Below are 56997 nucleotides of genomic sequence, written 5' to 3'. Positions count from 1 at the left end.
TTGAAGGCGTTACCGCTCACCATGTTGTCCGCGCAGCACAGATACAGCTTCACGCGCTTGTTCAGACCGCGGGTAATCGCAAACGCCAGCGCACCGGTGATGGTTGCCGCGCCGCCCATGTCGGACTTCATGGAGTCCATGAACGCGCTCTGCTTCAGGCTGTAGCCGCCGGTGTCGAAGGTGATGCCTTTACCTACCAGGCAGGCAAAGACCGGCGCTGCTTTATCGCCGGTTGGGTTGTAGTCTAGCGCCAGCAGGACCGGAGGACGCTCGGAGCCGCGGCCCACGGTGTGGATACCCATGTAGTTCTGCTCGCGCAGGTCTTCACCCTTGGTGATGCGGTAGGACATTTTGTCGCCCGCCACGCCGCACAGCAGGTCAACCGCGCGCTGCGCCAGCTGCTCAGGGCCTAACTCTTCCGCCGGAGCGTTAATGGTGTCGCGTACCCAGTCGATGATTTGCAGGCGGCTTTCCAGCTCTTTCTGACCGGCTTCGTCGAGGTTCGCCCACTCAATTTTGCGGCTGCCTTTCGGCCCTTTGTAACCCGCCCAGAATACCCAGCTGCGGTCGGTGTCCCACCCTTCGCCTTCCAGCGAGACATGCTTAATGCCCAGACCGTCAATTTTACGCGCGGCGCGCTGGATCAGGCCCAAATCATCGTTGCCCGTCAGGTGCAGGGTAATACCGTCGTTGTTGATGCTGTAGCTGGCTTTCTCGCCCCAGCGCGCGTCGGCGGGCTGCGTAGAGAGCGTAATCTTCATCGCTTCGGTCATTTTATTTTTCCTTATTAGCAACTAGCAAACGGGCCGCCTGAAGGCAGCCCGTTTTGTTATTTATTCTGCTTCATCTAACCAGACTAACAGAATCGCCTCCAGAATTTTTTCATTGGATGCGTTTGGATCGTCGTCGAAATCCTCTAAATCGCAGATCCACTGATGCATATCGGTGAATCGTACGGTCTTCGGATCGAGATCCGGGTTCGCGTCGTAGAGCGCTTCGCCGATTTCACGGCTGTCTGTCCACTTCAGTCCCATATTAATGCTCGCGTGCGTGGTTGATGGTGTAGCGTGGGAATTCCACGACCAGATCTTCATCGGTCACCGCGGCCTGGCAGCTTAAGCGGCTGTCTGGCTCCAGACCCCATGCTTTATCCAGCATGTCGTCTTCATCTTCGGTGCTCTCGGCGAGAGAGTCGAAACCTTCACGCACGATGCAGTGGCAGGTGGTGCAGGCACAGGATTTTTCACAGGCGTGTTCCACTTCGATACCTGCACGCAGGGCTACATCGAGAATGGTTTCACCGGTCTTCGCTTCCAGAACAGCGCCATCCGGACAGAGGTCCGCATGAGGCAAAATAACAATCTTTGGCATATTAAACCTCGTCCACGGACTGGCCTTTCAGCGCGACGCGGACAGATTTGTCCATGCGGCGAGCAGCGAAGTCCTGGGTTTGTTTATCAACGTTTTTAATGGCTTCTTCTATTGCGTCAGCGTCATTGCCTTCGGCCACGGCGCTTAAGCGCGCGGCAGCGTCGTCAATCACCTGGCGCTCAGCGGCGCTGAGCAGCGCGGCGTCGGCAGCGAGCGCGCCGTTCAGGCTCTCCAGCACGCGTGCGGCTTCCACTTTTTGTTCCGCCAGCATACGCGCCTTCACATCCTGCTCGGCGTAGCTCATTGAGTCCTGAATCATGGAGGCGATTTCGCCATCGGTCAGGCCGTAGGATGGCTTGACCTGAATGGACGATTCCACGCCGGTGGATTTTTCCATCGCCGTGACGCTCAGCAGACCGTCGGCGTCCACCTGGAAGGTGACGCGAATGTGCGCCCCGCCCGCAGGCAGCGCCGGGATACCGCGCAGCGCAAAGCGCGCCAGAGAGCGGCAGTCCTGCACCAGCTCGCGTTCGCCCTGCATCACGTGGATGGACATCGCGGTCTGGCCGTCTTTGAAGGTGGTGAACTCCTGCGCGCGCGCCACCGGAATGGTGGTGTTACGCGGGATCACTTTCTCCACCAGGCCGCCCATGGTTTCTAAGCCCAGCGACAGCGGGATGACGTCCAGCAGCAGCATTTCGCTGTCCGGCTTGTTGCCGACCAGAATATCGGCCTGGATCGCGGCGCCCACGGCAACCACTTTGTCCGGGTCGATGGAGGTCAGCGGGGTGCGGCCAAAGAATTCGCCCACGCGCTCGCGCACCAGCGGCACGCGGGTCGAACCGCCCACCATGACCACTTCCAGCACCTCGTTCGCCTCAACGCCGGCATCTTTCAATGCGCGACGGCAGGCCAGCAGGGTGCGTTTAACTAAAGGCGCAACCAGTTCGTTAAACTGGTCGCGGGTGATGTCACCCTGCCAGCCCGCAACATTGACGGTAACCGTCTGCGCATCGCTCAGGGCGATTTTGGCGTCGATGGCCGCATCCAGCAGTTCACGCTGTACGCGCGCATCGCTGCGATCGCTGATGCCCGCCTGCTCGCGGATGTAGTCCGCCAGCAGGTGGTCGAAGTCATCGCCGCCCAGCGCGGAATCCCCGCCGGTCGCCAGTACTTCAAACACCCCGCGGCTCAGGCGCAGGATAGAGATATCAAACGTCCCGCCGCCGAGATCGTAAACCGCGATCACCCCTTCCTGACCGGAATCGAGGCCGTAGGCAATCGCAGCCGCCGTCGGTTCGTTCAGCAAACGCAGCACGTGCAGGCCCGCCAGACGCGCGGCGTCTTTGGTGCCCTGGCGCTGTGCGTCGTCAAAATAGGCCGGAACGGTAATGACTACGCCGTCCAGATCGCCGCCGAGCGTCGCCGTGGCACGCGCCGCCAGCGCTTTGAGGATGTCAGCAGAAACACGAATCGGGTTCAGCAGACCGGCCGCGGTCGCAATCATCGGCAGGCCGTTTTCACTGGCCTGCAGCTGATACGGCAGATGCGGGTAGCGGGTCTGAATATCGGCCAGCGAGCGGCCCATCATGCGCTTGACGGAGCTGATGGTGTTGGCCGGATCGCGCGCGGCGTTAGCGCGGGCGTCATAGCCTACCGCGTGACCCTGCTGCTGGTAGTGGACCACGGAAGGCAGCAGATGGCGGCCCTGCTCGTCAGCCAGCGTTTCCGCCTGGCCGCTGCGCACGGTCGCCACGAGGGAATTGGTGGTGCCCAGATCGATACCCACCGCCAGACGACGCTGGTGCGGTGCGGCACTTAAGCCAGGCTCACTAATTTGTAATAAGGCCATAATTGCTTCCGAAATTAAAAATCGAGCAGCTTTTCTTCGAGTTGTTCAGCACTGCTTCGCAGTTTATCGAGAAAACGGAGTTTGCGCACAGTATCTGCCGCCACGTCCCAGGTCTCGTTGTTCAGTTGCTCCACCATCTGCTGATGGCGGGTATCGAACATGCCCTTCACGCGCGTAATAAAGCTTTCCAGACGCGCTTCGTCTTTGGCCTGTTCAATCTCATCGAGCTCTTCGCGAAGCTCCAGCTGCTCCATCAGAAACGCCGTGTCGCGCACGGTGTGCTGTTCGCTCGCCAGATCAAAACCGTGGAGCGAGAGCAGATATTCAGCGCGCGCCAGCGGGTGGCGCAGCGTCTGCCAGGCCTGGTTGATGGTGGCAGAGTGGGAAACCGCAGCCAGCTGCTCTGCCTGAGTACCGCTCGCGAATTTGTCCGGATGGTACTGACGCTGCAGATCCTGAAAACGGATCGTCAACGCCTGGAGATCGATCGGGTATTGAGCGGGTAGTCCGAAGAGAGTGAAGTAATCCATAACAATCTCAGGGGTAGCCTGTTAGAACAAACCCCACGCGCAGCGGGTAACGCCACGGTGGGGTTTCGGATGACGCGCGGTTAAACGTGGAAGCTTTCGCCGCAACCACACTCGTCTTTGACGTTCGGGTTCGTGAACTTGAACCCTTCGTTCAGGCCTTCTTTAACGAAGTCCAGCTGAGTGCCGTTGAGGAATTGCAGGCTTTTGCCATCGACCACCACCTTCACGCCCTTGTCTTCAAACACGGTGTCGTCAGACGCCGGTTCGTCAACAAACTCCAGTACGTAAGCCATACCAGAACAGCCGGAGGTACGTACGCCCAGTCGCAGGCCAAAGCCTTTACCACGGTTCGCCAGAAAAGAGCTTACTCGCGCGGCAGCGCTGTCGCTAAGGGTAATCGACATACTCAAACCTCAATTATTTTGCTTCACGTTTGCTTTTGTAATCCGCAATGGCGGCTTTGATCGCGTCTTCTGCCAGAATTGAGCAGTGAATTTTCACCGGTGGCAGTTCGAGTTCTTCAGCAATATCCGTGTTCTTGATTGCCTGTGCTTCGTCCAGAGACTTGCCCTTCACCCATTCGGTGACCAGGGAGCTGGACGCGATAGCAGAACCGCAGCCGTAGGTCTTGAAGCGCGCGTCTTCAATGATACCTTCATTGTTGACTTTAATCTGCAACTTCATCACGTCGCCACACGCTGGCGCACCGACCATGCCGCTTCCAACAGATTCGTCGCTGTTGTCAAAAGAGCCAACGTTGCGTGGGTTTTCGTAATGATCGATGACTTTTTCGCTGTATGCCATGATTGAATTCTCCTTATGTACCGATTAGTGATGTGACCATTCAATGCTGTTCAGATCCACGCCCTGCTTGAACATTTCCCACAGTGGAGAAAGGTCGCGCAGACGGCCAATGGAGTTGCGAACCAGCTTGATGGTGTAGTCAATCTCTTCTTCGGTAGTGAAACGACCTAAAGAGAAACGGATAGAACTGTGTGCCAGCTCGTCGGTCATACCCAGCGCACGCAGCACGTAGGATGGCTCAAGGCTTGCAGAGGTACAGGCAGAACCGGAAGAAACCGCCAGGTCTTTCAGCGCCATGATCAGCGATTCGCCTTCAACATAGTTGAAGCTGACGTTGAGGATGTTCGGAGCACCCTGCTCGAGATCGCCGTTCAGATACACTTCTTCCATATCTTTCACGCCGTCCCACAGACGGTTACGCAGCGTGCGCAGGCGTGCCATCTCGGTTTCCATCTCTTCTTTTGCAATGCGGTAGGCTTCGCCCATGCCCACGATCTGGTGAACAGGCAGCGTACCGGAACGCATGCCGCGCTCGTGACCGCCGCCGTGCATCTGTGCTTCGATGCGGATACGCGGTTTACGACGAACGTACAGCGCGCCGATGCCTTTCGGGCCATAGATTTTGTGGCCGGAGAAGGACATCAGGTCCACTTTCAGCTGGCTCAGGTCGATAGGCAGTTTGCCCACGCTCTGGGTCGCGTCCACGTGATAGATGATACCGCGCGCGCGGCACATTTCGCCGATGGTCGCAATGTCCTGAACAACGCCGATTTCGTTGTTAACGTGCATGATGGAGACCAGAATGGTGTCATCACGCATGGCCGCTTCGAGCTCTTTCAGATCGATAATGCCGTTGCTCTGTGGCGCCAGATAGGTGACTTCGTACCCTTCACGCTCCAGCTGACGGCAGGTGTCCAGCACGGCTTTGTGTTCGGTTTTGCTGGTGATGATGTGCTTGCCTTTTTTCTGATAAAAGTTGGCTGCACCTTTGATCGCCAGGTTGTCGGATTCGGTCGCGCCGGAGGTGAAAACAATTTCACGCGGGTCGGCACCGACCAGGTCAGCAATCTGATTACGGGCGATATCAACCGCCTCTTCAGCATGCCAGCCAAAACGGTGTGAACGGGAAGCTGGGTTACCAAAGTTTCCGTCCAGGGTCAGACACTGCATCATTTTCTCGGCAACACGCGGGTCCACCGGCGTGGTTGCGGAGTAATCGAGATAAATCGGTAATTTCATTGCTCTTTAAACTCCGTACATCGCTTCAATGCAAGGAATCAGGCAACCGGCTGGATGTACGACCGAGTACACGGGGCGAGTCTTCGCCCCGGCCTGATTCTGAAATACTTATCGTTTTATTACGCGCGCAGTTTGACGTCGATAGCGTCTTGCGCGCGGGTGCTGCGTTGGGAATCATGGCCGTGCTGACGGCCCGATACGTCCAGAACTTCCTGGTTATTCACCAGCTCACCGAGGGTGATGTTGTTGAGGAAGCCGGTGAGACGGTCGCTCAGATCGCGCCACAGCGCGTGGGTCAGGCATTTGTCGCCGCCCTGACAGCCGCCTTTACCCTGGCAACGGGTCGCGTCAACGGATTCGTCAACTGCGCTGATCACTTCGCCAACTGCAATACTGCCCGCGTCTTTACCCAGCAGATAACCGCCGCCTGGGCCACGAACGCTGGAAACCAGTCCATTTTTACGCAGTCTGGAGAACAGCTGTTCCAGGTAAGAGAGGGAGATCCCTTGTCGTTCAGAAATATCAGCCAACGGAACCGGGCCCGCTTCGGAGTTGAGCGCAACGTCCAGCATCGCGGTCACGGCATAACGCCCTTTAGATGTCAGTCTCATGTCTTACTTAACCTCAAACTCGCCCCTGCCCGGGGTTTTTTATTGTAAAATGGGGGTATTGCATAGCAGGGCCAAGTCTGACATTCCTGACTAAAATGGTCAACTATTTACTTGACTGTTTTAGTCAGGTATTTAACCTTCTGTGCCTTCATAACCCAGGTGCGGGCTGATGCCCTCACCCCGCCCTTCTCCCACAGGGAGAGGAGGAAATCGACACTACTCTTTATTCTTCTGCTCAATCGACGCAAGAATCCCGCGCAGGATGTTCAGCTCCTGACTTTCCGGACGCGCGCGGGTAAACAGACGGCGCAGCTTGTTCATCACCTGCCCCGGGTGGCCTTCGCGAATAAAGCCGGTTGAGAGCAGCGTCTGCTCCAGATGACCGTAGAAGCGCTCAAGGTCATCCACCAGCGGGTAAGCCGTCTCTTCTTTTGGCTCGACCTCTTTCTCCTGCGTCGCCAGCCACGCCATTCGTACTTCGTAAGCGATAACCTGCACCGCCATCGCCAGGTTCAGCGAGCTGTACTCCGGGTTTGCCGCAATCGCGACGTGATAATGACACTTCTGCAGCTCGTCGTTAGTCAGGCCTACGCGCTCGCGGCCAAACACCAGCGCAACCGGTGCCTGTGCTGCTTCCGAGACACTTTTCAGGCCGCATTCACGCGGATCGAGCATTGGCCACGGCAGCGTGCGTGAACGCGCGCTGGTCCCGACAACGAGGCTGCAGCCGGCCAGCGCTTCGTCAAGGGTATCGACGATCTGGGCATTGCCGATTACGTCGCTGGCACCTGCCGCCAGCGCGATAGCCTGCGAGTCAGGCTTCACCAGCGGGTTAACCAGCCACAGGTTCGTTAAGCCCATGGTTTTCATAGCGCGGGCAACGGAGCCCATGTTGCCGGTATGCGATGTTTCAACCAGCACAATTCGAATGTTTTGCAGCATAATTTTTAATGTCTGAATTCAGTGTCTGAAGAATATTCGGGCATATTATCATAAACGGGAGACATAATCCGATCCCGCTGCTATACTCTGCGCCGATTTTCCTGTTCTTTAACATCCAGTGAGAGAGACCGATGCATCCGATGCTGACCATCGCCGTGCGCGCAGCGCGCAAGGCGGGTAATGTAATTGCCAAACACTACGAAACGCCAGACTCCGTAGAAACCAGCCAGAAAGGCAGCAATGATTTCGTGACTAACGTCGATAAAGCCGCAGAAGCGATTATTATCGAAACGATCCGCAAATCTTACCCACAGCACACCATCATCACCGAAGAAAGCGGTGAACATGAAGGTACCGATCAGGATGTTCAATGGGTTATCGATCCACTGGATGGCACCACCAACTTCGTTAAACGCCTGCCACACTTCTCTGTGTCTATCGCAGTACGCATTAAAGGCCGTACTGAAGTCGCCGTTGTGTACGATCCAATGCGTAACGAACTGTTCACCGCGACCCGTGGTCAGGGCGCACAGCTGAACGGCTACCGTCTGCGCTGCAGCAACGCACGCGATCTGGACGGCACCATTCTGGCGACCGGTTTCCCGTTCAAGGCGAAACAGCACGCGACCACCTACATGAATATCCTGGGCAAACTGTTCACCGAATGCGCGGACTTCCGTCGCACCGGTTCTGCTGCGCTGGATCTGGCCTACGTGGCAACCGGCCGCGTTGACGGTTACTTCGAACTCTCACTGAAGCCATGGGATTTTGCAGCGGGCGAGCTGATCGCACGTGAAGCAGGCGCCATCGTGTGTGACTTCACCGGCGGCCATAACTATATGTCTACCGGCAACATCGTTGCGGGTAACCCACGCGTTGTTAAAGCCATGCTGGCAAACATGCGTGATGAACTGAGCGATGCGCTGAAGCGTTAATCCCGGTAATTCCCTCTCCCTGTGGGAGAGGGGATCCCAACTAAAACGGCCGTAATCCCCTTCCCACCGGCACCGCACTCATCCACATCGTTACCGCAGCCACCAGCAAAATGACCCCGCCCGCCAGCGCAAGCGTGGTCCATCCTACCTGTCGCCACAGTACCGGCGTTTTATTGCCGCTGAGTTTGACCGCCAGCTGACGGAAGCTGTGTACCAGCAGCGCTAAAGACGAAATAGTGAGAGAGGTTCCTGCTGCCATCGCCAGCGCGGACAGCATGCCCCAGCCGAACACGCCAATCACCTTACTGAACAGCAGCACCATGATGGCACCCGAGCACGGACGCATGCCCATCGAGAGAACAATCATCAGCCGCGCACGCCAGTCGTCGCCGTTCTGTAATTGTTCCTGCGTGGGCAAATGCTGATGCCCGCAACCGCAGTTTTCATCATGAACGTGGTGCGGCGTAAAGGATTTGAACGTTGGCTTTCGCAGCAGCGCACGCAGCTTTTTCAGCGCCCGCCAGCAGAGGATCAGCCCCAACACGCCGACCAGCGCGTAGCTGCCCTTCTCAAGCCAGAAACTGCTCATGTGCAGCTGGCGCGCGGGAAGCTGTAACAGCGAAAGGACGACCACGACCAGCGCAATCGCCACGCCGCCCTGAAGCAGCGAGGAGGCCAACGTCAGGCCGATACTTGATTTCAGCTTTGATGGATGCGTGGCGAGCCAGGTTGTGATGACAATTTTGCCGTGCCCCGGCCCCAGCGCGTGCAGCACGCCATAGATAAAGCTGAACGCCAGCAGGGAACCGCCCGCCTTTGTCGGATTCTCCGCCACCGCCTTCAGCAGACCGCTCATCTGCTGGTTGACCTCACGCTGCCAGATAATGCTTTTCATCATGACCTGCGGCCAGGCCTGCCACAGCCACATCGCGCCGCAAACGGCGAACAGCAAAAAGATCGCCAGCGGCCAGAGGTGCAGCCAGCGACGCTGTTTTCGAACCGGAGAAGAGATCACTGACATTGTAACGTCACCTCCTGCGCGAACTGTTTACCCAATTCCATGTCCTCAGGCGGGGCATCTTCCTTGTCGAGGGAGACCGCAAAGTTCAGCGTCTCTTCGCTGGGCTTCGGGGTATGAACGCCGATTTTGCAGCTTTTTTGCAGCGCGTCCGGCAGCAGCACGTCGCTGTCTTTGCCATAGCGCATGTCGACATAATAGGTAGGGTCAAAGGTGGAAAAGCGATACGTTTGCCCCGCCAGCGGCTGAGGGTGCGCCAGCGGGAGCACGAACGTCAGCACCGCCTGGTGCCCTTCGCGCGTCATCCCGTATTCCGTGGGTCGGTTCAGAAATTTGACCTTTTGCCCGTTATGCCAGAACTCGGTGAAATAGTGCTGGCCGAGCACGTTGGCCATCACTTCTGCCGCCAGCTTTTTCCAGATTTCGTCACCGGGCTTCGCGTTTCCCGCATCATAGAGCAGATCGGCCGAGGTGATTTCATCCATCGTCCAGCGCATTTTCAGGCCGCTGAGCTGCGTGCCGTCGGTGACCAGCTCGGTCTGGAGGTCAATAAAACTGTGAGGGTGTGCGCTGGCGGTGAAGCTGATAACCGCCAAAAATAACGCCATCGCACTTTGTTTAACTGTTTGCATCAATTCCTCACGTCAAAAATTCTGTGATGTTCCCCAGCAATCCTGAATGAAAGGCCTGCCGGCGCGCTTTTCAGCGTTCATCCTTTAGCTATTCTTATCAAACATTCACACTGGATACCCGACAGATGATGACGACGCTTGAAATTCCATCTGTGCTTTCCAGTTCGCAGCGCCGCTGCCAGGTGCTTTTGATGCTTTACCTGCCCGATGCTGCCGTCACCGCACAGAGCATAATTGCTGCCAACGGCGTGGACGACGCGATGGCACGGCAAGATATAGCCGAGACGCGCGATGAAATCCAGCGCTATCACCGGCTGGATATCGTCACGCACCACGACGGCAGCTACCGGATTGAAGGCACAGCCCTGAATCAGCGTTTATGCCTGCTGCACTGGCTGCGCCGGGCGCTGCGGCTTTGCCCGCAGTTTGTCTCGCACCAGTTTACCCCCGCATTAAAAACCGCGCTTAAACAACACGGCATCGCGCGTCCGCTTTACGACGATGCGAACCTGCGGGCGCTGATCGGCTTCTGCTCTCGCAAGCTGCAGCGCCAGTTTGAATGCCGCGACGTCCAGTTTTTACAGCTCTATCTGCAATACTGCCTTATTCAGCACCAGCTCGGGAATACGCCGCAGTTTTCCCACGTTCAGCGCAGCTGGACCCAGTCGAGAGGGGAGTATTTTACGGCGCAGGAGATCGTGCGCCACTGGAGACGGCGCGTCCCGCAGGGTGCCCACGGGGATGAACAGCTGTTTCTGGCGCTGCTGTTTATGATGCTCCGCACGCCCGACCCGGTGCTCGATAAACACCAGCAGGATCAGCGATTGCGCCGGGCCATCGTACGCATGGTCGCCCGCTTTCGCTCGCAGACCGGGATGAACTTCAGCGATGAGCAAGGGCTCACCGATCAGCTGTATATCCACCTTGCTCAGGCGCTGGACCGCTCGCTGTTTGAGATCGGCATCGATAATAGCCTGCCGGAGGAGATCCACCGTCTCTATCCCCGGCTGTTACGCACCACGAAGGAAGCGCTGTTTGAGCTGGAAGCGGAGTTTGGGCTGCGTTTTTCCGATGAAGAGATGAGCCTCGTGGCTGTGATTTTCGGTGCCTGGCTGATGCAGGAGACCGATCTGCACGAAAAACAGGTGATCCTGCTGACGGGAGAAGATAAAGCCAGTGAGGACCTGATTGAACAGCAGCTTCGCGAGCTGACCCTGTTGCCGCTCAACATTCGCTATCTGACGCTGCAGGCTTTTCAGAAAGAGGGGGCACCGCGCGAGGCCGCGCTGGTTATCACCCCCTACCCTACGGCCCTGCCGCTGTTCTCGCCGCCGTTGATTCATGCCGTTGAGACATTGAACGCGCAGCAGCAAGAACATATTCGCGCCATGCTGGAATCGTAGTTACGCGCGTGCGGCCACTTTCGGTCGAACAAACATTGCCGGTAGCGCCACCAGCGCCATTACCCAGAACACGCCATTCCCCAGGTGCTGGTAAAGGAACCCCGCAAAGACCGTCATGATCGCGATACTGCCCCCCATGGCTACCGCCGAATAGACGGCCTGCAGACGAATAACGTCTCCGCCCTCGCGCGCTGCGATATAGCGCATGGCCGCCAGATGGCACACGGTAAAGGTGCCGCAGTGAAGGATTTGCGCCACAATCAGCCACGGCAGATCGGTCGTCCAGCCCATAATCCCCCAGCGCGCCACGCCGCACACGGCGGAAAGCAGCAGCAGGTCACGTGCGCCAAAGCGTCGAAACAGCTTCTTGCTCAGGGCGAAAATAATGACTTCGGCCACCACGCCCAGCGACCAAAGATAGCCCACTGCAGAAGCAGAATATCCCGCTCCCTGCCAGTAGATGGCGCTGAAGCCATAGTACGCCGCATGTGCCCCCTGAAGCAGACAGACACACGCCAGAAAACGCCAGCTCTGTGCAACTAGGCTCCGCCACGCGGGCCAGCCCGCGCTCTCCTGATTGCGACTTTCCCCTTGCGGCATCACCGACGGTCGCAGCAGCATGCCCAGCAGCATCGAGGCAATACCGATACTCAGCAGGGCAAGAATGGCGCGGTAATCGTAAAGGCTGACCAGTTTCCCCACCAGCGCAGAGCCAATCACAAAGGCGATAGAGCCCCACAGGCGCACGCGACCGTAGTCCATGGTGATCTGCTTTTGCCAGGTGTTCGCCAGGGCATCCGTCAGCGGTACCAGCGGCGAGAAGAACAGGTTAAAGCCGACCATCACCACCATCAGCCAGGCAAACTGGTGGCTGACCCAGAAGCAGGCCACAAAGACCAGGGTCAGCAGAGCAAGAATGCGCACGGCCTTGATCAGTAAGGAGGGATCGCTGACGCGCGGGGCAATCAGCAGGCTGCCGAGGAAACGCGCCACCAGCCCGGCCCCGAGCAGGACACCGATGGTCTCGGGCGTCAGGCCGATACCCTTAAGCCAGACGCTCCAGAAAGGCAGAAAAATGCCGTAGCTAAAGAAATAGGTGAAATAACTGAGCGCCAGCCAGCGCGTGGAATGCAAGACCATGAATCCCTCCCGAAATCGAGGCCATAGTCTGGCGAGAATATAAAAATTAAGCAAGTAGATAGCCTGCTATAAATTAACGAAAATTTAACATCTTGTGCAATCGTCTGGCTTATGGCAGGGAATGAAAATATGTATTACGTTTAAATTACTCCACTAGCAGAGGTTTTTCTGCCATGAACTCACTACGTTATCTCGATTTCGGCCAGTCACGTCACCTGCTGCTGCTCATTGGCCGCATCGCACTTGTCGTGCTGTTTATTATCTTTGGTTATCCAAAACTGACGGGGTTTAGCGGCACCGTACAATACATGACCTCGCTGGGAACGCCGATGCCCATGCTGGCGGCCATTATTGCGGTAGTGATGGAAGTGCCTGCCGCCATCCTGATCGTTCTGGGCTTTTTCACCCGTCCTCTCGCGGTACTGTTTGTATTCTATACCCTCGGAACAGCGGTGATTGGACACCACTACTGGGATATGACCGGTGATGCGGTCGTGCCGAATATGATTAACTTCTATAAGAACGTCAGCATTGCTGGCGCCTTTATTTTGCTGGCCATTGTCGGACCTGGGGCCATTTCCCTTGACCGACATTAGTAATGTATCACCTCTAACTGCCCTGCATTATGCAGCCTATCTATAAATCTACCCCCAAGACCCTTTATCCTCTATGGAGAGAGGGTTGCGGCTAAGTAGATCAAGCAAGTTTTTTCTTTCTTTGTTACATCACTCACTTTAGATGCCAACTCTTTATGTGCATGTGTTCATACAATAAAGAATTGAGATTTCACAACGTGTATCCAATCACTGACGTTCAAAAGTCGACTCTAACCCTTAATGATTCATCATAATCGAAGAAAAAACTAACCAAACTACAATAGTTAGTATTTTAAATAATGCGTTGAAAGTACTCATCTTAAACTGAATCCATAGCCCTGCGTCAATACCTACCATAAATTGCACCTAAGCTATCTCTCTGAAAACACTTTAAAATCAAGCTCATTGCAATAGATGGACCTCATATTTCCGCAGTGCATTATTTTAATTTTTTAGAACTCAACTATTCATATAATCACAAGAGACAATACAATGCATTCATCACACCAATAACATATTAATTAGCTAAAAACCATCAAAGTTTGATTTAAAATAAGTTTATTGTTAATCAGTTGGAATACGTTATGAGGGAAGGCAAAAGACATCCTCAAGGAGAACAATGTTATGATGTACAAAAAACCTGAAGTTATGGCTCAGAGCACAACAAAAATGGCTGAGTGTCGTCCAAATAGCAAACCAAGCGGAAGGCCTTGCAATCCTCCGAAACCTGGCGGACGCTAATATCTATTGATTAGACTCTATTATATTAGAACACCTCAATAATATTATTCAATGAAATAGCTTCCATTTGAAGATGCTTCATACGGGAGGCTATTTCATTTTCCTTATAACCATATTACACCCTCCAATTCGAGCAATTTTGCTAATGAGGTCTTCAGATATGTTCCTCAAGAAAAAACAAAATATAATTTTTAGAGATTATCAAAACTTTAGTTATATAACTGATAATAGAGATTACAGTTATCTACCATCTAATGGTAATAACATCGGCGATAAAATTTTATCAGAAAGCGGAACAATATTCTATTTAGCTTTAAAAGATTACCCGCAACAAATTGAAGACATTGCAAATGAAATAAAAAAAAGCTTTACCAATGTTGATACTGAAACAATTGTAAATGATGCGAAGGATTTTCTCAATTCTCTTCATATGAGTGGATTTATTGCTGCAGGTAATACCAAACAAGAATGTCTGGATGATGACAAAAAATTCTCATATAATATTTTAAACCAAGAAAACCCTGAAGATAAAAACGAATCAACCATTGATTTTTTTGATAAACATTTTCAAGGTAAATATCAACTAAAAAGCGTACATATAGAAATAATAAGTAAATGTAACGAGAGGTGTGTTCATTGTTATATTCCGCACAAAAATAAAATAGCTGCCATGGAAGCGGAGTTATTCTTCAGGATAATAGAGCAATGCAAAGAAATGAACGTATTGCATTTGACATTAAGTGGTGGTGAACCCATGCTTCATAAGCACTTCTCTCAGTTCTTGAGGAAGTGCAGGCACGATAATTTTTCAATAAATATTCTAAGCAATCTCACATTACTAAGTGATGATATTCTAAGAGAAATGAAAAAAAACCCCTTACTTGGCGTTCAGACATCTTTATATTCAATGAATCCTGTTATTCACGATGGCATAACCCGAAAAAAAGGCAGTTTTGAAAAAACAAAAGCATCCATTTTAAAACTTATTAATAACAATATTCCCTTACAAATCAGTTGTCCTATAATGAAACAAAATCGTGAAAGCTATAAAGGTGTTTTAGACTGGGCAAAAGCACATGGAATACAAATTGGGGATGATTATTCTATCATTGCAAACTATAATCATTCCACCGAGAACTTATCATGCAGGCTATCACTTGACGAAATAGAAGCAATAATTAAAGACAAAATCAATAGCAGCGAAAATTTTAGCGAAGAACAAATAATAACAAAAAAAGATCCTAACGAATTTATTTGTAGTGTGTGTAACAGCTCAATTTGTATTTCAGAAACGGGTAACATATATCCATGTGCAGGATGGCAAGGATATAGCATAGGTAATATAAACACATCGAAACTAGATAATGTTTGGAATAATTCAGCCCAAGTGAATTATTTGAGGAACCTACGTTTACGTGATTTCCCTGAATGTTTAAAGTGTACCCAAAGAGATTTCTGCACCATGTGCATGGTGAGAAACTCTAATGAAGATAAATGTGGAGACCCCTTAAAAGTAAATAAATTCTTTTGCGATGTTGCAAGAATTAAAAAACAAATAATCGTCAACAAAATAGGGGGCGTAAATTAATAATTCTATAAATTACATTTCTCTTTATTCGGTGCAACATCAATATATTCAACCAATTGCGCCCATAAAAAAGGCCGCAAGAGCGGCCTTTTTTATTTCTGCAAAGCAGATGAATTATGCGTATACCGGGAAGCGTGCGCAGATATCCAGAACTTTACCTTTGACGCGCTCGATTACCGCTTCGTCATTGATGTTGTCCAGAACGTCACACATCCAGCCAGCCAGCTCTTTCACTTCCGCTTCTTTGAAGCCGCGGCGAGTCACGGCCGGAGAACCGATACGAATACCGGAGGTCACGAACGGGCTCTTCGGATCGTTTGGCACGCTGTTTTTGTTCACGGTGATGTTGGCGCGGCCCAGGGCAGCGTCAGCTTCTTTACCGGTCAGGTTCTTATCAACCAGATCCAACAGGAACAGGTGGTTTTCAGTACCGCCGGATACCACTTTGTAGCCACGGTTCAGGAACACTTCCACCATCGCTTTGGCGTTCTTAGCAACCTGCTGCTGGTAAACCTTAAACTCTGGCTCCATCGCTTCTTTCAGCGCTACCGCTTTTGCCGCGATAACGTGCATCAGCGGGCCACCCTGCGCGCTTGGGAACACCGCGGAGTTCAGTTTTTTGTACAGCTCTTCGTCACCGCCTTTCGCCAGGATCAGGCCACCGCGTGGACCCGCCAGGGTTTTGTGGGTGGTGGTGGTCACAACGTGAGCGTGTGGAACCGGGTTCGGGTAAACGCCTGCGGCGATCAGACCCGCAACGTGCGCCATATCAACGAACAGGTAAGCACCGATGCTGTCTGCGATTTCACGCATTTTTGCCCAGTCAACGATACCGGAGTAAGCGGAGAAGCCACCGATGATCATCTTCGGTTTGTGCTCTTTAGCCTGCTTCGCCATGTCTTCGTAGTCAATTTTACCGGACTCATCAATACCGTAAGGGATGATGTTGTACAGTTTGCCGGAGAAGTTAACCGGGGAGCCGTGAGTCAGGTGGCCGCCCTGCGCCAGGTTCATACCCAGAACGGTATCGCCCGGCTGCAGCAGCGCGGTGTAAACCGCGAAGTTAGCCTGAGAGCCAGAGTGCGGCTGCACGTTCGCGTAGTCAGCGCCAAAGAGTTCTTTCGCACGGTCGATAGCCAGCTGCTCAACGATATCAACGTACTCGCAACCGCCGTAATAGCGTTTGCCCGGGTAACCTTCAGCATATTTGTTGGTCAGCTGAGAACCCTGCGCCTGCATAACGCGCGGGCTGGTGTAGTTTTCGGAGGCGATCAGTTCGATGTGCTCTTCCTGACGTACTTTTTCCTGCTCCATAGCCTGCCACAGTTCGGCATCATAATCGGCAATGTTCATTTCACGCTTTAACATCCGCATCTCCTGACTCAGCTAACAAGTAAATTTTGGCCTGAAAAGGCAGTCCTGTTGGACGACGGGCAACAGTATAACTGATTAGTTCTGTGATAACAGGTCTTGACAAACGATTTTACGCAAACGTTTTCCTACCCGCCACGCAAGGGTTTGAGGAATAAAGCTCTCGCCCTTTCCAGCGGATTTCTTTTCAGGTTTGTGATGCATATTTTTCATCTTGCAAAGAACCATTTACAACGCAGGGGTATTTTTTATAAGATGCATTTAAAATACATTATTAAAGTCACATCGGAAGGAAGCAGCTATGCTCGACGCTCAAACCATCGCTACCGTAAAGGCCACCATTCCCCTGCTGGTGGAAACCGGCCCTAAACTCACCGCCCATTTCTACGATCGCATGTTCACGCACAACCCGGAGCTCAAAGAAATTTTCAACATGAGCAACCAGCGCAACGGCGATCAGCGTGAAGCGCTGTTCAACGCCATCGCGGCCTACGCCAGCAATATTGAAAACCTGCCAGCATTGCTGCCTGCGGTGGAAAAAATCGCGCAGAAACATACCAGCTTCCAGATCCAACCTGAACAGTACAACATTGTGGGCGGACACCTGCTGGCAACCCTGGACGAGATGTTCAGCCCGGGCCAGGAGGTGCTGGACGCGTGGGGTAAAGCCTACGGGGTGCTTGCAAACGTGTTTATCAACCGTGAAGCGCAGATCTACAGCGAAAACGCCAGCAAGAACGGCGGCTGGAAAGGCACGCGAGCGTTCCGCATCGTTGAGAAAACGCCGCGCAGCGCTTTAATCACCAGCTTCGAGTTTGAGCCGGTGGACGGTCAACCGGTGGCCGATTACCAGCCAGGGCAGTATCTGGGCGTGTGGCTGAAGCCTGAAGGATTCCCGCATCAGGAGATCCGCCAGTATTCCCTTACCCGCAAGCCAAACGGCAAAGGCTACCGCATTGCGGTGAAGCGTGAGGACGGCGGTCAGGTTTCCAGCTGGCTGCACAACGAAGCTAACGTGGGCGACGTGGTGCATCTGGCCGCGCCGGCGGGCGATTTCTTTATGGCCGTTGACACCAATACGCCGGTCACGCTGATCTCTGCGGGCGTCGGCCAAACGCCGATGCTGGCGATGCTCGATACGCTGGCAAGATCACACCACGGGGCGCAGGTTAACTGGTTCCATGCAGCCGAAAACGGCGACGTGCACGCTTTTGCGGATGAGGTGAAAACGCTCGGGGCCTCCCTGCCGCGCTTCACCGCGCACACCTGGTATCGCCTGCCGACGGAAGCTGACCGCGCAGCTGCCCGCTTTGACAGCGAAGGTCTGATGAATCTTAGCCAGCACGAAGGCCTATTCAGCGCACCGGAGATGCAGTTCTACGTCTGCGGGCCGGTGGCGTTTATGCAGTATGCCGCGAAGCAGCTGGTTGAGCTGGGCGTGAACAAGGACAACATTCATTACGAATGCTTCGGGCCGCATAAGGTGCTGTAATGCAAAAAGCCCCTCGTTTGAGGGGCTTTTTTTCGTCGGATGGCGGCTGCGCCTTACCCGGCCTGGAAAATATTTAAATCGCCGCGTCGTCTTCTTCGCCGGTACGGATACGGATCACGCGCGCCACGTCGAAGACGAAGATTTTACCATCGCCAATCTTGCCGGTCTGCGCCGTGCGGATAATGGTGTCCACACAGGTATCGACGATATCGTCGCTGACCACGATTTCAATTTTTACTTTCGGCAGAAAGTCGACCATGTACTCTGCGCCACGGTAAAGCTCGGTGTGGCCCTTCTGACGACCAAAACCTTTCACTTCCGTCACGGTCATCCCGGTGATGCCGACTTCCGCCAGCGCTTCACGCACATCATCCAGTTTGAAAGGTTTAATAATCGCATCAATCTTTTTCATGGTGGGTCCTTAAACTCTTGCCTGTAAGCTGCCTCGTAATCGATTGCTCACAGTATCATATTCAAGCGAATTTTGCGGTACTACTCTTTAAAATCGTTCGCTTCAAGCTCATGACGTGACAGCAGCTTGTAGAATTCGGTACGGTTGCGTCCGGCCATGCGCGCCGCGTGGGTCACGTTGCCTTTAGTGATCTGCAATAGCTTGCGCAGATAGTTCAGCTCGAACTGATTGCGCGCTTCTGCAAACGTCGGCAGAGCCGTGTTTTCCCCTTCCAGCGCCTGCTCCACCAGCGCGTCGCTGATCACCGGTGACGAGGTCAGCGCCACGCACTGCTCAATCACGTTCACCAGCTGACGCACGTTACCCGGCCAGCTTGCGGCCATCAGCCGCTTCATCGCATCGGTGGAAAATGCGCGCACGAACGGTTTATGGCGGTCGGCCGCCTGGCGCAAAAGATGGTTCGCCAGCAGCGGAATGTCTTCCGCACGTTCCGCAAGCGCAGGGATCTTCAGGTTAACCACGTTCAGACGGTAGTAGAGATCTTCGCGAAACTCGTTGCGAGCCATCACTTTTGGCAGATCGCGGTGGGTTGCCGAAATAATTCGCACGTTAATATCGATATCGCGGTTGCTGCCCAGCGGGCGCACTTTGCGTTCCTGCAGCACGCGCAGCAGCTTGACCTGCAGCGGCGCGGGCATGTCACCAATCTCGTCCAGGAACAGCGTGCCACCTTCCGCGGCCTGGAATAGCCCTTCCCGGCTGCTTACCGCCCCGGTGAATGCGCCGCGGGCGTGACCAAACAGTTCCGATTCAAGCAGCTGCTCCGGGAGCGCGCCACAGTTAATCGCAATAAAAGCGTTCTTGCTGCGCGGGCTGGCGTTATGAATCGCCTGCGCCAGGATCTCTTTCCCGGTTCCGCTCTGGCCGTTGATGAGCACGCTGACGTCAGACTGCGCTACCATCCTCGCCTGCTCTAGCAGGCGCAGCATCACGGGGCTGCGGGTGACGATAGACTCCCGCCACGCCTCATCCCCCGCCGGAGCAGCATGTTCCAGCGCGCTGTCGATAGCCTTATACAGCGCGTCTTTGTCCACCGGCTTGGTCAGAAAGCTGAATACCCCCTGCTGCGTCGCGGCAACCGCATCCGGGATAGACCCGTGCGCGGTCAGGATAATCACGGGCATACCCGGCTGCTGCTTCTGGATCTCCGCGAACAGCTGCAGGCCGTCCATTTCATCCATCCGCAGGTCGCTTATCACCAGATCGATTTTCTCGCGGCTGAGAATTTTCAGCCCCTCCAGCCCGCTTTCCGCGGTCACGACGCTGTAGCCCTCACTCACCAGACGCATCCCCAGCAGCTTTAATAGCCCGGGATCGTCATCCACCAGTAAGAGATGGGCTGGTTTACGGCTCGTCATGCTTCACGTCCTCTTGTTTCGGCGTATCGCTGTCCGGCGCAGCGGATGAACTCCCCGGCTGATATTTACGCGACGAGAGCTGTCTTTCGATATCGGTCAGGTTCTCCAGCTTACGCGTCGTGGTATCCAGCTGGGTACGTAAATGTTGCTGCTGCTGACGCAGCGTATCAAGCTCGCTGTCGGTTGACTGTTGCAGCTTGCTGTAGCGGGAGCGCTCTTCAGAAAGCTGAAGCTGTAGCGTCTGGCCATCGCGCCAGAGCTGGTATACCGGGCGTACCTGTACGGGTAGATTGACCACAAACGTGTCCAGTCGGGTTACATTGACGCGGCGTTCGACGGGGGTGATTTTGGCATCAGCCAGCAAAATGCCGCGCTTGAAAGCGTCCTGCCAGGTGTCGTCGTCCAGCATCGCCGCCTTCGAGCGGGCGTCTACCGGCGCCAGACGCTGGGCGCAATCTATTCCACGCAGCCAGAACAGCGGGTTGCTTTCGACGTCATGCCCTGACAGGTTCCAGATGTCTTCGCAGCGGGTCGAGAGGAAATCGGCCAGCTGGTTATCGGGCCATTTATCTTCTTGTTTATCGCTAATGGCACTTTGCGGCACATGGGAAACACACCCTGCCAGAAATAAACAGGGCAGGCTCAGGCGAAGCGTGCTGCGGGAAAACACCGCGCGTACGGCGCGGGAAAAGACGTGTGACATACTCACCAGACATAGATTCATTTTATTGATTTTTCCGGCTCAGGGGCAGTTCAATACGGAAGCAAACATCCGAACGTTCGTCCGTGGCAATGTTTAGCTCACCCTGCATGCGTCGTATGCAGTCCCGGGCAATGCTCAAGCCCAGACCGCTTCCTTTCACCGCACCTTTCCGCTGATGACTCCCCTGGAAAAAAGGCTCGAAGATCATGGTTTTTTCGTCATCGGGGATCGGGGTGCCGGTGTTAGCGACGTCGATAAACACCCGGGAACCCTTCGTATAGCTTCGGATATAAATGTTACCGGATTCAGTACCATAGTGCACCGCATTGGAATAAAGATTATCCAGCACGCTCATTAGCAGCATGGGTTCAGCCAGACAGGTCGGCGCATTCAGCTCTACACCGGTATGCATCATTTTAGCTCTTGCTGGCAAGCTATGGGCGGATAACACCATATCCACCAGCGGTTCAATTTCGACGTTTTCCAGTACGACCGCCCCGTCAGCCAGCTTGCGGTTGTAATCCAGCAGTTGCTCAATCAGCTTCTGTAGATTACGGCTGCTGTTATCCAGGATCTCGACAATTTCTTCCTGTTCGGGCGTAAGTGGCCCTGCCACTTCATCCGCCAGCAGCTCCGTTCCTTCGCGCATGCTGGCCAGCGGCGTTTTAAGCTCATGGGAGATATGGCGCAGGAACTGATGACGCTGTGATTCAAGCCACGCCAGGCGCTCGGACAGCCAGATAATGCGCTGGCCTACGGATCGCAGCTCGCGGGGACCTTTAAAGGCGACCGTATCCCCGAGCGATTTCCCCTCCCCCAGGCGGTTGATCATCCGCTGGATACCCTTCACCGGGCCGATAATCATGCGGGTAAAGAGCAGAACCAGCCCGAGGCTCACCAGGAACAGCACCAGCGCCTGCCAGCCGAAGAACTGGCCGCGCTCGGCAATCTCCTGCTGAAGCTGCTGACCGCGGGAGAAAATCACCGTACGCGTTGACTGCACCATCTCGGTGTTGGCACTGGCAAAAGCTTCGAGGCGTGCGGCGGCCGCCGCATCCGGGCCGCTGTTACTGCATTGCAGTTGCGCGAGATCGTTCAGATCCTGACGTAACGCCTGATACAGCCTGTCGTCAGGCAAAACCCCCGCATGAGCGTCCAGCATTTCGCTGTAGCGTTTGCGCTGACTCTGATAAACCTTTTCCAGCGTTCGATCGTCAAGCACGCAATACTGACGATAGCTACGCTCCATCTCCAGGGCGGCGTTGGTCATCGCTTCACTGCGTCTGGCGTCGATGAGCGTCGTGCGGTTGGTCAATGCCGCCTGCGCGCTCAGCGCGTTCAGACTTTGCCACGCCTGCCAGGCAAGGATCAGCAGCGGCAGCAGAATCAGCAGGAAGGCCATCATGACGAGCTGCCGCAGGGAGCGGGGGAAAACGGTCCAGCGTTTCAACGCATTACTCTCTTAATGGGGGTTTACGCAGAGCGTAACTGAGTCTGCCCTTCAGATACAACAAAGCCGGGTAAAAACCCGGCTTTGTCATGGAATGAGGCGGTGCCTAACTCGACGTTTCGCCCTGGCCTGATAAAGCATCGCTATGATCAGTAGTTGGACGGCAGGCACCTTTTTGTGCGTCATTCGAAGTTTATGTAGCGCTTCCCGAAGGGGCTGACATAAGAAGGTGAATGAGCCACTGGCTAATATTATGCAACACCCGTGCCAGAATGCAAAACAAAATATTAACATATTGAAATATATGTTTTTTACTCGTTGAGCTTGTTAATTATCGGTTGAATGATTTTCAGGCTAAGTGTCGCTATTAAGCAACACCTTAACGGAAACCTTTCCTGCCATATATAAATCAATAGCTTAAGTGTCTCTTTTTGGAGACACTAAAATTGCCGGTCTGTCGCAATTATGCGACACAAATAAAAAACCCGGTTGAGCTTTCGCTTACCGGGCCTGGAAGGATATGGGACTAAAACTTAACCCAATTGCTTACGCGCATTGCGGAAGATACGCATCCATGGGCTGTCCTCGCCCCAGTTTTCCGGGTGCCAGGAGTTGCTCACGGTGCGGAACACGCGTTCCGGGTGCGGCATCATGATGGTCGCGCGACCGCTTTCGCTGGTTACCGCCGTAATACCGTTAGCGGAGCCGTTCGGGTTAGCCGGGTAGGTTTCCGTGACTTTGCCGAAGTTATCGACAAAGCGCAGTGCCACCAGGCCTTTGCTCTCCAGCTGAGCCAGATGCGCGGCATCACGCACTTCTACCTGACCTTCGCCGTGGGACACCGCGATTGGCATCTGTGAACCGACCATTCCCTGCAGCAGCAGAGACGGGCTCTGGGTCACTTCCACCAGGCTGAAGCGCGCTTCGAAGCGGTCAGACTGGTTACGCACAAAGCGCGGCCAGGCTTCGCTGCCCGGGATCAGTTCGCGCAGGTTAGACATCATCTGGCAGCCGTTACACACGCCCAGCGCCAGGGTCTGCGGACGGTGGAAGAAGGTTTCGAACTCGTCGCGCACGCGGCTGTTAAACAGGATGGACTTCGCCCAGCCTTCGCCTGCGCCCAGCACGTCGCCGTAGGAGAAGCCGCCGCACGCCACCAGCGCCTGGAAATCTTCCAGACCGGTACGTCCGGCCAGCAGATCGCTCATGTGGACGTCGATAGCGTCAAAGCCCGCGCGGTGGAAGGCCGCAGCCATCTCAACGTGGGAGTTAACGCCCTGCTCGCGCAGCACCGCCACTTTTGGACGCGCGCCGGTCGCAATGTACGGCGCAGCGATGTCTTCGTTAATATCGAAGGAGAGCTTCACGTTCAGGCCAGGATCCTGGTCATTGGCCTTCGCGTTGTGCTCCTGATCGGCACATTCCGGGTTATCACGCAGGCGCTGCATCTGCCAGGTGGTTTCCGCCCACCACATGCGCAGCGTGGTGCGGCTTTCGCTGAACACGGCATGGCCGTCTGCTTCAATGACGAAGCGGTCGCCCTGAACGGCTTTACCCAGATAGTGCACGCAGTCTGCCAGTCCGTGCTTCGCCAGAATCGCTTCAACCGCATCGCGATCCGCCGCACGCACCTGAATCACGGCGCCCAGCTCTTCGTTGAACAGCGCAGCCAGACGGTCTTCGCCAAGCGTAGCGATGTTGGCTTCCACGCCACAGTGGCCGGTGAAGGCCATCTCTGCCAGGGTCACCAGCAGGCCGCCGTCGGAACGGTCATGGTAGGCCAGCAGCTTACGCTGCGCCACCAGCGCCTGGATGGCGTCGTAGAAGCCTTTCAGCTGCGCAACGTCGCGCACATCGGCAGGCTTGTCGCCGAGCTGACGGTAAACCTGCGCCAGCGCGGTGGCGCCCAGCGCGTTGTGGCCTTTACCCAGGTCAATCAGCAGCAGGGCGTTGTCTTCGGTCGCAAGCTGCGGCGTAACGGTGTGACGCACGTCTTCCACGCGGGCAAACGCGGTGATCACCAGCGACAGTGGAGAGGTCATCTCGCGCTGCTCGTTGCCTTCCTGCCAGCGGGTTTTCATCGACATGGAGTCTTTGCCCACCGGAATGGTCAGGCCGAGGGCTGGACACAGCTCCTCACCCACCGCCTTCACGGCTTCATACAGGCCAGCATCTTCGCCAGGGTGGCCGGCTGCGGCCATCCAGTTTGCGGAGAGCTTGATACGTTTAATGTCGCCAATCTGCGTCGCGGCGATGTTGGTCAGCGCTTCACCGACCGCCAGACGGGCAGATGCGGCGAAGTCCAGCAGCGCCACCGGGGTGCGTTCGCCCAGCGCCATCGCTTCGCCGTAGTAGCTGTCGAGGCTCGCGGTGGTCACGGCGCAGTTCGCCACCGGGATCTGCCAAGGGCCGACCATCTGGTCGCGGGATACCATACCGGTCACGGTACGGTCGCCGATGGTCACCAGGAAGGTTTTCTCTGCCACAGCAGGCAGGTGCAGCACGCGGTTAACCGCTTCTGCCACGGTGATGCCCTGGCGATCCAGCGCTTTGCCCGCCGCCTTACGGGTCTGCACGTCGCGGGTCATCTTCGGCGTTTTACCGAGCAGGACGTCGAGCGGCAGATCGATCGGCTGATTGTCGAAATGGGTATCGCTCAAGGAGAGATGCTGCTCTTCGGTCGCTTCACCGATGACGGCATACGGCGCGCGCTCGCGGCGGCACAGCTCGTCAAACAGCGGCAGCTGGTCCGCCGCAACGGCCAGCACGTAGCGCTCCTGGGATTCGTTACACCAGATTTCCAGCGGGCTCATGCCCGGTTCATCGCTCAGGATGTCGCGCAGGTTGAAGCGACCGCCGCGGCCGCCGTCGCTCACCAGCTCCGGCATGGCGTTGGATAAGCCGCCCGCGCCTACGTCATGAATGAAGAGGATTGGGTTGGCATCACCCAGCTGCCAGCAGCGGTCGATCACTTCCTGGCAGCGGCGCTCCATCTCAGGGTTGTCACGCTGCACGGACGCGAAGTCGAGATCCGCATCAGACTGGCCGGAGGCCATCGAAGAGGCCGCACCGCCGCCCAGACCGATGTTCATCGCCGGGCCGCCGAGTACGATCAGCTTCGCGCCGACGACGATCTCGCCTTTCTGCACGTGATCGGCACGGATGTTGCCGATCCCGCCTGCCAGCATGATCGGTTTGTGGTAGCCGCGCAGCTCTTCGCCGTTGTGGCTGTCCACTTTCTCTTCATAGGTACGGAAGTAACCGTTCAGCGCCGGACGGCCAAACTCGTTGTTAAACGCCGCGCCGCCCAGCGGACCTTCGGTCATGATATCCAGCGCGGTCACGATGCGCTCTGGCTTGCCGAAATCTTCTTCCCACGGCTGTTCAAAGCCAGGGATGCGCAGGTTGGAGACGGAGAAACCGACCAGACCCGCTTTTGGTTTCGCCCCACGACCGGTCGCCCCTTCGTCACGGATTTCGCCGCCGGAGCCGGTCGCCGCACCCGGCCATGGGGAGATCGCCGTCGGGTGGTTGTGGGTTTCCACTTTCATCAGAATATGCGCAGGCTCCTGATGGAAGTCATAGCGCCCTGCTTCGCGATCGGCGAAGAAGCGGCCCACCTCGGAACCTTCCATCACCGCGGCATTGTCTTTATAGGCAGACAGCACGTGGTCAGGGGTTTGTTCCATGGTGTTTTTGATCATTTTGAACAGCGACTTCGGCTGCTGTTCGCCGTCGATGATCCAGTCGGCGTTGAAAATCTTATGGCGGCAGTGCTCAGAGTTGGCCTGCGCGAACATGTAAAGTTCGATGTCGTTCGGGTTGCGGTTGAGCTTAACGAACGCGTCCTGCAGGTAGTCAATTTCGTCTTCTGCCAGCGCCAGGCCGAGACGCAGGTTGGCGTCGATCAGCGCCTGGCGGCCCTGCCCCAGCAGGTCCACGCTCTGTACCGGCGCAGGCTGATGGTGGGAGAAAAGCTTTTGTGCGTCATCAAGAGAGGCAAACACGCTCTCCATCATGCGGTCGTGCAATTCACCCGCAACCGCCTGCCACTGCGCGTCGCTCAGGGTAGAGGCTTCGACGTAGTACGCTACGCCGCGCTCCAGACGGTTAATCTGGCTCAGGCCGCAGTTGTGGGCAATGTCGGTGGCTTTGGAAGACCAGGGGGAGATGGTGCCCGGACGCGGCGTCGCAAGGATCAGTTTGCCGGTTGGCGTATGGCTGCTGAGGCTTGGGCCATACTTGAGCAGGCGTTCCAGCTGTACGCGCTCCTCTGCATTCAGGGGGGCATTCAGGTCAGCAAAATGGACATACTCAGCGTAAATATTGCTTACCGGAAGGTCGGCCGCCTGAAAACGTGCCAGCAGTTTAGTGATACGGAAGGCAGACAGTGCAGGCGAACCACGCAGAATTTCCATCATAAGTCTCTCGTCTTCGAAGCGCCGGGGCGCTTACAGTGTGCGCAAGGGGGGAAAACGGGCGTCATTATAGAGAATCCTGAGCGCCGACGAAACCGTTTGCGTCGAAATAAAATTTGCCCAGAGGTTTAACAATAGATGTGACCTGTCTCTCTAATTGGTTGCCAAGTGGCGCAAGTTTACGCAAAATGCCGCTCATTCAATGGCAAACCTTATTATTAACATGGCTACAGCAAACTGAGGCAATCGGCGTCGCAGAGAATTAACTAATTGAAAAAATTAAAGATTAATTATCTGCTCATCGGCATTGTAACGTTGCTGTTGGCAGTGGCCCTCTGGCCTTCTATCCCCTGGTTCGGCAAAGCCGAAAACCGTATCGCCGCCATTCAGGAGCGGGGGGAATTGCGCGTCAGTACCCTCAACTCCCCGCTCATTTACAGCGACATCAATGGCAAAATCATTGGTCTGGATTATGAGCTGGCACAACAGTTCGCCGATTATCTTGGCGTGAAGCTTAAAATCACCGTCCGCCAGAATATCAACCAGCTTTTTGACGACCTCGATAACGACGATGCCGATATGCTTGCCGCCGGGCTGGTGTATAACAGCGAGCGCAGCAAGAACTACCAGCCGGGCCCGACCTACTACTCCGTTTCGCAGCAGATGGTTTACCGCGTCGGGAGCCTGCGCCCGCGCTCGCTGGCTTCGATTAACGATCGGCAGCTGACGATTGCGCCCGGCCACGTGGTGATTGACGACCTGCGTGAGCTCAAGGAGAAAAAATATCCCGACCTGAGCTGGACGGTGGATCCGAAACTCGGCACGACGGAGCTGCTTGAGCAGGTAAAAGACCAGAAAGTGCCCTACACCATTGCCGATTCGGTCGCAATCAGCCTGTTCCAGCGCGTGCACCCTGAAATCGCCGTGGCGCTGGACGTTACCGACGAGCAGCCCGTGACCTGGTTTAGCCAGCTTGATGACGATCAGACCTTCTCTGCCGCGATGCTTGATTTTTTCAACACCATCAATGAAGACGGTACCCTGGCGCGTCTGGAGGAGAAGTACCTCGGGCACGGCGATGACTTTGACTACGTTGACACCCGCAGCTTCCTGCGCGCGGTAGACAGCGTCCTGCCGGACCTGCAGCCGCTGTTCGAAAAATACGCCCAGGAAATTGACTGGAAACTGCTGGCGGCCATTTCGTATCAGGAATCCCACTGGGATACCCAGGCCACGTCCCCGACTGGCGTACGTGGTTTGATGATGTTAACCAAAAATACCGCGCTGAGCCTGGGCGTGAATGACCGTACCGATGCCGAACAAAGCATCAGCGGCGGTGCGCGTTATCTGCAGGATATGATGGCCAAAGTACCGGAAACGGTGCCGGAAGAGGAGCGGATCTGGTTCGCGCTGGCGGCCTACAATATGGGCTATGCGCATATGCTGGATGCGCGAGCATTGACGGCCAAAACGAAAGGCAACCCGGACAGCTGGTCAGACGTAAAACAGCGCCTGCCGCTGCTGAGCCAGAAGCCATGGTATAACAAACTGACATACGGCTACGCGCGCGGGCATGAAGCCTACGCCTACGTGGAAAATATCCGTAAATATCAGATTAGCCTGGTCGGGTATCTGCTGGAGAAAGAGAAAGAGGCGACGGAGGCCAAACGGCTGGCTCAAAGCTACCCTGTCGTGGCGCCGGACGAACTTAATCGCCCGACGGCTTCAATTCTGCCTTTTGCTGCTTTTTCTGCTGACGGCGCATTCGAAAGAAATCACTTAATAGCCCCGAACACTCTGGTGCAAGCACCCCGCCGATAGTCTTCACCTGGTGGTTCATCCCCGGGTGACCCAGCACGTCCATCAGTGAACCGGCCGCGCCGGTTTTTTCATCCCGCGCCCCGAAAACCAGAGTCCCGATCCGGCTGTGCACCATCGCCCCGGAACACATCACGCACGGCTCCAGCGTCACATACAGCGTGGTATCAAGCAGGCGATAGTTTTGCAGCACCAGACCGCCCTGACGAAGCGCCATGATTTCGGCGTGCGCGGTAGGATCGTGGCGGCCAATCGGACGGTTCCACCCTTCGCCAATCACCTGGTTATTGTGGACCAGCACGGCGCCTACGGGCACTTCGCCCTCGTCCCAGGCACGCTGAGCGAGCGTTAGCGCGTGGCGCATCCAGTATTCATGATTGTATTCAGGGATGGACAACGGTTGATTCTCCAGTCGAAAAGCGGCGGCATTATACACACCCCTTATGGATAAGACTATTCGAGTTGCTGGAGTTCACCTGACGGCGTGACGCGCCAGCGATGCTGGCAAAAATAGAGCAGCGGGTTGTCCTGTTTGCTGTCGCTGTAGCCGCTGTACAGGCGCAGCGGCGTACCGATGCGTTTCTCCAGCTGGACCACTTTTTCATGCCCCAGACAGCGCAGGGTTAGCACCCAGCCGCCGTAACCGCGGGCAATTTGCGTGGCGATAAGATTCACGCGCGGAAGCCAGGGGGTATCAAAGTAGACCTGCTCCACAAGCGTCTGCGGGGAGCCTGTAATCAGCCAGATGTCGGCATCGTTCGCGTCGAGGTAGCTGGTCAGGCGCGCCTGTACAACAGGAAAGGCCGCAACGTGACCGCGAAACCAGTGCGCAAAATCCTTTTCGAGCTGTTTGAGCCGCGCTTCGCTGTGCCCAAAGGTACATCCCCACAGCAGCAGACTCATCGGCCATCGCGCCGCACGGCCTTTCACCAGCAGCGCGATACCGATAACGGGTAAGAGCGGTAGCACGAGCAGCGCATTCAAAGGCTGACGCCGCAGCAGGTAACGCATAAACGTACCAAACATATCCTGCTGATGCAGCGTTCCATCCAGATCGAAAAAGACAACGCGACGCGCGTGATTTGCCAAACCTTACTCCTCTGGGTCGTTGAATCCTAATAGCCAGGTAAAAAGGAACCCGGCGATCACCGCTACTAAATAGCCTAACAGATAGAGCATCACTTTTCCGGTCACGATGGTTAATGCCAGCGGTAAACCGGAAAGCCCAAAGGTGATCACGGTGGCGACTTTCCAGTAGCTGATCAGCGCCCCGCCTACCGCTCCGCCCAGACAGGCCGCGAGGAACGGTTTACCCAGCGGCAGCGTAACGCCGAAAATCAGCGGCTCGCCGATGCCCAGCAGTCCGACCGGGAGCGCGCCTTTAATCATTTTCTTCAGACGCGCGTTGCGGGTTTTCATCAGGACGGCAATCGCCGCGCCGACCTGCCCCACGCCCGCCATCGACAGGATAGGCAGCAGCGCGTTATAGCCGTGCGCCTGCACCAGCTCGACGTGGATCGGCACCAGCCCCTGGTGCAGGCCGGTCAGTACCAGCGGCAGGAAGGTACCCGACAGCACCGCGCCAACCAGCAGCCCGCCGCGGTCAATCGCCAGAGACGCACCGTGAGCGATGGCTTCAGAGATCCACCCGCCTAACGGCTGGAGGGCCACAATCGCTACGCTACCGGTAATCAGGGTGGTCAGCAGCGGGTTGAGGATAAGCTCAATCGAGCCGGGCAAAATCGCTCGCAGCCTTTTCTCGATCCAGCACATCAGGATGACCACCAGCAGCACCGCAATCACCCCGCCGCGGCCAGGCTGAAGCGCCTCACCAAACAGCGTGATCTGCGCCAGCTGCGGGCTGGACAAGATGCCCGCCATCACGCCGCCCATCGCCAGCGATCCGCCAAACACCTTCGCGGTATTCACCCCAACCAGAATGTTCATGATGGCGAAAACAGCGCTGCCGAAGATCCCGAGAATCCCCAGCAGGTTCGGATACTGCGTGGCGAAATCCCCCACGATATCCGGTCGCTTGAGGATATTGATGATCCCGGTGATCAGGCCCGAGGCAATAAACGCCGGGATTAGCGGAATAAAGACGTTTGCCAGCTGTCGCAGCGCATCGCTCATCGGGGCTTTGTATTTGGCTTTCGCATGCGCTTTGGTGCGCTCAGTATTGTCAATCGACACGCTCGCGCTAACGCCCATCAGCGCGCGCATGGCGTCAACAACCTGCGCCGCTTTCCCCGGCCCGACGATCAGCTGATGCTGCTGGCCCTGTTTCACGTAGCCGCTGACCCCAGACAATTGCTTCAGACGCGACACGTCAAGCTGGTCGTCGTCATGCACCTCGACGCGCACGCGCGTCATGCAGTTTTCGAGACGCTGAATATTTTTTTCCCCACCAATCCCCTGCAGGATACCGCTGGCGAGCGCTGCTGTTTTGTCCATAGACGCCTCTGTTAGTTTTCTAATGCCGCCCGTAAGAAGCCGTTATGCGCATCAAGTTTTGCTCTCGCGGTCGCCGCATCCAGCCCGCTTAAGATCATCAGAATGGCAGGTTTAACATCATGATCGGTTTGTTTGAGTACCGCTTCGGCCTCTTCACGGCCTGCGCCCGTCGCCTCCATCACCATGCGGCAGGCTCTGTCCACCAGCTTGACGTTGGTGGCCTGCATATCCACCATCAGATTCTGATACACCTTGCCGAACTTCACCATCGCGCCGGTGGAGATCATATTGAGCACCAGCTTTTGCGCGGTCCCGGACTTGAGGCGCGTGGAGCCGGTCAGCGCTTCCGGCCCGACCACCGGAGAGATAGCGATAGCGGCCACCTGCGCAATCGGGGAGCCCGGATTACAGGAGATGGCCACCGTCGTGCAGCCGGTCTGGTTAGCGTATTCCAGGCCGCCAATGACGTACGGCGTGCGCCCGGATGCCGCCAGACCGACCACCAGATCCTTCTCCGTCAGATTCAGCGCCTTCAGGTCATCCTCGCCCAGCTGTTTGTTATCTTCCGCCCCTTCAACGGCTTTCAGCAGCGCACCGGGACCACCGGCAATTAACCCAACGACCAGACCATGCGGCACCCCAAAGGTGGGCGGACATTCTGACGCATCCAGGACCCCAAGACGCCCGCTGGTCCCCGCCCCCATGTAGATAATGCGTCCGCCGGCCTTGAGGGCTTCCGCCGCCGCATCGACCGCTTTCGCCACCTCGGGTAATGTCTCTTTCACTGCCTGCGCGACCAGCGTATCCTGTTGATTAAAGCGGTTAACCAGCTCCAGGGTGGAGAGCGCATCCAGATCCATGGTTTGCGGGTTACGCGTTTCAGAAACAAGTGAGCCAAGATTCATTTTTGTACCTCAAGAATTTTTAATTCATAATAATCACACTATAATGGAATATAAAATTCATTCAGGCGAGCAAAATTCGTATTTGCGCAGATAATCACATTTTCGCCAGGAGACCGTATGAACTGTTTAATTCGCATTCGCCAGCGCTACGCAGGCTTTGCCCAAAGCGACAAGAAGCTGGCGGATTTTCTGCTTTCTCAACCCGATCGCGCGCGCCACCTCAGCTCGCAGCAGCTGGCGAGTGAAGCCGGCGTGAGTCAGTCCAGCGTGGTGAAATTTGCCCAGAAGATTGGCTTTAAGGGATTCCCCGCCCTCAAGCTGGCGATCAGTGAAGCGCTGGTCAGCAACCCCAATCCGCAGTCCATGCCGGTGCATAATCAGATCCGCGGCGATGACCCGATGCGGCTGGTTGGAGAAAAGCTGATCAAAGAGAACGTGGCGGCCATGCATGCGACGCTTGATGTGAATACCGAAGAGAAGCTGCTGGAGAGCGTGGCGATGCTGCGCGGCGCGCGGCGAATCATTCTGACCGGCATCGGCGCGTCCGGACTTGTGGCGCGTAACTTTGGCTGGAAGCTGACAAAAATTGGCCTTAACGCCATCGTCGAACAGGATATGCACGCCCTGCTGGCGACTGTACAGGCGATGGATCCTGACGATCTGCTGCTGGCCATCTCCTATTCCGGCGAGCGCCGCGAGATCAACATGGCCACCGATGAAGCGCTGCGCGTCGGCGGTAAAATTCTGGCGATCACCGGTTTTACGCCGAATGCCCTGCAGCAGCGGGCCACGCGCTGTTTATATACCATTGCCGAGGAGCAGGCCACGCGCAGCGCGGCTATCTCGTCCACCAGCGCACAAATGATGCTGACGGACCTGCTGTTTATGGCGCTGGTGCAGCAGGATCTGGAGCGCGCGCCGGAGCGCATTCGACACAGCGAAGAACTGGTAAAGAAACTGGTTTGACGCGTATAATGCCCGCCCAGTTTGTGTTGTTTCTGAGAATTTCCTGATGGCGCTGTTAATTACCAAAAAATGCATTAATTGCGATATGTGCGAGCCCGAATGCCCGAACCAGGCCATTTCGATGGGCGACAGCATTTATGAGATTAACAGCGACCGCTGCACCGAATGCATCGGCCACTATGAAACGCCGACCTGTCAGAAAGTGTGCCCGATCCCGAATACCATTCTGAAGGATCCGGCGCACGTCGAGAGCGAAGAGCAGCTGTGGGATAAGTTTGTCCTGATGCACCACGCGGACAAACTTTAACTTTCGATGATCACCGTAGCGCTGGCATAGTGGCGTTCATCCGCGATCGTCACGTGCATGTGATTCACGCCCAGCTTCTCTGCAAGCTTTTGCGCCTCGCCCCATAAACGCAGGCTTGGCTTACCCAGCTCATCGTTAAACACTTCAAACTGGTTGAACGCCAGACCGTTACGAATGCCGGTCCCGAAGGCTTTGGCCGCCGCCTCTTTTACCGCAAAGCGCTTTGCCAGAAAACGCACCGGCTGCTGATGCGCTTCCCAGATGGCCCATTCGTTATCGCTCAGCACGCGCCTTGCGAGGCGATCGCCGCTGCGGGCGATCACCGCTTCAATGCGGGCTATTTCAACGATATCGGTACCCAAGCCCAGAATGGCCATTACTGACGCGCTTCCTGCATCAGGCGTTTCATTTCTGAAACCGCCTCTTTCAGGCCGCTCATCACCGCGCGGCCAATGATCGCGTGACCGATGTTCAGCTCGTGCATTTCCGGGATGGCGGCAATGGCCTTCACGTTATGGTAGGTCAGGCCGTGACCGGCATTGACCTTCAGGCCCAGGCTTGAGGCATACGTGGCCGCTTTAGCAATACGCTCCAGCTCTTTCGCCTGCTCGGCATCGTTTTTGGCATCGGCATAGCAGCCGGTGTGAATTTCGATATACGGCGCGCCCACGTCGGCTGCCGCTTTAATCTGGGCGAAATCAGCGTCAATAAACAGAGAAACCAGGATACCGGCATCCGCCAGGCGCTTGCAGGCATCGCGCATTTTGTCGAGCTGGCCGGCCACGTCCAGACCGCCTTCGGTGGTCACTTCCTGGCGTTTTTCCGGCACCAGGCAGCAGAAGTGCGGCTGAGTCTCACAGGCAATGGTCAGCATCTCTTCGGTGACCGCCATCTCCAGATTCATACGGGTGTCCAGCGTCTGGCGCAGAATGCGCACGTCGCGGTCAGTGATGTGGCGGCGGTCTTCGCGCAGATGAACGGTAATGCCGTCGGCGCCAGCCTGTTCAGCGATAAATGCCGCCTGAACCGGATCGGGATACGCCGTGCCGCGCGCATTACGCAGCGTGGCGATATGATCGATGTTGACGCCTAACAGTAATTCAGCCATGACAATCCTCGGTTTTCTTTTCGATTCTGTGGTCTAACGTTTCGGCACAAACTGCCTGAATAATTCGCGGCTCTTTAAGGGCTTGCCGCCAAGATACGGCTTGAGGGCAATCCGGGTAAAGCGTTTTGCTGCGCGCAGGGTCTCCCGATCGGGAAACTCGCGCTCATACAGCGCCCGGAGCTGGCGCCCGGTAAAGGTGCTGTTGTCGATCACGACGCTGGCAATAAAGCCTTTTTCTTCGCGGTAGCGGTAGGTCATGGAGTCTTCCACTTCGTCACCGCTGCCCGCACAGTGCAGAAAATCGACCCCGTATCCAAGATGACCCAGCAGCGCCAGCTCAAAACGCCGCAGCGCAGGCTCGGGCGTGCCGGTTGCGCCAGCCAGCGCCTGGATACAGTGCAGATAATCAAAGAAAAGTTCAGAGAAGCGAGTCTCATGTTCAAGAACGCGAGAGATGAGTTCATTGACATACAGACCGCTGTAGAGCGTGATGCCGGAGAGAGGAAGCGCCAGGGAGACGGCTTCGGCGCTGCGCAGGGTTTTAACTTCCCCTCGCCCACCAAAGCGAACCAGCAGCGGCGTGAAAGGCTGTAGGGCGCCTTTCAGGTTAGAACGTTTGGAACGTGCGCCTTTGGCAACAAGGCGCACGCGGCCCGACTCTTCCGTGAAGACGTCCAGCATCAGGCTGGTTTCGCTCCAGGGACGACTATGCAGAACGAAGGCGCGCTGCCATCCTTCCATCATACTCGTCGTCTTGAGTTACTGGTCTTCGCCGTAACCGAGGCTGCGCAGAGCACGCTCATCATCGGCCCAGCCAGATTTCACTTTCACCCACAGTTCGAGGTGAACCGGCGCTTCGAACATCTCCATCATGTCCTTACGGGCTTCAATGCCGATGGTTTTGATCTTGGCGCCTTTATTGCCGATCACCATCTTCTTCTGCCCTTCACGCTCAACGAGGATCAGGCCGTTAATGTCGTAGCCACCACGCTCGTTGCTCTGGAAACGCTCGATCTCCACCGTCACAGAATACGGCAGTTCAGCGCCCAGGAAACGCATCAGCTTTTCACGAATGATTTCAGACGCCATAAAGCGCTGAGAGCGATCGGTGATGTACTCTTCCGGGAAGTGATGAATCGCTTCCGGCAGATGCTTACGCACGATGCCCGCGATGGTGTCCACGTTCAGACCCGTCTCCGCAGACAGCGGAACGATGTCGAGGAAGTTCATCTGGCTACCCAGCCACTGCAGATGCGGCAGCAGATCGGCTTTTTCCTGCACGTTGTCCACTTTGTTGACCGCGAGGATGACCGGCGTTTTGCCGTCACGCAGCTTGTTCAGCACCATCTCGTCGTCCGGCGTCCAGCGGGTGCCTTCCACAACGAAGATCACCAGCTCCACGTCGCCAATTGAGCTACTCGCCGCCTTGTTCATCAGACGGTTGATGGCACGCTTCTCTTCCATGTGCAGGCCCGGGGTATCGACGTAGATCGCCTGATACGCGCCTTCAGTATGGATACCGACGATGCGGTGACGCGTGGTCTGCGCCTTACGCGAGGTGATAGAAATCTTCTGCCCAAGCAGATTATTCAGCAGAGTGGATTTGCCAACGTTCGGACGTCCGACGATGGCAATAAATCCGCAATAGGTCTTTTCTTCGCTCATTCCAGCTCCAGCATTTTTAACGCCTGTTCGGCGGCAGCCTGTTCAGCCTTACGACGGCTTGAACCTGTGCCCACCACCGGTTCACTCAGGCCACTGACCTGGCAATGGATGGTAAATTCCTGATCGTGCGCTTCGCCACGAACCTGCACCACCAGATAAGACGGCAGCGGCAGATGACGACCCTGCAAATATTCCTGCAGACGCGTTTTCGGATCTTTTTGTTTATCGCCCGGGCTGATTTCGTCCAGACGGGTCTGATACCAGTTAAGGATCAGCTTTTCTACGGTCTGGATATCGCTGTCCAGGAACACACCACCAATTAATGCTTCGACCGTATCGGCAAGAATAGATTCACGACGGAAGCCGCCGCTTTTCAGTTCACCCGGCCCAAGACGCAGACATTCGCCCAGTTCAAATTCGCGCGCGATTTCCGCAAGGGTATTACCCCGAACCAGCGTGGCGCGCATGCGGCTCATATCCCCTTCATCCACACGCGGGAAACGATGATAAAGCGCATTCGCAATCACGAAACTTAAAATAGAGTCGCCTAAAAACTCGAGACGCTCATTATGTTTGCTGCTGGCACTGCGGTGGGTTAATGCCTGTTGCAACAACTCCTGATGATGAAAAGTGTAGCCCAGCTTCCGTTGAAGCCGATTAATTACGATGGGGTTCATGCGATACCAATAAATGAATGCGTCAAAAATGCAGCACACGAAACCGACCTGAGAAAACCAACGCGGTTTCGTGTGCCGTGGCACCCTTGCAGGGCCAACCTTAAACTTCGGGGGAATATTCTATACACAACGACAGGGGATGTCGTTAGTTCGAAGAGATTTATCGTGGAAATAATTCACGTAGCCGCTAATTAAAGCGGCTACGCGTTCATTTATTGAGAATTAATGGATTCCGCCGATACGATTCAGGCGTACACCGGTCGGCCACTCGCCTTCCTGTTTCTCAAAACTCATCCAGATGGCGGTAGCTTTACCGACCAGATTCGCTTCCGGCACAAAGCCCCAGTAACGGCTGTCCGCAGAGTTATCGCGGTTGTCACCCATCATGAAGTAATGTCCTGGCGGTACAATCCAGCTCGCCAGCTGCTGGCCCGGCTGACGATAGTACATACCCAGCTGATCCTGCGCGATTGGCACGGTGAGGATACGGTGCGTCACATCGCCCAGCGTCTCTTTGCGCTCAACCAGACGGATGCCGTCCTCTTTGGTTTCACCTTTCGGTACCTGGAAGAATCCGCTGGTCGCTTCGCCGCCGTTACGACGGGCGAAGGTCTGCACAAAATCACTTGGCTCAACGTTTGAGTAGGTGATTGGCAGCGCGTTTTCGCATGCGGTACCGGAGCTGCAGCCCGGCTGAACGGTGACTTCTTTCGCAACCGGATCGTAAGTCACTTTATCACCCGGAAGACCTACCGCGCGCTTGATGTAGTCGAGGCGCGGATCTTCCGGATATTTGAACACCACGATGTCGCCGCGTTTCGGATGACCGGTTTCGATCAGCGTTTTCTGGTAGATCGGATCTTTAATGCCGTAGGCAAACTTCTCTACCAGAATAAAATCACCGATCAGCAGCGTTGGCATCATTGAACCTGATGGGATCTGGAACGGCTCGTAAATAAACGAACGTACCACCAGCACAATCGCCAGCACCGGAAATACCGAGGCGCCCGTTTCCAGCCAGCCCGGTTTCGGGCCGACTTTCTTCAGGGTTTTCGCGTCAATCTCATCGCCAGTGGCTGCCTGTGCGGCAGCCTGACGTTCGCGACGTTTTGGGGCGAAGATAAACTTATCCAGACACCACAGCAGACCTGTCACCAGGGTAGCAATGACCAGGATCAGGGCAAACATGTTCGCCATGCCAACTCCTTAGGGTTATTTGCCGTCTTTACCAACATGAAGGATGGCAAGGAATGCTTCCTGCGGCAGCTCGACGTTACCGACCTGCTTCATACGCTTCTTACCTTCTTTCTGCTTCTGCAGCAGCTTTTTCTTACGGCTGACGTCACCGCCATAGCACTTCGCCAGAACGTTTTTACGCAGCTGTTTCACGGTGGAACGAGCGATAATATGGTTGCCAATGGCCGCCTGAATCGCGATATCGAACTGCTGACGCGGGATCAGATCTTTCATCTTCTCAACCAGCTCGCGGCCACGGTAAGGCGCATTGTCGTTGTGGGTGATCAGCGCCAGCGCATCCACACGCTCGCCGTTGATCAGCACGTCCACACGCACCATGTTGGAGGCCTGGAAGCGTTTGAAGTTGTAATCCAGTGATGCATAGCCACGGGAGGTCGACTTCAGACGGTCGAAGAAGTCGAGTACCACTTCCGCCATCGGGATTTCGTAGGTCAGCGCCACCTGGTTACCGTGGTAAACCATGTTGGTCTGCACGCCGCGCTTCTCAATACACAGCGTAATGACGTTACCCAGGAATTCCTGCGGCAGCAGCATGTGACATTCGGCAATCGGCTCACGCAGCTCGTGAATATTGTTCAGCGGCGGCAGCTTGGATGGGCTGTCGACGTAGATCACTTCTTTCGAGGTGGTTTCAACTTCATACACTACCGTCGGCGCGGTGGTGATCAGGTCCAGATCGTATTCACGCTCCAGACGCTCCTGAATGATCTCCATGTGCAGTAGACCAAGGAAGCCGCAGCGGAAGCCGAAGCCCAGCGCCGTTGAGCTTTCTGGCTCATAGAACAGGGAGGCATCGTTCAGGCTCAGCTTGCCAAGCGCATCACGGAAGTTTTCGTAGTCGTCAGAGCTGACCGGGAACAGGCCCGCGTAAACCTGCGGCTTCACCTTTTTAAAGCCTGGCAGCGCTTTATCTGCCGGGTTACGCGCACCCGTCAGGGTATCACCCACCGGCGCACCGAGGATGTCTTTAATGGCACACACCAGCCAGCCTACCTCGCCGCATGTCAGCTCGGTGCGGTCAACCTGTTTTGGCGTGAAGATACCCAGACGGTCGGCGTTATAGACCTGTCCGGTACTCATAACCTTGATTTTGTCGCCTTTGCGCATGGTGCCGTTTTTAATACGCACCAGGGAGACAACGCCCAGATAGTTATCGAACCAGGAGTCGATAATCAGCGCCTGCAGCGGGGCATCCGGATCGCCTTCCGGGGCCGGAATATCACGCACCAGGCGCTCCAGCACGTCGGTGACGCCGACACCAGTTTTCGCGGAGCAGCGCACGGCATCAGTCGCGTCAATGCCGACAATATCTTCAATCTCTTCCGCTACGCGCTCAGGATCGGCTGCTGGCAGGTCGATCTTGTTCAGAACCGGCACAACTTCGAGATCCATTTCCATCGCGGTGTAGCAGTTTGCCAGGGTCTGGGCTTCAACGCCCTGCCCGGCATCCACCACCAGCAGCGCGCCTTCACAGGCCGCGAGCGAGCGTGAAACTTCATAGGAGAAGTCAACGTGGCCTGGGGTGTCGATAAAGTTCAGTTGATAGGTTTCACCATCAGCCGCTTTGTAATCAAGCGTAACGCTCTGCGCTTTAATGGTGATACCGCGTTCGCGTTCCAGGTCCATGGAGTCCAGAACCTGGGCTTCCATTTCACGATCAGACAGGCCACCGCAAATCTGGATAATACGGTCAGACAGCGTCGACTTACCGTGGTCAATGTGAGCAATGATCGAAAAGTTACGTATGTTCTTCATATAGTTAAATAATTATGCCTTACGAATTCCTGGAGGCCGCTGTTCTTAGCCTGACGTTTTTCAGTGCGAAAACGCAGCATTCTACACTACATCCTCGCTACCTGGAAATGCACTTAGAGACTGGTATAGCGTGAAGAAAGGACGTTTTCTGTTTTAGGGTGTAAAAAAAGATAAAGCCCGATGGATCACCGGGCCTCAGAAGAGAGCGTTTCAACACGAAGCTGGTCTGGCGCTAGCCCAACGCTGAGAATGACAGGCTGCCACTCCTCGCGGGCGGCGAGTGTTGGGGAGAGACCTTTGGCAAGCCAGAATCCCCCCACGCCACCCAATGCGGCACCGCACATAGCGGCCACATCGGTACCAAACAGCATCTGAAACAGACCACCCATGATAAACAGGCCGACCAGCGGAGAGAGATACACCAGCATAGCGGAGCTGAGCAGGCTGCCTTCCGCGATGCCCAGTTCCACCTTCTGCCCGGCCATCAGCGGCTGTTCGCTTGGCACTGAAATCGTGTGCGATGTTTGTGGCCCGAGCTTGTTCAGCACGCGGCTGCCACAGCCAGCGCGGGATGCGCAGCTATTACATGAGGCTTTAACATCGCAGCTCACCAGCGCAATGCCGTTCTGCCATGAGACAACCGTCGCCCACTCTTTAATCATTGTGCAGCCCTGAATTTAATGCTGTCGGAAATACGTTTCGCCGTTTGCGGAGGGAGTTCTCCCACAATGGTGATCTCTGCATTATCGCGTACCGTTGTACTCACCGTACGGCGCCCGGTACGCAGCATTTGTTCAGCGCTGTTTGCCGTTGCGCGATTGATATTCACCGAGAAGCTGAACAGACCATCCGAATAGAGACGCGATTCCACCGGCGTTTCAATCGTTGGCAGCTGACGACGGCTGCTGGACACTTCGCTAAACCCTTGTGGGATCCAGGCAGGTACCCAGTTGAAATTAACGGAATCCCCGGCAGGAACAGAAAGCAGCGGCGGCAGGCTGGCCTTAGCCAGATTCTGCATGCTGTTGCCAACCTGATTGTTCACGCTGAAGGAGATAACGCGGAACTGTTCCAGCGTTTCACCGTCACGGTCAAGCAGGTCTACACGCATCGGGAGTTTAGTTTCAGCGTCGATCCAGACAATATAGCTGTAACGCGTTCCATCCCGGGCGACAACGCGGATCACCTCGCAAAGTCTGTCCGCAATACGCGTACGTCCTACCGAAATAAAATCGTAGTAAGGGGCAAGCCGTTTGAAGTCGGTGTAAATGAGTGACGGCAGGGAATCAACGATATAGTCGCCATTCAGCGTGAAAGGCTCCAGGCCGGGCTCGAAATAGCTGATTTCGTTACCACGCTGGACAACTTCCCGACGCGGACCATCCATCTGTAAAAGCTGGGCGAGCGGCTGGTTATCAAGACGGGCATGGCGATAGCGTAACGACTCGACGCCCTGCTTGTTGATGCTGATAAATGCCAACTCGTAATTGAGTGACTGGCTGGCCAGATTCATTTGCTGCAACAAGGCCCCGGATGATACATCAGCCGAGGCGTTGGCAGAGAAGAACAGGCTACCCGCCATCAGAGACATGGCGAACCAAAGTTGCTTCATTACTGCGATTGCGTTCCTAAAGTTTGGTTTCCGGGCACCTGCACAGCAGCTTGCTGTGTCTGCGCCTGCTCAAACTGAAGCTGTTCAGAGTGCAGACGACGCTGCAACTCGTAATCCTGCAACATCGCATTAATGCGACGGCGCTGCTCCTGGACCTGCTGTTGCTGGCCGCCGCTGGCGGAAGCATCAGCCGGTACGCCCAGGCTTACCGGGCTGGCTTTGCCCATCATCGGCAGTGTGTTAAACACTGGCGCTTCTGGCTGCTGATTAGTTTCAGACTGAGTATTATAGTGCTGGACGCCAACAATAACTGCAAGCGATACGCATGCAGCCACACCCATTTGGGTAAGCTGGCTGGCCCACGGGCGCACCTTTTGCCAGAATGGCATTTTCTGCCACTGGTGAGGTGCGGGTTGAGCTTCAGGAATCAGCGGAGTGGTCTGATGAACAGGCTCATTCTCAATCGCCGCCATTACGCGGGCTGAGATATCGAAATGGAGAACCTCGCCGGTGTCACCGCGAAGGGTGTCACGGATGAGATGGTAACTCTCCCAGGTCTCTTGCATTTCGGGAGAATGAGACAGCTCGTTGAGCAGCTCACTATCTACCGTTTCACCATCCATTAAAGCGGAAAGTTTTTCTTTCTGCATGCCTAATACCTTTTCCAGTATCCCGCTATCGTCAACGCCTGATAAGCGGTTGAACTTTATTATCAATAGCTTCTCGCGCACGGAAAATTCGTGAACGTACCGTGCCGACCGGACAATCCATGATAGCGGCTATCTCTTCATAGCTCAGACCATCAAGCTCCCGTAACGTAATTGCCATGCGTAAATCTTCCGGGAGCGACTCGATCGTGCGAAAAACGATTTGTCTCAGTTCTTCTGACAACATTAAGTTCTCAGGGTTCGAAATTTCTTTCAATGCGCCGCCACTTTCGAAGTTTTCGGCGTCGATTGCGTCCACATCACTAGAAGGCGGACGACGGCCCTGAGCGACCAGATAATTCTTAGCCGTATTGACCGCAATACGGTACAGCCAGGTATAAAAAGCACTATCTCCCCGGAAAGAATCCAGCGCGCGATAGGCCTTAATAAAAGACTCTTGCACCACATCAGGCACATCGCCTGACGGTACATAACGGGAAACCAGGCTCGCCACCTTATGCTGGTAGCGCACCACCAGTAGGTTAAAGGCTTTCTGATCTCCCTTCTGGACCCGTTCAACCAGGACCTGGTCCGTTAACTGCTCGCTCATCCGAGGTAATGTCTCCCCAAACCTAAATTCCACGCGTTATCGAAACGCCACTCTAAAAATACCGCACTTTGAGCAAGCACCGAATTAGAGTGTCTGATCTTCAATAAGTTCCGTAACGCCTTTGTTTTTGTTCATCGCGCCGCAGACTGTTCATTTTCTCTCATTATAAGTCTGTTCACGATACGCACCAGTTTCTGACAAGAAACATCTTTTTCCCGCCAGAAGAGTAACGCAACACAGGCTTTATTTCACCACAAAATCTGACGCTAACGATCTGCTTCGCAAAATAATTTCACTCATTTACCCTCCGTTTACCTCAACTTAAGCGTTTAGCCATTGCAACAGTCGCTAAAAAAATACGTGCGATATATCGCATTCGAGTGCTATTCTGACCCAACACTGTTTAGTAAATTAAACAACAATCATGAACACAACACCTGAACTCCATTGTGATGTACTGATCATCGGCAGCGGCGCTGCCGGTCTCTCTCTGGCGCTGCGCCTGGCCGAGCATCAAAACGTTATCGTTCTGAGTAAAGGGCCGATAAGCGAGGGTTCCACGTTTTATGCCCAGGGTGGCATTGCCGCGGTGTTTGATGAGACAGACAGCATTGCATCCCACGTTGAAGACACGCTGATTGCCGGGGCCGGGATCGTGGATGCACACGCCGCAGAGTTTGTCGCCAGCAATGCCCGTCATTGCGTGCAGTGGCTCATCGACCAGGGCGTGTTATTCGATACGCAGGTTCAACCCAACGGTGAAGAGAGCTACCACCTGACGCGCGAAGGCGGCCATAGCCACCGCCGCATCCTGCACGCAGCAGATGCCACCGGAAAAGAAGTGGAAACCACGCTGGTTGGTAAAGCGCTGAACCATCCTAATATTCGGGTTCTTGAGCGGAGTAATGCCGTTGACCTGATTATCTCTGACAAGATTGGCCTGCCCGGCACGCGTCGCGTGGTGGGCGCCTGGGTCTGGAACCGTAATAAAGAGAAGGTGGAAACCTGTCAGGCAAAGGCTGTAGTACTGGCTACGGGCGGGGCCTCCAAAGTGTATCAGTACACCACGAACCCGGACATTGCCTCCGGAGACGGTATCGCTATGGCCTGGCGCGCCGGCTGCCGGGTGGCGAATCTTGAGTTCAATCAGTTTCACCCAACCGCCCTGTTCCACCCTCAGGCGCGCAACTTCCTGTTGACGGAAGCCCTGCGCGGCGAAGGCGCCTATCTGAAACGCCCTGACGGCACACGCTTTATGCCGGACTTTGACGCCCGTGGCGAACTGGCTCCCCGCGATATCGTTGCTCGCGCCATCGATCATGAAATGAAGCGTCTTGGCGTGGACTGCATGTATCTTGATATCAGCCATAAGCCAGCAGCGTTTATTCGCCAGCATTTTCCAATGATTTATGAAAAGCTGCTCAATCTTGGCATTGATTTAACGCGCGATCCGGTGCCGATTGTGCCAGCCGCCCACTATACCTGCGGTGGCGTAATGGTTGACGATCATGGGCGTACCGATGTGGACGGACTTTATGCTATCGGTGAGGTCAGCTATACCGGGCTTCACGGCGCGAACCGTATGGCTTCTAACTCGCTGCTTGAATGTCTGGTGTACGGCTGGTCGGCCGCAGAAGATATCACGAAGCGCATGCCCTACGCCCGCGAGACTGAGCACCTGCCAGCCTGGGATGAAAGCCGCGTGGATAACCCGGACGAGCTGGTCGTGATCCAGCACAACTGGCATGAACTACGGCTGTTTATGTGGGACTACGTCGGAATTGTGCGCACCACAAAACGTCTTGAACGCGCATTGCGCCGCATCACTATGCTGCAGCAGGAAATTGATGAGTATTATGCCAATTTCCGCGTATCCAATAATCTGCTGGAGCTGCGCAATCTGGTGCAGGTTGCCGAGCTGATCGTCCGCTGCGCGATGATGCGTAAAGAGAGCCGCGGGCTGCACTACACCCTGGACTACCCGAATCAGCTTGCTGAGTCCGGCCCGTCGATACTCGCCCCGCAGGTTTACATAAACAGATAAAACGCCTGGGTCAGGGCAGTGTAATCTTCGGAATAACGCTGGTCTGGCCCACGGATCACCATTCGATCGTTAAAGCATTCCCCCTCTTTCGGCGAGAGCGCCAGCAGCACGCGGTGCGGCAGTCGTCCTTCCGTATCCGAAATATCGGTACGCAGGCGTAACGTCCAGCCGATCTCCTGCGCGATACCGATGAACGTGTTGCCGGTACTCTCAGGCAGGACCACGCAGAAAAAACCTTCTTCGGAGATAAGCTCGGCCGCACTGGTGAGCAGGGCCTTGTGATCGAGGGAACCGGTATAACGCGCCTGCTCACGCTCGGGGGTACCGCACTCAACGCCGGGCGCATAGTAAGGAGGGTTGCTGACGATCAGATCGTAACGCGCGGTTTGTTCAGGCGCCCAGGCGAGCACATCTGCGCATTCCACTTTCATGCGGGCAGCCCAGGGGGATTCGGCCATATTTTCATTCGCCTGCTCTGCCGCCTGCGCATCCAGCTCGACGGCATCGATGGTGACATGCTCTTCCGTGCGCTGCGCCAGCATTAACGCCACCAGCCCGCTGCCGGTACCGATATCAAGAATACGCTTAACACCTGCGACAGGCGCCCACGCTCCCAGTAAAATGCCGTCTGTACCGACCTTCATGGCACAGCGATCGTGAGCGACAAAAAATTGTTTGAACGTAAAACCATCGCGGCGCAGCTGCGCTTTGAGTTGAGACATGTCGGGGCAACCTTCTAAGTGAAACTGGAGTAGCATAGGGGAAAGCGAAGTGGCCGAAAAGCGATATCCATACAAACAGATGAAGATTACAGCCGTAACGTCTATAATCAGCGCCCCACACAGAGGTAGAACATGACTGTAACGACTTTTTCCGAACTTGAACTCGATGAAAGCCTGCTCAATGCACTTGAGAGCAAAGGCTTTACACGCCCGACCGCCATTCAGGCAGCGGCCATTCCGCCTGCGCTTGAGGGCCGCGATGTGCTCGGTTCTGCGCCAACCGGCACGGGGAAGACAGCAGCCTATTTGCTGCCTGTGTTGCAGCATCTGCTCGACTTTCCGCGTAAAAAATCTGGCCCGCCGCGTATTTTAATCCTGACGCCGACGCGCGAACTGGCCATGCAGGTGGCCGATCACGCGCGTGAACTTGCGGCAAATACCCATCTGGATATCGCGACCATCACCGGCGGCGTTGCGTATATGAACCACGCAGAAGTGTTCAGCGAAAACCAGGACATCGTCGTTGCGACGACGGGCCGCCTGCTGCAGTACATTAAAGAAGAGAACTTCGACTGCCGCGCGGTTGAAACGCTGATCCTCGACGAAGCCGACCGCATGCTGGACATGGGCTTTGCACAGGATATCGAGCACATTGCCGGGGAAACACGCTGGCGTAACCAGACGATGCTGTTCTCTGCCACCCTCGAAGGGGAAGCGATTAAAGACTTCGCCGAGCGTCTGCTGGAAGATCCGGTAGAAGTGTCGGCGACGCCGTCCACCCGTGAGCGTAAGAAGATCCACCAGTGGTACTACCGCGCGGACAACCTTGAGCACAAGGTCGAATTGCTGAAACACCTGCTGAAGCAGGAAGATGCGCTGCGCACAATCGTGTTTGTGCGTAAGCGCGAGCGCGTGCACGAGCTGGCAGAAATGCTGCGTAACGCCGGGATCAACAACTGCTATCTTGAAGGCGAGATGGCGCAGATCAAGCGTACCGAAGGCATTAAGCGCCTGACCGACGGTCGCGTTAACGTGCTGGTTGCTACAGACGTGGCCGCTCGCGGGATCGACATTCCGGACGTCAGCCATGTGATTAACTTCGATATGCCGCGCAGCGGCGATACCTATCTGCACCGTATTGGCCGTACCGGTCGCGCGGGCCGCAAAGGTATTGCTATCTCACTGGTTGAAGCGCATGACTACCTGCTGCTGCAGAAAATTGGCCGCTATGTTGACGAGCCGCTGAAAGCGCGCGTTATTGATGGCCTGCGCCCAACCACGCGTGCGCCGAGTGAAAAAATGACGGGTAAACCGTCCAAGAAAGCGCTCGCGAAACGTGCTGAGAGAAAAGAGAAAGAAAAAGAGAAACCGCGCGTGAAGCAGCGCCACCGCGACACCAAGAATATTGGTAAGCGACGTAAGCCAAGCTCTGCCGCACCAGAGACGAAAACTGAAGAGTAAAAAAAGCCGGGGAAATCCCCGGCTTTTTTATTCCCCCCTGCTGAAGCCGTTACAGGCTTTCAGTAAAGGTACGGGCGATGACGTCGCGCTGCTGTTCTGGGGTCAGAGAGTTGAAGCGTACCGCATAACCAGACACGCGAATGGTCAGCTGTGGATATTTTTCTGGGTGCTCAACCGCGTCCATCAGCGTTTCGCGACGCAGTACGTTTACGTTAAGGTGCTGACCACCTTCCACGCGCACTTCCGGTTTCACTTCCATTGGAATTTCACGGTACTCGATTTCGCCCAGTTTGTTCACCGGCACGATTTCATCTTCAGCAAAACCCGCTTTCGCAACGACACAGCGCGCTTCGTTTTTCTCGCTGTCCAGCAGCCAGAAAGAGTTGAGCAGATCGTCATTTGCAGCTTTAGTAATCTGGATACCTGTAATCATGTGTTGCCTCCCTTAGGCTACATTAACTGATGTCGGCCTCTCGCGGCCAATTGGTAAAACCATTGTTTCTTGTGTGTATATATATCATTCACACCCCGGTGATTTATTGATTTGAATCAACAAAAACACCAACCACATAAAGAGTGTGGTTTGAATTTATTGCTTTAGATCAATTTCACGACCTTACCAATTCAATTTTACCTGCACATTTTCAACATAAATTAAGCCACTTAGCGCACATTTCAGCGAGTAATTTTGCTCACCGGGGTTAAACAGGTAAGCTAGTCACAGATTGAGATTCGCAGGAGAGCGAGATGACAACACCTTTAACCTGGCATGACGTGCTGGCAGAAGAAAAGCAGCAGCCTTATTTTATCAATACGCTCAGCACCGTTGCCGCTGAGCGTCAGTCAGGACAGACGATTTACCCGCCGCAGAAAGACGTGTTCAACGCCTTTCGCTACACCGAACTGAGCGATGTGAAAGTGGTCATTCTGGGCCAGGATCCCTATCACGGCCCGGGCCAGGCGCATGGGCTGGCATTTTCCGTACGTCCGGGCGTGGCGATCCCCCCTTCTCTGCTCAACATGTATAAAGAGCTTGAAGGAACCGTGCCCGGGTTTACCCGGCCAAACCACGGCTACCTGGAAAGCTGGGCGCGTCAGGGAGTGCTGTTACTGAATACGGTACTCACCGTACGGGCTGGCCAGGCGCACTCGCACGCCAGCCTGGGCTGGGAGACGTTCACCGATAAAGTCATCAGCCTGATCAACGAGCATCGTGAAGGGGTCGTGTTTTTACTCTGGGGATCGCATGCGCAGAAGAAAGGGGCGATTATTGACCGTCAGCGCCATCACGTGTTGAAAGCGCCGCACCCGTCACCGCTGTCTGCACATCGCGGTTTCTTTGGCAGTAATCATTTTGTTCTGGCGAACGAATGGCTGGAAAAACGTGGCGAAACGCCCATTGACTGGATGCCTGTGCTACCGGCTGAGAGCGAGTAGTAATTGAATGTGCCGGGTATGCCCCGGCACATGAAGAGGCTTATGCCTTATTCTGACGCCACCACTCGGCCAGCAGTACGCCGGTCGCAACGGATACGTTCAGACTTTCTACATTGCCTGTCCCATCAATAGAGACGCTCAGATCCGCACTGGAGAGCGCCGCGTCAGACAGACCATCACGTTCCTGACCTAATACCAGCACCATTTTACGCGGCAGCGTCGCTTTAAACAGCGGCGTACCGGCATGGCTCGAGGTGGTCACGATGGAATAGCCCGCTTTACGGAACTGCTCAAGAGCATCCAGCACGCTGTCGCCGGTGATCGGCTGCACGTGCTCGGCTCCGCCTTCCGCAGTACGGATCGCGGCACCGGATTCCAGCAGTGCAGCATCCTGCAACAGCACGCCTTTCACGCCAAAGTGCGCGCAACTGCGCATCATTGCGCCCAGGTTATGCGGGTTGCCCACATCTTCCAGCGCCAGCACGCAGTCATCGGCATCCGCCTGGCTGACCCACTGCTGCACGGTCGTGCCGTTACGTTTTTTGATCAGGAAGCAAACGCCGCCGTGGTGTTCAGTACCGGAGGCTTTGGTCAGCTCAGCATCATCAACAACGTGGTAAGCTTTACGGTTCGCGGCCATCCAGCGCAGGGCTTCTTTGAAGCGCGGGGTTACGCTCTGGATAAACCAGGCGCGGACGATACACTCAGGACGGCTCTGGAATAGCGCCTGGCAGGCGTTCTCACCATACACGCGGGTCTCTTCCGCACGCTGGCGGCGCAGCACTTCCGGGTCGATAAAGCTTTTACCGCTGATACCGCCGTGATCGGCTTTTTCCGGCGTCTCATCGCCAGGGGCGCGAGAAACGGTACGCCACGGGGAGGCGTTATCACGTGAGAAGTCTTCCCGCGGACGGTCATCGCGTGGACGGTCACTACGCGGGCGGTCGGAACGCGGACGTTCATCGCGTTTACGATCGTCACGTTTGCGGTCATCACCGCGGTTATTTCTGTCATCGCGGGCGGGGCGACGGCCACCGTCTGCACGAGAAGACGCCGGACGCCCGCCACCTTTTCCGGTACGCGGATTTTGGGTGCGTTTATCAGAGTCATCATCACTGCGGACATACATCACTTTGACCTTGCCGCTTTTGTTTTTCATTTCGTCGTTCATGCTTTTCTCCACCAGCGCTGCGCGAAGCGCGCAGATTACCCGATGTGCCAGCGCATAGCCATAATTTCGTACAAAAGCCTGTGACTATTGTTCTCATTGAATAAAACGCATTGTTGTTTCAAACAGGCTCATTGATAATATGTAACATATTAGAAACATTATCGGCGTTCCGCCGCTGTCCCACGGCTCTATCAGAGGTTAGTTATGAATACCGTATGTGCCAACTGTCAGGCTCTTAACCGCATTCCGGACGATCGGATGGAAGATGGTGCGAAATGCGGACGTTGCGGCCATGAATTGTTTGATGGCGACGTCATTAACGCAACGGGTGCTACGCTGGACAAACTCCTCAAGGACGATCTTCCTGTCGTGGTCGATTTCTGGGCGCCATGGTGCGGCCCTTGCCGTAGCTTCGCGCCAATCTTCGAAGATGTGGCCGAAGAGCGAAACGGAAAAATGCGGTTCGTTAAGGTCAACACTGAAGCTGAGCCCGAACTGAGCGCCCGTTTTCGCATCCGCAGCATCCCGACCATTATGATTTTTAAAAATGGTGAGGTGATCGATATGCTCAACGGTGCAGTTCCAAAAGCACCTTTTGAAAGCTGGTTAAACGAGTCGCTGTAACATTCACGGGGCACATCTTGTGCCCCGCTGCCGCCTCTGCGAAAATAGGGTTTTTCCTGCATTTCGCCCATGACTGATAACGCTGTTCTTCAACTACGCGCCGAACGCCTTGCGCGCGCCACTCGACCGTTCCTCGCCCGAGGCAACCGTATTCGCCGCTGTCAGCGCTGCCTGCTGCCGCTGAAGGTTTGCCTGTGCGAGACGCTGACTCCGAGTACGGCACAGAGCCGTTTTTGTCTGGTCATGTTCGATACCGAGCCGATGAAACCCAGCAATACGGGACGCCTTATCGCCGATATTCTCCCGGATACTGCGGCTTTTCAGTGGTCCCGAACGGAGCCCCCTCAGGCCCTGCTCGACTTAGTGGCTAGTCCGGACTATCAGCCGATGGTCGTTTTCCCCGCCTCTTATGCAGGCGTGGATCGCCAGGTGCTTTCGACGCCGCCATCCGGTAAACCGCCGCTATTTATTATGCTGGACGGCACCTGGACCGAAGCGCGAAAAATGTTTCGCAAAAGCCCGTATCTCGACGCGCTGCCGGTTATTTCTGTCGACCTTTCCCGCGTCTCCGCCTACCGTCTGCGAGAGGCGCATGCTGACGGGCAATACTGCACCGCCGAAGTGGCGATTGCGCTTCTGGACCTGGCGGGTGATACCGCTGCGGCTGGCGCCCTGGGCAACCATTTCTCCTGTTTCCGGGAACGCTATCTGGCGGGAAAAACCGTTCATAAGGGCAGCGTCACAGCAGCCGAGACGGAAAGCGTTTAAAATCATCAGGTCGCTTGCATTCACAGGAGGCCTGCATGAGCCAGCGAGGGTTAGAAGCGCTACTTCGTCCTAAATCCATTGCCGTCATCGGCGCATCAATGAAACCGGATCGTGCTGGCTATCTGATGATGCGCAACCTGCTGGCCGGGGGATTTAATGGTCCCGTCATGCCCGTCACGCCGGCGTATAAGGCGGTTCAGGGAGTGCTTGCATGGCCTGATGTACAGAGCCTGCCTTTCGTACCGGATCTGGCCGTACTGTGTACAAACGCGAAACGGAATCCGGAGCTGCTGGAATCGCTCGGCAAGAAAGGCTGTAAAACCTGCATTATTCTCTCGTCTCCGCCTGAACAGAAAGCCGAGCTTCTGGCCTGTGCCAGCCGCTATCAAATGCGCATTCTTGGGCCAAACAGTCTCGGCCTGCTCGCCCCCTGGCAGGGCTTAAATGCCAGCTTCTCTCCGGTACCAATCCGCAAAGGCAAGCTCGCGTTTATCTCGCAGTCGGCAGCGGTATCGAACACTATCCTCGACTGGGCGCAGCAGCGAGAAATGGGATTCTCCTACTTCATTGCTCTCGGCGACAGTCTGGATATCGATGTTGATGAGCTGCTGGATTTTCTGGCGCGCGACGGTAAAACCAGTGCGATCCTGCTTTATCTTGAGCACCTCAGCGACGCGCGTCGTTTTGTCTCGGCTTCTCGAAGCGCTTCGCGCAATAAGCCGATCCTGGTGATCAAAAGCGGGCGAAGCCCTGCGGCACAGCGCCTGCTGCATTCGCATTCCGGCATGGATCCCGCCTGGGACGCCGCCATCCAGCGCGCGGGGTTGCTGCGGGTGCAGGATACACACGAACTTTTTTCCGCCGTTGAGACGTTAAGCCATATGCGCCCGTTGCGCGGCGAGAAGCTAATGATCGTCAGTAACGGTGCCGCCCCTGCCGCGCTCGCTCTGGATGAGCTATGGCGGCGCTTCGGCAAGCTGGCAACGCTAAGTGAAGAGACGCTGCAGCGCCTGAAAGAAGCGCTTCCGACCAGCGTGACGCCCGGCAATCCGCTTGATTTGCGCGATGACGCCAGCAGCGATCGCTACATCAAGGCGATCTCCATTTTGCTGGATAGCCAGGATTTCGATGCGCTGATGATTATCCACTCACCCAGCGCGGTCGCGCCGGGCAGTGAAAGCGCGCGCGCGCTCATTGAGGCCGTACGCAACCATCCGCGAGGCAAATATGTCACCCTGCTGACCAACTGGTGCGGTGAGTTTTCTTCTCAGGAGGCGCGGCGCCTGTTCAGCGAGGCCGGGTTGCCAACCTACCGCACGCCGGAAGGCACCATCACCGCGTTTATGCATATGGTGGAATATCGCCGTAACCAGAAACAGCTCCGCGAGACGCCGGCCTTGCCCGGGAATTTGACGGCCAACACCGTTGACGTTCACAGGCTGCTGCAGCAGGCCATTGAAGAAGGCGCAACGTCGCTGGATACACATGAGGTCCAGCCGATTCTGGGCAGCTACGGGATGCAAACCCTGCCGACCTGGATCGCCAGCGACAGCGCTGAGGCCGTGCATATTGCCGAGCAGATTGGCTATCCGGTTGCCCTGAAGCTGCGTTCCCCGGATATCCCGCATAAGTCGGATGTGCAGGGGGTCATGTTGTACCTGCGCACGGCAACGGAGGTGCAGCAGGCAGCTGATGCCATTTTCGATCGGGTCAAAATGGCCTGGCCGCAGGCGAGGATCCACGGATTGCTGGTGCAAAGTATGGCCAACCGCGCTGGTGCTCAGGAATTACGGGTGGTGGTTGAACACGATCCCGTCTTCGGTCCGCTCATCATGCTGGGAGAAGGCGGCGTTGAGTGGCGCCCGGAAGAGCAGGCCGTGGTGGCGTTGCCGCCTCTTAACATGAATCTGGCGCGTTATCTGATCATTCAGGCGATTAAAAGTAAAAAGATCCGCGGCCGGAGCGCGCTGCGTCCGCTCGATATTGCCGGGCTAAGTCAGTTCCTGGTGCAGGTCTCTAACCTGATTGTAGATTGTGCCGAGATCCAGCGGCTGGACATTCATCCGCTGCTCGCCTCCGGCAATGAGTTTACGGCGCTGGACGTGACTCTGGATATCGCACCATTCGAAGGAGACAGAGAGAGTCGCCTGGCAATCCGCCCGTATCCCCTGCAGCTGGAGGAGTGGGTTGAGATGAAAAATGGTGAACGCGCCTTGTTCCGCCCTATTCTGCCGGAAGATGAGCCCCAGCTGCGAGCCTTTATCTCTCAGGTCACGAAAGAGGATCTTTATTATCGCTATTTTAGCGAAATCAACGAATTTACCCACGATGATTTAGCCAATATGACCCAGATCGACTACGATCGAGAAATGGCGTTTGTTGCCGTTCGTCGCGCCGATAAGGGTGATGAGATCCTCGGCGTTACGCGTGCGATTTCTGACCCGGATAACGTCGATGCGGAGTTTGCGGTGCTGGTGCGCTCCGATCTTAAAGGCCTGGGTCTGGGAAGACGGTTGCTGGAAAAACTCATCAGTTATACGCGAGATCACGGATTGTTACGCCTTAATGGCATTACTATGCCTAACAATCGCGGTATGGTGACCCTGGCGCGAAAACTTGGGTTTGACGTTGATATTCAGCTTGACGAAGGTATTGTTGCCTTGTCCCTTAGTCTGACATCAGCCAGCAAACGCGAGTAAGCTACTGGAAATGTTACCCACTTTGGACGGGACTGGTGGTATCATTGTCCGCTTATGTTGTTTGCATGGTACAGACAACCCTTCAATGAACAGAGAAGATACGCACTGTGATGTTGTCAAAATTTAAGCGTAATAAACATCAACAACACCTTGCTCAACTACCGAAGATTTCTCAGTCAGTTGATGATGTAGAGTTCTTTTACGCTCCCGCTCATTTTCGGGAGACGCTTCTGGAAAAGATTGCCAGCGCCACACGACGCATTTGCATTGTGGCACTGTATCTTGAACAGGATGAAGGCGGGCGCGCGATCCTGAACGCGCTCTATGACGCCAAACGTCAGCGCCCGGAACTTGATGTTCGCGTGCTGGTAGACTGGCATCGAGCTCAGCGTGGCCGTATTGGCGCTGCCGCGTCAAACACCAATGCTGACTGGTATTGCCGTACGGCGCAGGAAAATCCTGGCGTCGATGTGCCTGTTTATGGCGTCCCGGTTAATACCCGTGAAGCGCTCGGCGTCCTTCATTTCAAGGGATTCATCATTGATGACAGCGTGCTGTACAGCGGCGCCAGCCTCAATGATGTCTACCTTCATCAGCTCGATAAATATCGCTACGACCGCTACCATCTGATCCGTAATCCGCAGATGGCCGATATCATGTTTAACTGGGTTGATAAAAATCTGGTCCACGGCCGTGGCGTTAACCGCCTTGACGATCCCGAGCGTCCTAAAAGCCCGGAAATCAAAAACGATGTTCGCGCCTTCCGCCAGGAGCTGCGTGATGCGGTCTATCATTTCCAGGGCGATGCGAACAACGAAGAGTTATCCGTTACACCGCTGGTAGGACTCGGCAAATCAAGCCAGCTGAACAAAACGATCTTCCATCTGATGCCGTGTGCGGAGCAGAAACTCACCATCTGTACGCCGTACTTTAACCTTCCTGCCGTGCTGGTGCGTAATATCATTCAGCTGCTGCGCGACGGTAAAAAAGTGGAAATTATCGTTGGTGATAAAACGGCAAACGACTTCTTCATTCCTGAAGATCAGCCGTTCAAAATCATCGGTGCGCTGCCTTATCTCTATGAGATTAACCTGCGTCGTTTCCTGAGCCGCTTACAGTATTACGTCAACACTTACCAGCTGGTTGTACGTCTCTGGAAAGATGAAGACAATAGTTACCATCTGAAAGGCATGTGGGTCGACGATGAGTGGATGTTGCTGACCGGTAACAACCTGAACCCGCGCGCATGGCGACTGGATCTGGAAAACGCTATCCTGATTCATGACCCGCAGCATGAGTTAGCCGCCCAACGTGAACGCGAACTGGAGCTGATTCGCACCCATACGACCGTGGTGAATCACTACCGCGAACTGCAGAGCATTGCCGATTATCCGGTAAAAGTTCGCAAGCTTATTCGCCGCTTACGTCGTATCCGTATCGACCGACTTATCAGCCGTATTCTGTAATATCCAGGCCCTGTCACCCGCAGGGCTTTTTTATGGAGCCCGTTGATGCGTATTCCTCTGTTACTGAGCGTCCTTTTCCTGAGTGGCTGTAGCCATATGGCCAACGATAGCTGGTCCGGACAGGATAAAGCACAGCATTTCCTCGCTTCCGCGATGTTGTCCGCAGCCGGTAATGAATATGCCCAGCATCAGGGATACAGCCGGGACCGTAGCGCGGCGATCGGGCTGATGTTCTCAGTAGGTCTTGGGGCATCAAAAGAACTGTGGGATAGCCGCCCCGCAGGGAGCGGCTGGAGCTGGAAAGATTTCGCCTGGGATGTTGCCGGCGCAACGACCGGCTACGCCGTGTGGCAAATGGCGCGCTATTAAAGTCGGATACCTTTCCCTTTGCGATGCAGCATCAGGGAAACAATAAAAGCCAGAGCCCCCATACCCGTTACGTACCAGAAGAATGTCGTTTCGCTTCCCCATGACTTAAGCGACAACGCAACGTACTCCGCCGATCCGCCAAACACCGCGTTGGCTACCGCATAAGAAAGCCCTACTCCTAACGCACGAACCTGCGCCGGGAACATCTCGGCTTTCAGTATCCCGCTGATTGAGGTATAGAAACTGACAATCACCATCGCCACCATCACCAGCGCAAACGCGGCATATGGCGAAGTCACATGCTGAAGGGCAGACAGAATAGGTACGGTACATAACGCCGACAGCCCGCCAAAAATCAGCATCGACGTTCGTCGACCGATTTTATCCGAGAGCGCACCGATAATAGGTTGTATGAGCATAAAGACAAACAGCGCCACGGTCATGACTACGCTGGCAACGTTTGCGTGCATGCCGGTGGTGTTCACAAGGTACTTCTGCATATAGGTGGTGAACGTGTAGAAACTAAGAGAGCCGCCCGCAGTAAAGCCCAGCACCATGAGGAAAGCTTTGCGGTTACGCCATAACCCTTTGAATGTTCCCGCCTCCTTCAGCATCCTGACCTCTTTCTGAGAGGTTTCATCTAGCTGACGGCGTAGCCAAAGTGCAACAACCGCCAGTACAGCGCCCATTGCGAAAGGGATCCGCCATCCCCAGGCGTGAAGCTGTTCGTCCGTCAGAATTTGCTGCAGGATCACCACCACAAGAATGGCCAGCAGCTGACCGCCAATCAGCGTGACGTACTGGAATGACGCGTAAAAACCTTTACGACCTTCCAGTGCAATTTCACTCATGTAGGTTGCACTGGTACCGTATTCACCGCCCACCGATAATCCCTGGAATAAGCGGGCCAGCAAAAGTAGCGCCGGTGCCCAGGTACCAATCGATGCATATCCCGGTAAGCAGGCGATCACCAGCGAGCCAAAGCACATCATGCACACCGAGATCAGCATAGAGGCCTTACGCCCGCGACGATCCGCAATGCGGCCAAACAGCCAGCCCCCGATGGGTCGCATCAAGAATCCTGCGGCAAATACCCCTGCCGTTTGAAGCAGCTGCGTTGTGGTGTTGCCGGAGGGGAAGAAGATATGTGCGAAGTAGAGTGAACAGAATGAGTAGACGTAAAAGTCGAACCATTCAACCAGATTCCCTGAAGAGGCGCTGACGATTGCCCATACCCTTCTTCGGGTATCACTGTGACCCAGCGTCCCGTTTGATGTCATGCTTTCTGTCATTGTGATTATGCTCCTGCCATAAACTGCGGCGTATTGAGCCAGGAGACTCAATAACCTCGTAAATGAAATGTTATAATTTTGTTATAAATCACATTGAGACAGAGATCACACATTCCATTAGCAGGATAAGGGATTAAGAGAAAGGCCAGAGTGGGAAAACAAAAGCAAAAAACCCCGCACCTTTCGGTACGGGGTTCTTCTATTTTGATGCCTGGCAGTTCCCTACTCTCACATGGGGAGACCCCACACTACCATCGGCGCTACGGCGTTTCACTTCTGAGTTCGGCATGGGGTCAGGTGGGACCACCGCGCTAAAGCCGCCAGGCAAATTCTGTTAAATCTGTATCAGGCTGAAATTTGATTGTTCTGTCTCTTCGCCAAAACATCTTCGGCGTTGTAAGGTTAAGCCTCACGGTTCATTAGTATCGGTTAGCTCAACGCATCGCTGCGCTTACACACCCGACCTATCAACGTCATAGTCTTTAACGTTCCTTCAG

Annotated in this window: 55 protein-coding genes and 2 rRNA genes (1 of these 57 only partly in view); 16 read left to right on the top strand and 41 right to left on the bottom strand. The window is 55.2% G+C overall.

Translation table 11 applies throughout. From position 1 onward, the window contains the following. From pepB to trmJ, 10 genes are all read right to left on the bottom strand, one after another. On the bottom strand, positions 1–773 hold the 5' portion of the coding sequence (gene pepB, locus UR504_RS13050; RefSeq protein ID WP_320739770.1) for an aminopeptidase PepB. It extends 514 nt beyond the left edge of the window; the window shows 773 of its 1287 coding nt (coding positions 1–773); the start codon lies at positions 771–773; its stop codon lies off the left edge, out of view. Between the two features lie 60 nt (positions 774–833). Beyond that, the gene (gene iscX, locus UR504_RS13045) at positions 834–1034 is read right to left on the bottom strand and encodes a Fe-S cluster assembly protein IscX (RefSeq protein ID WP_003860650.1); all 201 of its coding nucleotides are present in this window, start codon (positions 1032–1034) and stop codon (positions 834–836) included. Position 1035: 1 nt separating this feature from the next. Then, positions 1036–1371, bottom strand: a complete 336-nt coding sequence (gene fdx, locus UR504_RS13040; protein ID WP_003860652.1) for an ISC system 2Fe-2S type ferredoxin — start codon at positions 1369–1371, stop codon at positions 1036–1038. Position 1372: 1 nt separating this feature from the next. Then, positions 1373–3223 carry a Fe-S protein assembly chaperone HscA gene (hscA, locus tag UR504_RS13035; RefSeq protein ID WP_302236187.1) on the bottom strand — a complete coding sequence of 617 codons (1851 nt, stop codon included), beginning with the start codon at positions 3221–3223 and terminating at the stop codon, positions 1373–1375. Between the two features lie 14 nt (positions 3224–3237). Further along, positions 3238–3753, bottom strand: coding sequence for a co-chaperone HscB (gene hscB, locus UR504_RS13030; RefSeq protein ID WP_024908642.1), 516 nt, complete (start codon positions 3751–3753; stop codon positions 3238–3240). A gap of 80 nt (positions 3754–3833) precedes the next feature. After that, positions 3834–4157, bottom strand: a complete 324-nt coding sequence (iscA, locus tag UR504_RS13025) for an iron-sulfur cluster assembly protein IscA (protein ID WP_003860659.1) — start codon at positions 4155–4157, stop codon at positions 3834–3836. Between the two features lie 13 nt (positions 4158–4170). Beyond that, positions 4171–4557 (bottom strand): Fe-S cluster assembly scaffold IscU, encoded by a 387-nt coding sequence (iscU, locus tag UR504_RS13020; protein ID WP_003860661.1) that lies wholly within the window; start codon positions 4555–4557, stop codon positions 4171–4173. Between the two features lie 24 nt (positions 4558–4581). Further along, entirely contained in the window at positions 4582–5796 is a 1215-nt protein-coding gene (gene iscS / locus UR504_RS13015; protein WP_008502157.1) for a cysteine desulfurase, read from the bottom strand. 119 nt (positions 5797–5915) lie between these two features. Further along, positions 5916–6407, bottom strand: coding sequence for a Fe-S cluster assembly transcriptional regulator IscR (gene iscR / locus UR504_RS13010; RefSeq protein ID WP_045399615.1), 492 nt, complete (start codon positions 6405–6407; stop codon positions 5916–5918). Positions 6408–6623: 216 nt separating this feature from the next. Further along, positions 6624–7349 carry a tRNA (cytosine(32)/uridine(32)-2'-O)-methyltransferase TrmJ gene (gene trmJ, locus UR504_RS13005; RefSeq protein ID WP_111965142.1) on the bottom strand — a complete coding sequence of 242 codons (726 nt, stop codon included), beginning with the start codon at positions 7347–7349 and terminating at the stop codon, positions 6624–6626. A 131-nt stretch (positions 7350–7480) separates the two neighbouring features. Between trmJ and suhB the strand changes: the two genes are divergently transcribed. Then, positions 7481–8284: an inositol-1-monophosphatase gene (suhB, locus tag UR504_RS13000; RefSeq protein ID WP_003860668.1), complete on the top strand. Its 804-nt coding sequence runs from the start codon at positions 7481–7483 to the stop codon at positions 8282–8284. A gap of 40 nt (positions 8285–8324) precedes the next feature. Here the strand turns inward: suhB and UR504_RS12995 are convergent, their stop codons facing one another. Together UR504_RS12995 and UR504_RS12990 are read right to left on the bottom strand one after the other, a co-directional pair. Beyond that, positions 8325–9305 (bottom strand): nickel/cobalt transporter, encoded by a 981-nt coding sequence (locus UR504_RS12995; RefSeq protein ID WP_111965141.1) that lies wholly within the window; start codon positions 9303–9305, stop codon positions 8325–8327. After that, entirely contained in the window at positions 9296–9934 is a 639-nt protein-coding gene (locus UR504_RS12990) for a DUF1007 family protein (RefSeq protein WP_302236197.1), read from the bottom strand. Before UR504_RS12990 ends, UR504_RS12995 begins: the two co-directional genes overlap by 10 nt. A 125-nt stretch (positions 9935–10059) precedes the next feature. On the opposite strand from UR504_RS12990, the gene csiE reads away from it, so the two are divergent. Beyond that, positions 10060–11337, top strand: a complete 1278-nt coding sequence (gene csiE / locus UR504_RS12985) for a stationary phase inducible protein CsiE (RefSeq protein WP_133294930.1) — start codon at positions 10060–10062, stop codon at positions 11335–11337. Here csiE and UR504_RS12980 read toward each other — a convergent pair whose 3' ends face one another. Next, positions 11338–12477 (bottom strand): 3-phenylpropionate MFS transporter, encoded by a 1140-nt coding sequence (locus tag UR504_RS12980; protein WP_302236201.1) that lies wholly within the window; start codon positions 12475–12477, stop codon positions 11338–11340. It lies immediately after the preceding gene. A gap of 173 nt (positions 12478–12650) precedes the next feature. Here UR504_RS12980 and UR504_RS12975 point away from each other — a divergent pair, with 173 nt between their 5' ends. After that, positions 12651–13073 carry a DoxX family protein gene (locus tag UR504_RS12975; RefSeq protein WP_302236204.1) on the top strand — a complete coding sequence of 141 codons (423 nt, stop codon included), beginning with the start codon at positions 12651–12653 and terminating at the stop codon, positions 13071–13073. Between the two features lie 901 nt (positions 13074–13974). Continuing rightward, complete coding sequence (locus UR504_RS12970; protein ID WP_302236207.1) at positions 13975–15402, top strand: PqqD family peptide modification chaperone; 1428 nt, start codon at positions 13975–13977, stop codon at positions 15400–15402. 114 nt (positions 15403–15516) lie between these two features. Here UR504_RS12970 and glyA read toward each other — a convergent pair whose 3' ends face one another. Continuing rightward, complete coding sequence (gene glyA, locus UR504_RS12965; protein ID WP_008502165.1) at positions 15517–16770, bottom strand: serine hydroxymethyltransferase; 1254 nt, start codon at positions 16768–16770, stop codon at positions 15517–15519. 304 nt (positions 16771–17074) lie between these two features. Between glyA and hmpA the strand changes: the two genes are divergently transcribed. Next, positions 17075–18265 carry an NO-inducible flavohemoprotein gene (hmpA, locus tag UR504_RS12960; RefSeq protein WP_149366371.1) on the top strand — a complete coding sequence of 397 codons (1191 nt, stop codon included), beginning with the start codon at positions 17075–17077 and terminating at the stop codon, positions 18263–18265. Positions 18266–18338: 73 nt separating this feature from the next. Here the strand turns inward: hmpA and glnB are convergent, their stop codons facing one another. The 5 genes from glnB to purL all read right to left on the bottom strand — a co-directional run bounded on the left by glnB (position 18339) and on the right by purL (position 26669). Next, a complete protein-coding gene (glnB, locus tag UR504_RS12955; RefSeq protein ID WP_003860685.1) occupies positions 18339–18677 on the bottom strand; it encodes a nitrogen regulatory protein P-II in 339 nt (112 codons plus the stop codon). 80 nt (positions 18678–18757) lie between these two features. Further along, the gene (gene glrR, locus UR504_RS12950) at positions 18758–20095 is read right to left on the bottom strand and encodes a two-component system response regulator GlrR (protein ID WP_021241871.1); all 1338 of its coding nucleotides are present in this window, start codon (positions 20093–20095) and stop codon (positions 18758–18760) included. Then, positions 20082–20819, bottom strand: coding sequence for a two-component system QseEF-associated lipoprotein QseG (gene qseG / locus UR504_RS12945; protein WP_143345405.1), 738 nt, complete (start codon positions 20817–20819; stop codon positions 20082–20084). The genes glrR and qseG overlap by 14 nt, the downstream gene beginning before the upstream one ends. A gap of 1 nt (position 20820) precedes the next feature. After that, positions 20821–22248, bottom strand: a complete 1428-nt coding sequence (gene qseE / locus UR504_RS12940; RefSeq protein ID WP_320739767.1) for a two component system sensor histidine kinase QseE/GlrK — start codon at positions 22246–22248, stop codon at positions 20821–20823. Positions 22249–22781: 533 nt separating this feature from the next. Further along, positions 22782–26669 carry a phosphoribosylformylglycinamidine synthase gene (purL, locus tag UR504_RS12935; protein WP_302236220.1) on the bottom strand — a complete coding sequence of 1296 codons (3888 nt, stop codon included), beginning with the start codon at positions 26667–26669 and terminating at the stop codon, positions 22782–22784. A 267-nt stretch (positions 26670–26936) separates the two neighbouring features. Between purL and mltF the strand changes: the two genes are divergently transcribed. Next, on the top strand, positions 26937–28487 hold the full coding sequence (gene mltF, locus UR504_RS12930; RefSeq protein WP_271368273.1) for a membrane-bound lytic murein transglycosylase MltF: 1551 nt from the start codon (positions 26937–26939) through the stop codon (positions 28485–28487). Here mltF and tadA read toward each other — a convergent pair. The 4 genes from tadA to murQ are packed head-to-tail and all read right to left on the bottom strand — an operon-like array spanning position 28375 to position 31843. Continuing rightward, on the bottom strand, positions 28375–28881 hold the full coding sequence (tadA, locus tag UR504_RS12925) for a tRNA adenosine(34) deaminase TadA (RefSeq protein WP_271368271.1): 507 nt from the start codon (positions 28879–28881) through the stop codon (positions 28375–28377). The two genes, mltF and tadA, sit on opposite strands and share 113 nt — an antisense overlap. A gap of 56 nt (positions 28882–28937) precedes the next feature. After that, the gene (gene yfhb, locus UR504_RS12920; RefSeq protein WP_039263757.1) at positions 28938–29573 is read right to left on the bottom strand and encodes a phosphatidylglycerophosphatase C; all 636 of its coding nucleotides are present in this window, start codon (positions 29571–29573) and stop codon (positions 28938–28940) included. 3 nt (positions 29574–29576) lie between these two features. Then, complete coding sequence (locus UR504_RS12915; protein WP_302236227.1) at positions 29577–30938, bottom strand: PTS transporter subunit EIIC; 1362 nt, start codon at positions 30936–30938, stop codon at positions 29577–29579. A gap of 11 nt (positions 30939–30949) precedes the next feature. Next, positions 30950–31843: an N-acetylmuramic acid 6-phosphate etherase gene (murQ, locus tag UR504_RS12910; protein ID WP_111965129.1), complete on the bottom strand. Its 894-nt coding sequence runs from the start codon at positions 31841–31843 to the stop codon at positions 30950–30952. 117 nt (positions 31844–31960) lie between these two features. Between murQ and UR504_RS12905 the strand changes: the two genes are divergently transcribed. Then, positions 31961–32809, top strand: coding sequence for a MurR/RpiR family transcriptional regulator (locus UR504_RS12905; protein ID WP_023333056.1), 849 nt, complete (start codon positions 31961–31963; stop codon positions 32807–32809). Positions 32810–32855: 46 nt separating this feature from the next. Continuing rightward, complete coding sequence (locus tag UR504_RS12900) at positions 32856–33116, top strand: YfhL family 4Fe-4S dicluster ferredoxin (protein WP_008502177.1); 261 nt, start codon at positions 32856–32858, stop codon at positions 33114–33116. On the opposite strand, the gene acpS is transcribed toward UR504_RS12900, so the two are convergent. From acpS to rseD, 12 genes are all read right to left on the bottom strand, one after another. Then, complete coding sequence (acpS, locus tag UR504_RS12895; RefSeq protein ID WP_023294331.1) at positions 33113–33493, bottom strand: holo-ACP synthase; 381 nt, start codon at positions 33491–33493, stop codon at positions 33113–33115. The genes UR504_RS12900 and acpS overlap by 4 nt on opposite strands. Next, on the bottom strand, positions 33493–34224 hold the full coding sequence (gene pdxJ, locus UR504_RS12890; RefSeq protein ID WP_302236233.1) for a pyridoxine 5'-phosphate synthase: 732 nt from the start codon (positions 34222–34224) through the stop codon (positions 33493–33495). The genes acpS and pdxJ overlap by 1 nt, the downstream gene beginning before the upstream one ends. A gap of 33 nt (positions 34225–34257) precedes the next feature. Further along, complete coding sequence (gene recO / locus UR504_RS12885; RefSeq protein ID WP_302236269.1) at positions 34258–34965, bottom strand: DNA repair protein RecO; 708 nt, start codon at positions 34963–34965, stop codon at positions 34258–34260. Positions 34966–34983: 18 nt separating this feature from the next. After that, a complete protein-coding gene (gene era / locus UR504_RS12880) occupies positions 34984–35889 on the bottom strand; it encodes a GTPase Era (protein ID WP_087449597.1) in 906 nt (301 codons plus the stop codon). Continuing rightward, entirely contained in the window at positions 35886–36566 is a 681-nt protein-coding gene (gene rnc / locus UR504_RS12875; RefSeq protein ID WP_003860711.1) for a ribonuclease III, read from the bottom strand. The genes era and rnc overlap by 4 nt, the downstream gene beginning before the upstream one ends. A gap of 222 nt (positions 36567–36788) precedes the next feature. Then, on the bottom strand, positions 36789–37763 hold the full coding sequence (lepB, locus tag UR504_RS12870) for a signal peptidase I (RefSeq protein ID WP_048978831.1): 975 nt from the start codon (positions 37761–37763) through the stop codon (positions 36789–36791). 15 nt (positions 37764–37778) lie between these two features. Beyond that, entirely contained in the window at positions 37779–39578 is a 1800-nt protein-coding gene (gene lepA / locus UR504_RS12865; protein WP_023308849.1) for a translation elongation factor 4, read from the bottom strand. A 185-nt stretch (positions 39579–39763) separates the two neighbouring features. Beyond that, on the bottom strand, positions 39764–40240 hold the full coding sequence (rseC, locus tag UR504_RS12860; RefSeq protein WP_023308850.1) for a SoxR-reducing system protein RseC: 477 nt from the start codon (positions 40238–40240) through the stop codon (positions 39764–39766). Beyond that, on the bottom strand, positions 40237–41190 hold the full coding sequence (gene rseB, locus UR504_RS12855) for a sigma-E factor regulatory protein RseB (protein ID WP_023308851.1): 954 nt from the start codon (positions 41188–41190) through the stop codon (positions 40237–40239). The genes rseC and rseB overlap by 4 nt, the downstream gene beginning before the upstream one ends. Next, the gene (rseA, locus tag UR504_RS12850) at positions 41190–41840 is read right to left on the bottom strand and encodes an anti-sigma-E factor RseA (protein ID WP_008502186.1); all 651 of its coding nucleotides are present in this window, start codon (positions 41838–41840) and stop codon (positions 41190–41192) included. Before rseA ends, rseB begins: the two co-directional genes overlap by 1 nt. Positions 41841–41871: 31 nt before the next feature. Beyond that, on the bottom strand, positions 41872–42447 hold the full coding sequence (gene rpoE, locus UR504_RS12845) for an RNA polymerase sigma factor RpoE (RefSeq protein WP_006176728.1): 576 nt from the start codon (positions 42445–42447) through the stop codon (positions 41872–41874). Then, positions 42444–42527: a rpoE leader peptide RseD gene (gene rseD / locus UR504_RS21570; protein WP_223605340.1), complete on the bottom strand. Its 84-nt coding sequence runs from the start codon at positions 42525–42527 to the stop codon at positions 42444–42446. The genes rpoE and rseD overlap by 4 nt, the downstream gene beginning before the upstream one ends. Positions 42528–42871: 344 nt before the next feature. Here rseD and nadB point away from each other — a divergent pair, with 344 nt between their 5' ends. Next, a complete protein-coding gene (gene nadB, locus UR504_RS12840; protein WP_143345407.1) occupies positions 42872–44491 on the top strand; it encodes an L-aspartate oxidase in 1620 nt (539 codons plus the stop codon). Here the strand turns inward: nadB and trmN are convergent. After that, positions 44476–45213, bottom strand: a complete 738-nt coding sequence (trmN, locus tag UR504_RS12835) for a tRNA(1)(Val) (adenine(37)-N(6))-methyltransferase TrmN (protein ID WP_302236246.1) — start codon at positions 45211–45213, stop codon at positions 44476–44478. The two genes, nadB and trmN, sit on opposite strands and share 16 nt — an antisense overlap. 132 nt (positions 45214–45345) lie before the next feature. On the opposite strand from trmN, the gene srmB reads away from it, so the two are divergent. Further along, positions 45346–46674 carry an ATP-dependent RNA helicase SrmB gene (gene srmB / locus UR504_RS12830; protein ID WP_023344704.1) on the top strand — a complete coding sequence of 443 codons (1329 nt, stop codon included), beginning with the start codon at positions 45346–45348 and terminating at the stop codon, positions 46672–46674. 49 nt (positions 46675–46723) lie between these two features. Here the strand turns inward: srmB and grcA are convergent, their stop codons facing one another. Continuing rightward, on the bottom strand, positions 46724–47107 hold the full coding sequence (grcA, locus tag UR504_RS12825) for an autonomous glycyl radical cofactor GrcA (protein ID WP_047652709.1): 384 nt from the start codon (positions 47105–47107) through the stop codon (positions 46724–46726). A 314-nt stretch (positions 47108–47421) separates the two neighbouring features. Between grcA and ung the strand changes: the two genes are divergently transcribed. Further along, the gene (gene ung / locus UR504_RS12820) at positions 47422–48111 is read left to right on the top strand and encodes a uracil-DNA glycosylase (protein ID WP_023333064.1); all 690 of its coding nucleotides are present in this window, start codon (positions 47422–47424) and stop codon (positions 48109–48111) included. Positions 48112–48151: 40 nt separating this feature from the next. Here the strand turns inward: ung and UR504_RS12815 are convergent, their stop codons facing one another. Then, positions 48152–49282 (bottom strand): tRNA/rRNA methyltransferase, encoded by a 1131-nt coding sequence (locus tag UR504_RS12815; protein WP_288460557.1) that lies wholly within the window; start codon positions 49280–49282, stop codon positions 48152–48154. Between the two features lie 204 nt (positions 49283–49486). On the opposite strand from UR504_RS12815, the gene trxC reads away from it, so the two are divergent. The 5 genes from trxC (at position 49487) to UR504_RS12785 (ending at position 55208) form a co-directional block, all read left to right on the top strand. Continuing rightward, complete coding sequence (gene trxC / locus UR504_RS12810; protein ID WP_111965120.1) at positions 49487–49906, top strand: thioredoxin TrxC; 420 nt, start codon at positions 49487–49489, stop codon at positions 49904–49906. A gap of 69 nt (positions 49907–49975) precedes the next feature. After that, the gene (gene tapT / locus UR504_RS12805) at positions 49976–50674 is read left to right on the top strand and encodes a tRNA-uridine aminocarboxypropyltransferase (protein ID WP_302236258.1); all 699 of its coding nucleotides are present in this window, start codon (positions 49976–49978) and stop codon (positions 50672–50674) included. Positions 50675–50709: 35 nt separating this feature from the next. Next, positions 50710–53373, top strand: a complete 2664-nt coding sequence (locus UR504_RS12800; RefSeq protein ID WP_127731992.1) for a bifunctional acetate--CoA ligase family protein/GNAT family N-acetyltransferase — start codon at positions 50710–50712, stop codon at positions 53371–53373. Positions 53374–53483: 110 nt separating this feature from the next. Next, positions 53484–54839, top strand: coding sequence for a CDP-diacylglycerol--serine O-phosphatidyltransferase (gene pssA, locus UR504_RS12790; RefSeq protein WP_302236272.1), 1356 nt, complete (start codon positions 53484–53486; stop codon positions 54837–54839). A 45-nt stretch (positions 54840–54884) separates the two neighbouring features. After that, on the top strand, positions 54885–55208 hold the full coding sequence (locus UR504_RS12785; protein ID WP_032643716.1) for a YfiM family lipoprotein: 324 nt from the start codon (positions 54885–54887) through the stop codon (positions 55206–55208). Here UR504_RS12785 and UR504_RS12780 read toward each other — a convergent pair. From UR504_RS12780 to UR504_RS12770, 3 genes are all read right to left on the bottom strand, one after another. Continuing rightward, entirely contained in the window at positions 55205–56500 is a 1296-nt protein-coding gene (locus UR504_RS12780) for an MFS transporter (protein ID WP_127731993.1), read from the bottom strand. The genes UR504_RS12785 and UR504_RS12780 overlap by 4 nt on opposite strands. A 209-nt stretch (positions 56501–56709) precedes the next feature. Continuing rightward, positions 56710–56825: ribosomal RNA gene (gene rrf / locus UR504_RS12775) — 5S ribosomal RNA — on the bottom strand. A gap of 73 nt (positions 56826–56898) precedes the next feature. Continuing rightward, positions 56899–56997: ribosomal RNA gene (locus UR504_RS12770) — 23S ribosomal RNA — on the bottom strand; the annotation flags it as partial.

Source organism: Enterobacter sp. 241F3, from assembly GCF_034106785.1.
Taxonomy (GTDB): Bacteria; Pseudomonadota; Gammaproteobacteria; order Enterobacterales; family Enterobacteriaceae; genus Enterobacter; species Enterobacter vonholyi.
This window is presented reverse-complemented; position numbering and strand designations above follow the sequence as displayed.

What these genes read in the sequence shown, in the direction of transcription:
- UR504_RS12800 (WP_127731992.1), top strand. Translation starts at nt 50,710, where the DNA reads ATGAGCCAGCGAGGGTTAGAAGCGCTACTTCGTCCTAAATCCATTGCC.
- lepB (WP_048978831.1), bottom strand. Translation starts at nt 37,763, where the DNA reads ATGGCGAACATGTTTGCCCTGATCCTGGTCATTGCTACCCTGGTGACA.
- trmN (WP_302236246.1), bottom strand. Translation starts at nt 45,213, where the DNA reads ATGTCTCAACTCAAAGCGCAGCTGCGCCGCGATGGTTTTACGTTCAAA.
- glnB (WP_003860685.1), bottom strand. Translation starts at nt 18,677, where the DNA reads ATGAAAAAGATTGATGCGATTATTAAACCTTTCAAACTGGATGATGTG.
- murQ (WP_111965129.1), bottom strand. Translation starts at nt 31,843, where the DNA reads ATGAATCTTGGCTCACTTGTTTCTGAAACGCGTAACCCGCAAACCATG.
- hscB (WP_024908642.1), bottom strand. Translation starts at nt 3,753, where the DNA reads ATGGATTACTTCACTCTCTTCGGACTACCCGCTCAATACCCGATCGAT.
- UR504_RS12915 (WP_302236227.1), bottom strand. Translation starts at nt 30,938, where the DNA reads ATGGACAAAACAGCAGCGCTCGCCAGCGGTATCCTGCAGGGGATTGGT.
- nadB (WP_143345407.1), top strand. Translation starts at nt 42,872, where the DNA reads ATGAACACAACACCTGAACTCCATTGTGATGTACTGATCATCGGCAGC.
- pssA (WP_302236272.1), top strand. Translation starts at nt 53,484, where the DNA reads ATGTTGTCAAAATTTAAGCGTAATAAACATCAACAACACCTTGCTCAA.
- trxC (WP_111965120.1), top strand. Translation starts at nt 49,487, where the DNA reads ATGAATACCGTATGTGCCAACTGTCAGGCTCTTAACCGCATTCCGGAC.
- trmJ (WP_111965142.1), bottom strand. Translation starts at nt 7,349, where the DNA reads ATGCTGCAAAACATTCGAATTGTGCTGGTTGAAACATCGCATACCGGC.
- era (WP_087449597.1), bottom strand. Translation starts at nt 35,889, where the DNA reads ATGAGCGAAGAAAAGACCTATTGCGGATTTATTGCCATCGTCGGACGT.
- UR504_RS12815 (WP_288460557.1), bottom strand. Translation starts at nt 49,282, where the DNA reads ATGAACGACGAAATGAAAAACAAAAGCGGCAAGGTCAAAGTGATGTAT.
- UR504_RS12990 (WP_302236197.1), bottom strand. Translation starts at nt 9,934, where the DNA reads ATGCAAACAGTTAAACAAAGTGCGATGGCGTTATTTTTGGCGGTTATC.
- acpS (WP_023294331.1), bottom strand. Translation starts at nt 33,493, where the DNA reads ATGGCCATTCTGGGCTTGGGTACCGATATCGTTGAAATAGCCCGCATT.
- UR504_RS12980 (WP_302236201.1), bottom strand. Translation starts at nt 12,477, where the DNA reads ATGGTCTTGCATTCCACGCGCTGGCTGGCGCTCAGTTATTTCACCTAT.
- UR504_RS12785 (WP_032643716.1), top strand. Translation starts at nt 54,885, where the DNA reads ATGCGTATTCCTCTGTTACTGAGCGTCCTTTTCCTGAGTGGCTGTAGC.
- iscU (WP_003860661.1), bottom strand. Translation starts at nt 4,557, where the DNA reads ATGGCATACAGCGAAAAAGTCATCGATCATTACGAAAACCCACGCAAC.
- tapT (WP_302236258.1), top strand. Translation starts at nt 49,976, where the DNA reads ATGACTGATAACGCTGTTCTTCAACTACGCGCCGAACGCCTTGCGCGC.
- pdxJ (WP_302236233.1), bottom strand. Translation starts at nt 34,224, where the DNA reads ATGGCTGAATTACTGTTAGGCGTCAACATCGATCATATCGCCACGCTG.
- UR504_RS12995 (WP_111965141.1), bottom strand. Translation starts at nt 9,305, where the DNA reads ATGTCAGTGATCTCTTCTCCGGTTCGAAAACAGCGTCGCTGGCTGCAC.
- rpoE (WP_006176728.1), bottom strand. Translation starts at nt 42,447, where the DNA reads ATGAGCGAGCAGTTAACGGACCAGGTCCTGGTTGAACGGGTCCAGAAG.
- hmpA (WP_149366371.1), top strand. Translation starts at nt 17,075, where the DNA reads ATGCTCGACGCTCAAACCATCGCTACCGTAAAGGCCACCATTCCCCTG.
- UR504_RS12970 (WP_302236207.1), top strand. Translation starts at nt 13,975, where the DNA reads ATGTTCCTCAAGAAAAAACAAAATATAATTTTTAGAGATTATCAAAAC.
- iscS (WP_008502157.1), bottom strand. Translation starts at nt 5,796, where the DNA reads ATGAAATTACCGATTTATCTCGATTACTCCGCAACCACGCCGGTGGAC.
- UR504_RS12900 (WP_008502177.1), top strand. Translation starts at nt 32,856, where the DNA reads ATGGCGCTGTTAATTACCAAAAAATGCATTAATTGCGATATGTGCGAG.
- srmB (WP_023344704.1), top strand. Translation starts at nt 45,346, where the DNA reads ATGACTGTAACGACTTTTTCCGAACTTGAACTCGATGAAAGCCTGCTC.
- recO (WP_302236269.1), bottom strand. Translation starts at nt 34,965, where the DNA reads ATGGAAGGATGGCAGCGCGCCTTCGTTCTGCATAGTCGTCCCTGGAGC.
- rseB (WP_023308851.1), bottom strand. Translation starts at nt 41,190, where the DNA reads ATGAAGCAACTTTGGTTCGCCATGTCTCTGATGGCGGGTAGCCTGTTC.
- iscX (WP_003860650.1), bottom strand. Translation starts at nt 1,034, where the DNA reads ATGGGACTGAAGTGGACAGACAGCCGTGAAATCGGCGAAGCGCTCTAC.
- glrR (WP_021241871.1), bottom strand. Translation starts at nt 20,095, where the DNA reads ATGACGAGCCGTAAACCAGCCCATCTCTTACTGGTGGATGACGATCCC.
- csiE (WP_133294930.1), top strand. Translation starts at nt 10,060, where the DNA reads ATGATGACGACGCTTGAAATTCCATCTGTGCTTTCCAGTTCGCAGCGC.
- rseC (WP_023308850.1), bottom strand. Translation starts at nt 40,240, where the DNA reads ATGATTAAAGAGTGGGCGACGGTTGTCTCATGGCAGAACGGCATTGCG.
- fdx (WP_003860652.1), bottom strand. Translation starts at nt 1,371, where the DNA reads ATGCCAAAGATTGTTATTTTGCCTCATGCGGACCTCTGTCCGGATGGC.
- rseA (WP_008502186.1), bottom strand. Translation starts at nt 41,840, where the DNA reads ATGCAGAAAGAAAAACTTTCCGCTTTAATGGATGGTGAAACGGTAGAT.
- lepA (WP_023308849.1), bottom strand. Translation starts at nt 39,578, where the DNA reads ATGAAGAACATACGTAACTTTTCGATCATTGCTCACATTGACCACGGT.
- glyA (WP_008502165.1), bottom strand. Translation starts at nt 16,770, where the DNA reads ATGTTAAAGCGTGAAATGAACATTGCCGATTATGATGCCGAACTGTGG.
- rnc (WP_003860711.1), bottom strand. Translation starts at nt 36,566, where the DNA reads ATGAACCCCATCGTAATTAATCGGCTTCAACGGAAGCTGGGCTACACT.
- UR504_RS12975 (WP_302236204.1), top strand. Translation starts at nt 12,651, where the DNA reads ATGAACTCACTACGTTATCTCGATTTCGGCCAGTCACGTCACCTGCTG.
- hscA (WP_302236187.1), bottom strand. Translation starts at nt 3,223, where the DNA reads ATGGCCTTATTACAAATTAGTGAGCCTGGCTTAAGTGCCGCACCGCAC.
- qseG (WP_143345405.1), bottom strand. Translation starts at nt 20,819, where the DNA reads ATGAATCTATGTCTGGTGAGTATGTCACACGTCTTTTCCCGCGCCGTA.
- iscR (WP_045399615.1), bottom strand. Translation starts at nt 6,407, where the DNA reads ATGAGACTGACATCTAAAGGGCGTTATGCCGTGACCGCGATGCTGGAC.
- purL (WP_302236220.1), bottom strand. Translation starts at nt 26,669, where the DNA reads ATGATGGAAATTCTGCGTGGTTCGCCTGCACTGTCTGCCTTCCGTATC.
- UR504_RS12905 (WP_023333056.1), top strand. Translation starts at nt 31,961, where the DNA reads ATGAACTGTTTAATTCGCATTCGCCAGCGCTACGCAGGCTTTGCCCAA.
- suhB (WP_003860668.1), top strand. Translation starts at nt 7,481, where the DNA reads ATGCATCCGATGCTGACCATCGCCGTGCGCGCAGCGCGCAAGGCGGGT.
- UR504_RS12780 (WP_127731993.1), bottom strand. Translation starts at nt 56,500, where the DNA reads ATGACAGAAAGCATGACATCAAACGGGACGCTGGGTCACAGTGATACC.
- iscA (WP_003860659.1), bottom strand. Translation starts at nt 4,157, where the DNA reads ATGTCGATTACCCTTAGCGACAGCGCTGCCGCGCGAGTAAGCTCTTTT.
- ung (WP_023333064.1), top strand. Translation starts at nt 47,422, where the DNA reads ATGACAACACCTTTAACCTGGCATGACGTGCTGGCAGAAGAAAAGCAG.
- grcA (WP_047652709.1), bottom strand. Translation starts at nt 47,107, where the DNA reads ATGATTACAGGTATCCAGATTACTAAAGCTGCAAATGACGATCTGCTC.